The following is a 57,671-nucleotide window of genomic DNA, read 5'->3' as shown; positions in this document are numbered from 1 at the left end:
CGCACTACGGTGATCGGGTGACCACCTTCGCGCTTGCCGGGTTCGGCTTTCGAGCCGCCGCGTTCCACCGCGTGGCGCGGGCACTGCCGCAGGTGCGCTGCGTCGGCGCGGTGGTGCGGGCGCCGGGAAACCGTACGCTGCCGGTGCCCGCCTACGGCGACCTGACGGAGTGCGTGCGCGAGGCACGGCCGGACTTCCTGGTCACCGCCGTCCCGTGGACCGCCAATCCGGGGATCATCGCCGACGCGGTCGCGCTCGGGCTGCCGGTACTGGCCGAGACGCCGCCCGCCGCGGACCTGCCCGGCCTGCGGGCGCTGTGGGCGGCGGTCGGAGGGTCGGGGTTGGTACAGGTCGCCGAGCAGTACCTGCTGATGCCCGGGCACGCCGCCCGGCTCGCCGCGGTTCGCTCCGGCGTCATCGGTGCCCCGACACAGGTGCAGGTCTCCTCGACCCAGCAGTACCACGCGGTCTCGCTGATCCGTGGCCTGCTCGGCGCCGGTCACGCTCCTGCCCGCGTACGGGCGGTGCGGACCGTGGCGCCGCTGCTCGACCCCCTCGACCGGGCCGGCTGGACCGACGATCCGCGGCCGAAGCAGGCGACGACGACGATCGCCACGCTGCACTTCGACGGTGGTGGGTCCGGTGTCTACGATTTCACGACCGGGCAGACTCGCAACCTGCTGCGGTTTCGCCGGTTGCTGGTCCGTGGCACGCACGGTGAGCTGAGCGACGACGAGATCGTGCACATGCCCGCGCCGCAGACCATCACCCGCACCCCGATGGTGCGCCGGCAGAGCGGCCACGACCTGGACCTCAATGGCTTCGACACCGAGACGATCGCCCTCGGCGCGCAGGTGTTGTACCGCAACCCGTACCCGGGGTGCCGTTTCAACGACGACGAGATCGCCACCGCGACCCTGCTGGACGCGATGGCGGCCTGGGTACGCGGGGCGGGCCCGCCGCCGTATCCGCTGGCCGACGGCGCGCAGGATCACCTGCTGGCTCTGGCTATCGAGCAAGCGGCCGACACCGGCCAGGAAATCACCACAACCACCGAAGCCTGGTCGGCGGAGTAGGCGACTCCACCGTTCGGCCTGATTCCGCGCAGGGGCACCCGTCCGGGACGGCGGGAAGCTTTCGGCCACGCCCGCCGCCGCGGCCGACCCGTTCAAGGTCATCGTCCAGGACATGCTTGTCGCTCCGGACCACAAGGTCCGGACGACCTCGGCCGTCACCCTCGCCGAGAGTGTCGACCTCCAGACGGCCGCCGAGGCCGCCGTGAGTGGAGCGCCGGGCAGCACCGTCGACACGAAGCCGACCGTCCACAATGGCGGCAAGACCACCAGCCGCGGTGCCGTGCTGGTGGCGCGGGCCGACCACCTCGTCCAGTACGCGGGCAACTTCTCGAACTGCGAGACGATCGACTACGTGGGTGCGATCTGCACCTTCGACGAGGAGCTGGAGCCGGGCAAGAGCTACCGCCTCTCCGCCGCGCTGCCCTTCAAGCTCGACAAGGACGTCCGGACCGGTGCCGTCCTGCAGGCGTTTAGCGACTGGTGGACCAAGGACGACTGGGACCTGGTCAACCGATCCTTCCCGGACGACGGCACGCCGGGCACCGGGGCGAAGCTGCGCCTCGTAGTGGACCCCAGCGCCAAGCCAGCGGCACCGCAGACCGATCCGGACCGCACGAACACCTTCACCCAGATCGCGGTGAAGGTGACCGGCAACCAGCACGCCGACCTCAGCGTGAAGGGCGCGACGGCCAGCGGTAAGAAGGGCGACGTCGTCCAGGTCTCGCCGTCCTACACGAACCTTGGCCCGGCGGTGCTCGAGTACCAGCCCGGACCGGTGTTCCGCGTCACGATCCCGCAGCGCACCACGGCCGTCGACGTCTCCGGCGATTGCCAGCCCTACACCTCCGACGAGGAGTGGGACCAGTGGGGCGACAAGTGGGGTGAGCCGGGCGCCAGGGAGTACGGATGCGTCGCGGGCCAGACCCCGAAGGGCGTGGAGTACGGATACGAGTTCGGCCTGCGGATCGACAAGGTCGTCGCGGGCGCCTCGGGTGCCGTGGCGGTCCGGCTCGGCGGCGACCCGAACGGCGCGAACGACACCGCGAAGATCGTGATCAACCCGGCCGACGCGGGCGGCGGTGGCGGCGGCGACCTGCCGGTCACCGGTGCGTCCGCCGGCCTGATCGCCGGCCTCGGCGGCCTGCTGCTCGCCGCCGGTATCGGGGGCTACCTGCTGGCCAAGCGGCGCCGCACCCGCTTCGTCAGCTAACCCGGCCACACCAACCGGATTTGGGCTGCCGCGACGAGCGTCGCGGCAGCCCAAACGCGTTCCCGAGCTACGTGCCGGTGGGCGCGGGGTCCTCGCGTACGTGGGTGTAGAGCGCGCTGACGATCCGCCATCCGTCTGGCGTCTTCGCCAGGTGCAGGTACTCGCGGTAGATCCCGCTGCGCACGGTGGCGGTCGCGATCTCGTGGTAGATGTCGTTGATGGTGAGCTCGAATCCGGCGTCCGCTGGTTTCTCCGCCACCCCTTCCCCGGCGCGGGTCCACCTGATCATGTCTTCGGCCGTCATCGTCCCGGTGATCCGCGGGCCCGGCGCGTCGATCACGACGCCGGTCTTGGCGAGGCCCGGATGTACGGCTCGCGCCATCCGGTCGCCGTCACCGTCGAACCAGCCTTCCCAGTAGTCGCTCACCGTGGTGACGATGGCGTCGCGGTCGTCCATCTCGCCTCCTGGCGATGCCGGGCCGGGATCTAAGAAGAGGATGAGAAGCGCACGGTATCCCAAGTGCTGCGGCTGACCACCGCGAACTCCTGTGCCATCCCGTATCCCGCCGCGTCGGCGATGGGCCCGAAGGACACCCCCTGCAGTTCCTCGTCAGGGTCGAAGTTCCAGGACTTGTACGCGGTCGTGGTGTAGGTGAAGGTCGTCGAATCGCCTGTCACCGTGACCGAGCCCTCCAGTTGATAGGTCATTCCGCGCAGGCCGTAATACAACCCCTCGCTCTGATCCTCCTGGAACTCCATCGCGATCCAGCCGGAGTCGAACGAGTACGAGCACGGCGGGGCGGCACACATGTCCTGGGCGATCTGGTCGATCTCGTTGAGCGTGTCGTTGACGCTGCCGCTGAACTCGGGCGCTCCCATCAGCGAGTCCATGGTGAGCAGCCAGTCTTCGCCGGTCGCTTCGATGTAGTGGTTGTAGAGATCGCACGCCAGGCCGTTGGTCTTGCCCGCGAAGTGGGACAAGCACGACAGGCCGGTCCAGAGCCACACCGCGTCCTCGGCGTTGGCGTAGCGAGCGCATTCGTCTCCGCCGAACTGGCAGTCCGGAACCTCCAGCGAGTTGTACGGGATCTCGGTGTCGTCCCGCGCGCACGAGTACGAGCCGTTGATGGAGCCCGTGATGTCGGCCGTGCTGCTCTGGCAGGCCAGAGCCATGCTGTCCGAGCACGCGCTGCCGCTGCAGCCGTCCGGGCCGGGGTTGTAGGTGGAGTCGGGTCCGCTGGGGATGCTGGGGCCGGGACCGGCCACGTCCTTGCAGCCGAAGTCCGTGTTGCAGGGCATCTCGTACAGGCCGGTCGGGTCCGACTTGACGATCGGGCTGTTGGACGCGTAGGCGTACCCGTTGAGCTGTTGCGGGTTGAGGTAGTTGGCGATCGGGTCGGCGGAGACGAACCGGCCCACGGTCGGGTCGTACTCGCGGGCGCCGACCGTGGTGAGCCCGACGCCGGCGTTGTCGATGCCGCCGATGAAGCCGCGCTGGTCGGGCCAGCCCGACGGGCTGGTCGACCTCGGGTTGCCGAACGGGTCGTACCGGCGCACCGCCGCGTTGAGCGTGTCGCCGTTGACGATCCACTGGCCGGTGCCGTGGTGATCGCTGGCCAGCCACTGGATGTCGCCGCGGCCGGTGCGCATGCCGACGACGCTGCCGCCGTGCTCGTAGTAGCGGGTGGCCGCGGTGGTGCCGGTGGCCGCGGTGTAGGTCAGCTCGTAGCCGGCCACCCACGCCGTCATGTCGCCGTTCGGGTCGACGCGCAGCAGCCGGTTGCCGTCGGCGCCGTCGAAGAACCTCGTGGTGCCGTCGCCGCCCGCGATCGTCGCGACCCGCCCGGCGGCGGTCCAGCTCAGCGTGTCGACGTCGGCGCCTCGCTGGATCTTCGTGGTGTAGCCGGCGGCGTCGTAGGTGAACGCCGTCGACGCGCCGCCACCGGTCGAGGGTGAGACCGAGGCGAGCCCGTGCGGGTTGTCCTGGCCGGGCTGGGGGTAGGCGTACTGGTTCTTGACGGACCCGGCCGGGTTCCACTTCGTCTCGGCGAGCCGGTTGCCGGTCAGGTCGTACTCGTAGGTCGACCAGTACGCGCCCGGCCCGCCGACCGCCGGCGCGCTCGGGGTCGACGCGCACGCGCCCGTGCCGGCCTGCGCCCACGCGTTGGTCAGCCGGCTCAGGTGGTCGTACTGGAAGCACTGGGTCTCCGGATCCAGTTCCGGGGAGTTGTGCACCGGGTTGTCGGTGATCGAGAGCACCTTGCCGGCGTCGTCGTACCGGTAGGACAGGGCGGCGACGCCGTTGTTCGTGGCGCTTTCGGAGTCGGCGGCGTCCTTGTCGAAGTAGAACTCGCGCAGCCGGCCCGTGCCCTCCTCGTAGATCCAGGTCTGCCACGCCTGCCCGCTGATCCCGCCGATGTCGTCGGGGTCGCCGAGGCGCCGCTGCAACAGCTGCCCGTACGGGGAGTACACGGCCGCGTCCACGTAGACGTGGCCCTCGCCGAAGTCGTCGCCGTTGGAGGTCACCCGCGTCGGCTGGCCCATCGCGTCGTAGTAGTAGTTCATGCTCTCCTCGGCGAGGCCCCCGGCGGCGCTCGCCGTCGAGGTCAGCAGCGACCCGTCGGGGTGGTAGGTGTAGGACTGCCAGTACGCGCCGGCCAGGTCTCCGGCCGCGGCCGGCAGGTGGGTGTAGACCTGCTGGGGCTTGCCGTCGAGGGTGTACCTGCGGATCTCGCTCTTCCACGCCTGTCCGTTGATCCAGTGCGTCGACGAGTGCGGCAGGCCGATGCCCCGGGGCGTCCCGTCATAGGTCCGCTCGATCAGCGGCTTGCCGGTGTCTGGGGCGCCCTGCCGCACCGTGGTCTGCCGGCCGATCTTGTCGTACGCGTACGACAGCTGGGCACGGTTGCCGTCCATAGTGGAGACGAGCTGCCCGGCCACGTTGTACGCCCGGGTGGTGATCCCGGTGTCCGGGTCGTCCACGACGGTCTGCCGGCCGCGCAGGTCGTACTCGAACCGCCAGGTGTTCTTGGCCGGATCGGTGACCTGCTTCAGCTTCCCGTTCGTCGTGTACGCGTACGTGGTCGCGTCGAAACCGCCGGTGGCGGCGCGGTCGTGGTACTGGCGCAACTCGACCGCGCGGCCCTGCGCGTCGGTCAGCGTCGACGTCGAGATGCCGCCCTCCGGCGGGATCGTCGTGGTCATCCACCGCGAGGCGTGGCCGCCGTAGCGGTAGCTGGTGCGCCACTGCTCGGCGCCCTTGACCAGGAAGATCTCGGCGCTGACCCGGCCGGCCTGGTCGTACGCGTGCTCGGTGCGGGCCACGTCGTTGGTCGCCGAGATCCAGACCAGGCCGGTGGTCGGCCCCGACTGGTTGTTGAACACCGGCCCCGACGTGATCTTCTTGCGGCCGTACGAGTCGTAGACGGTCTGCGAGATCAGCCGCCCGCCGTAGGTCTGCGCCTGCGTCTGGCGTTCGCGCAGCAGCGAGTCGTAGAGCGTGACCGAGGTCAGGTACGCCTCGTTGGGCAGCAGCGTCTTCGTGGTGACCGCCGAGGGCTCGGTCTGCGACACCTTGTAGCTGAACAGCTTCGTCGCGCCGACCGTCGCCGGATCCCGGCCCGGGGTCCACACCGCCGTCGTCCGGCCCAGGGGGTCGTAGGTGAGCGTGGTCGTACCCGTGTTGGGCGCGACGGTCTTCGTGGTCGAGCCCCACGCGGGCTCCAGCGTGGTGGTCGTGACGTGCCCGGCGGCGTTGGTCACCACCGTCTGCGTCACCGGTCCGGCCCCGGCCGGGGTGTACGCCGTCGTGGTGGTCGCGCCCAGCGCGTCGGTCGCGGTCACGGCCCGGCCGAGCGCGTCGAACGTCGACGAGCCGATCGGCACGTACACGGCACCGTTGTTCCAGGAGTCCACCGCTTCGGCCCTGGTCATCAGGCCCCGCGCCGGAGCGGCGGTGTGCGAGGTGTTCCCGTCGTAGTACGCGCGCACCGAACCGAGCAGTTGCGCCGGGCGGTTCGGCGTCGCCGAGCAGGTCACCGACACCGCCTCGACCGTCGCGACCGAGCCGAGCAGCCAGGTGGACGTGTTGTCGGCGTAGGTGGTGCGCTCGCACTTCTCGTCGCCGGTCACCGCCAGGTCGCCGCTGTCCTCGGCGGTCAGCGCCCGCCCGTACCCGTCGAAGGTGCTCTGGGTGCGGGTGCGCCGCCACGACGTGCCGGCGAGGTGGGTACGCGAGTCGACGCGCTGCGCGGCGGTGAGGAACGCTTCCACCTTGCCGCCGTCGTAGGTGCGCACGGCGGTCCGGGAGTGCCAGTACCGGGTGGTCGTGGAGCCGATGATGGTGGTGCCGTCGTAGGAGGCGGTCTCCCACACCATGCCGACCAGCGACCGGTGGTCGGCGGCGGTGTTGCCCTCCGAGTCGGTGACGGTGACCGATCGGGTGCCGCTGGGCTGCTTGTCACCGTCGAGGCCGCGGAAGTAGCGGGTGCGCGAGCGCTGCTGCGCTCCGGCGTCGGTCGGGTCACCGACACGGGTGGTGACCTCGGCGTAGCCGCGCCACTGGTTCCAGTCCCGGTCCTCGTCGTCGACGAACTCGGCGTCGTTCCAGGCCCACAGCGCCGCCGTGCCGCCGCCCGCCGTGGAGTAGTCGTAGAAGCGCCACACCACGGCGCCGCCACCGGAGGCGTCGGCCTCCGCGACGGACCGCACGACGTACTTGTGGAAGTACGCGTCCACCGGCTCATTAAGTCCCTCCGGCGTGTACTTCACCGGATAGCAGCGGCGGGCGTTCGCGTGGTGGTCGGTGGGCACATCGCCGCGGCCACAGTCCGGCTCCGAGTAGTTGATCGTGGTGACGCCGCCGGTCTCGTTCTTGATCGAGGTCAGCCGGGGCCGCCAGATCGCCGGCCACGCCTCGCCTAGGTCGACGCGGTTCTCGTAGAAGCTGCCGCCGAACTCGACGGGCGGCTCGGTCGCGGTGCCGCCGATGTGCCCGGTGTGCCGCACGGCCGACAGCCACAGCACGATCTGTTCCTCGTCGCCGTAGTCCTTGAACTTGTGGGTCAGCGCCCAGGAGTCCACCTTGCGGAAGCCGGTCCCGCTGGCGACGTAGGTGGCCACGGCGGTCAGCCGCTTGGTGGCGAAGAACACCGGCGAGTACGTCTCGCAGTCGGTGCTGGACTCGCAGTGCAGATCCCACGGGGTGTCCGGCCAGTTGTCCTCCTTCGGCTTGTCGCTGGAGTCCCGGCAGTCCGACAGGCAACGGTCGGCGGTCGTGAACTCGACCTTGGCGGTGGGACCGGCGGTCGAACCGTTGCGCAGTCCGTACTCGATCCGCTGCAGCCATGCCTCCCGGACGTACGTGGCGGTCGAGTCGGTCGAGACCGCGGCGGCGTACCGGCCGGTGGTGGTGCCGTAGGTGTAGCGGACCAGGTTCCCGTGTACGTCCACACTGGAGTCCAGCAGCCACCGGTACGCCTGGTCGCACCGCGAACCCTTGAAGTCACCGGACTTGTAGCACGCCTCGCCGGAGTGGTTGCCGAACACCGGTACGGTCAGCCGGCTCGACGCCACCGAGGCGAAGTAGTGCTTGGTGCCATCCGTCGTGGTCACCAGCCACCGCTCGGTGGACGCCGAACCGGCGCTGGCCGCGGCGCCCAGCCGCTCGATGCGCATGTTGGCGTCGGCGGCGGCCCGCCACTTGCCGCTCTCGTCGTCGCGAACCAGCGAGCCGCTGGAGCCGTTGAGCGAGATGGTCAGCGACGGCGAGTCGCCCTCCCAGCAGAAGTCACCGGTCGGGTCGTCGCCCTGGTTACCGTCCTCTTCGGACTCGGCGCCGCACGACACGTACGTGCGCTCGATGAAGCTCGGCGAGTAGCTCCAGCCGTCGCCGATCCACGACGCCTGGTTGTTGGTGCCCGAGGTGCGCCCGTCGTGCGACGCCGACGAGTACGCCAGGCTCAGCCCGGGAGCCGGCCCGGCCGCCGGGGGAGTCCGCATGCCGTAGCTGTAGGTGAACCCGCCGGACGATCCGCCGTGTGTCCACGCACCCGCGTGCGACAGGTCGGTGGCGGTCCAGTCGCCGCTGCCCGAGGCGCCCACCGCGTCGGCCGCGCCGCCGTTCCAGTTCGCGGCGGCGTCCTGGAACGCCGAACCGGCGCCGGCCACCGGTTCGACGGGGGTGGAGTCGAACGGCTGCGGGCCGCGGGAGAACCCGTCTTCGGCGGCGGCCGGGGATCCGGTCACGATCAGGGCCGCGGCCAGTACGGCGGCGACCGGTCCGGCGACAAGCCTGCGAGACATCGTCATGCTCCTCATCACGCGACGCACATGGGGATCGGTGCGGCCGACATGTCGGCGATGGCCTCGGCGGGCAGCGCGCCCTGCCACACGAGCACGTCGTCGACGGCGCCCTGCAGCCGCCGCGCCCGCGATCCGTCGGCTGCTCCCGAGGCGCCGATCACGAGCGGGCCGGTGGCGTTCCAGGGGCTCGCCGGGCCGCCGTCCCGGGACGCGATCGCCTGGCCGCTGGTGTACAAGTGCAGCTTCCCGCCGGCGATGTCGTACACGCCGACCAGGTGGTACCAGGTGTCGGCGGCGGGCGCCGCGCCGCCGTACGCGGTCAGCCAGGAGGCGTCGGCGGTGTCCGTGTTCATCATGGCGAACCCGAACTGGCGCAGGCTCGCGCTGTAGCGCAACAGGAATCCGGTGGTCTGCTGGCCGATCGCCGACACGACGGTCATGTCGGTGTCGAGGCGGCTGAGGCGCACCCAGGCGGAGACGGTGAACGAGTCGTCGGTCGCCACCACCGGGCCGGCGGTCGCCAGGGATCCGGCGCCCGCCAGCTCTATCGCGCTGTCCGGCTCACACTTGGCGCCGTCGGTGGACTGGGTCCGTCCTTCCAGGACCACGTTGTGGGACTTGCCCGACGTGTCGGTGCCGGCGCCGCCGGCGAGCCGCCAGCGGCCGTTCAGCTCCGGTGGCGGATACCCCATCATCGCCGCGAGGTCTTCGGCGTCGAGCGGGCCCCGCCACAGCCGCACGTCCTGCAGGGAGCCCTTCAGGTAGTCCGTGCGCCGGAGCGTTTCGCCGAACATCCGCTGCGTGCATCCGATGAGAACGTTGCCGGCGTCGGGCGCCGTGGCGTAGGTACTCAACACATAGGACACCACCAGCTCACCGTCCACATAGAGCCGGCGTGCCCCGGCGGCGGTGTCGATCGAAGCCGCCACGTGGTGCCAGCCGCCGGGTGCGACGCTCCCGAAACCCCACCCGTTGCGGACACCGCTCGTGTTGACGGTCAGGACGGAGAACTGGAGGTTGCCGCCGGTCGCGGCCGGCTTCGCCTGCAGTTCGAAGCCCGCCGTGCCGGTGTCGTTCATCGTCGACACCAGGGTGTGGATACCGCTGGCCTCCGGGATCTTGACCCAGGTGGACACCGACCACGACCTGTCGACCGGTACGGTCGCGTCCGGCTGCTCCAGGCAGCTCTGGCCGCCGAGCTCGACCGCGCCGCGGGGGCGGTTGAACCGGTCGTATCCGGCGGTGACGTTGCCGGGTATGGCGATGGTGTGGTCGTAGCGCGAGGTGTCCTCGCCACCGTTGTGGAACTCCCAGCGGGCCAGCTCCGCCCCTTCCGGCAGATCGGTCATCGACCGCTGGATCTGCGCGGGCGACAGGGCGCCCTGCCAGATGCCGAGCCCGTCGATCGCGCCGTCCAGGAAGTGCCCGGTCCCTCCGCCGCTGCCGCGCAGGCACCCGACGCTGAACGTGTCCCTGCCGTTCCACGGCACGAAACGGACCTGCTGCGAGGCGGCCAGGCTGCCGTTGAGGTACAGCCGCTGCCAGTCGCCGTCCGGGTCGTAGACCGCCGCGATGTGCAGCCACTGACCCAGTGCGACCGGGCTGACCGCGCTCACGCTCATCCAGTCCGCGTCGGTGCCGGGCGTGTTCAACAGCGAGAAGGACCACGTATTGGCCGCCGCCGAGTACTGGATCTGGTACGCCGAATGCACCGTGTTGCCCTGAGTGAGGATCTTCGCGTACGCCTCCGGCTCGGCGTCCATCCGCACCCACAGCGACAGGCTGAGCGCCGCGTCGGTGCGCACCGGTGCCTTGCCGGTCAGGCAGGAGGCGCCGTCGAGTTCCAGCGCCGACGCCGCCCGGCCGGTGCTGTCCGGGCCGTACACCGGCCCGCTGCCCTTGGCCATCGTCAGGTGGTGGTCGAGCCCGGAGTCGTCGAGCGCCTCGGACTCGAAGCGCCACATGCCCATCGGCGTGGCCACGATGTCGTTGCCGACGAAGAAGGTGTGCACGCGCGTCTGTGACCGGTTGCCGGCACCGTCGACGGCCCGCACGTAGAGCACGTGCCGTCCGGCCGAGGCCACCCGCGTGATCGTGGGCGTGGAAGGCGTCGCCCACTGCCGGAAGGTCGGCGTGTTCCACGAGTACTCGTACCTGCGCAGCCCCGAGGAGACGCCGCCCACGACCGGGTCCGACGCCGCGAGCGTGAACGTCACGCTCTGGCCCTCGGTGTACGGGCCTTCCGGCGCGGACACGGTCGGCTGCAGCGGCATGGTCGCGTCCACTTTGAAGTAGCACGGGTCGGTCCAGCCCGAGTTCACCGCCGAGGACTGCCTCGCCTCCGACAGGGCCGAGTAGGTGTACGCCCCGTCGGGCAGTGCGGCGGTCGACGGCCAGTTGACCGGTGAGTACGCCCCGACGGGCGCCGGCGTCCGGTACGAGGCGAGGTCGGTGGTCGCGCCCTGTTTGCGGACCCGCATCCGCACGTACACCGACTCGGACTCCGACGACTTCGCCCGCAGGGAGTACGTCGGCTTCCGGGAGGTCACCCACCGGGTGGTGGACGGGTTCGTGACGCAGTCGTCGCCGTCGATCGCCAGCTGGTCGGGCTTCGGCGGGTAGATGTAGTACGTCACCTCCAGGCGCACCGACTTGGTCTGGAGCCGCCGCCACGCGTTGCGGTCGCCCTCACTGGACGAGCGGAAGCCAAACGAGATCGTGTCGTTGCGCTCGTCAGCCGCCGACTGCACCCGCTTCTTGACGTTCGCGCCGTCGAACGACGCCCACTCGTTGGTGGTACCCGAACAGCCGCCGGCGGCGTTGGACGACGCCACGTCCTTTGTCTGCAGCTGACCGCCGTACAGCCAGCTCACGCCGTTCCACGAGACACCGTTGGAGACCTGCTTGGTCCGCCACAGCTGCAACCCGTAGCTGCCGCAGCCGCCGGTGTGGGTCTGCAGCACCTTCACGGCCGCCGAGTCGATGTACTTGCCCTTCAGCTTGCCGACGTTCAGCGTGATGACCGACCGCCACAGCCCGCAGCCGTCACCGCAGTCGCTCCAGGTGTTGTAGCCGACCCGCATGCCGCCCGCCCGCGGCCAGTTCGTGTCTCCGGTCCAGCCCTTGCTGGGCGCGCCCGCGTACACGTTGGCCCACGCCTTGCGGGTCGAGGTGAACGGCGGGTCGATGTAGACCGGGAAGGTGAGCGAGTCGTCGGCGAGCATCCGCGCGTCGGGCGTGAGCGTGATGCCGGTCCTGGTCAGGTCGACGGCGACGTCTCTGACCCGGCTGGGGTCCGCGGCCGCGGTGGCCGCGCTGGTGGTGGCGCGGGCAGCCGGCGCGCCCGCCGCCCCCGAGTCCCACATGATGCCCTGACCGGCCTCGAACACCACCTCACCGGTGCCGTCGACGACATCGATGCGGCCGGTCTCGGGGTCCTTGACGACCGACAGCCCGTCGGCCTGTATCCCGACGACGATGTCCTTGAGTACCGGATCGTCGGCCGCCTCGGGTGTCTTGAGCACCAGCACCCACGAGAAGCCGACCGCCTCCGCCTGCACCGCGAGGTCGACCCCGGACCGCACCTCGGGATAGGTGGCCACGGCACCGCGAAGTACCGGAGCCGGCAAGGCGCCCAGCGGCCAGGTCAGCGACAGCGTTCCGCGACCGGGGTCGGTCGCGGTCACGAACGTGCTCTGACCTCCGGCGCCCGCGGTGATCCCGATCACCGTCGCCGCCGAGGCCGCGGACCCGTCCGCCCGCGCGACGAACGTCGGGTCGATGTCCACCCAGGCACCCGCGGCGTTCTTCACCCAGTACGGCTCCACCGCCACGTGCGCCTTCATCAGACCGGTGGGAGTGGCGAACACCTGCCGGTCCACGTCGCGCAGGCCCATCACCTCGACGTCCACCTGGCACGCCGAGGCGTACTGGTACGCCGTGAACTCGTCGTCCGCGGACGGCGGACCCTCGAACTGTGGGCACGGCACCGTCGGGGCCGGCTCGTCGGCGGGCTCCGCCGACGCCGGCACCGGATGGGTGGCGAGCACGGCGAGCAGCATCGCCGTCGCCGCGGTCGCGGCATGCCAGGAGCGGGAACGGGTACGCAAGAGGCCACCTCATCGACCAGCGGGCGGAGTCAGGTCCGCCTCAAGCTAGGTCGCCGCCGTTGCGCGGCAGTTGAAGGAAGCTTGAATGCGCACGTCACGGCCCCCCGATCCGGGAGCGCCTGGTAGCCATCGCCTACGGTGTAAACCCAACCGCACCCGACGGGGGCGAGAAGGGGGCGTCTTGCGGTTCTGCGTCTTGGGTCCGGTGGTGGCCTACGGAGTCGACGGAATCGTCGAGTTGGGACCGACCCGCCAGCGCACGGTGCTGGCGACTCTGCTGGTCGAACCCGCCACCGCGGTCAAACCGGAACAACTGATCGACCGGGTGTGGGGCGAGCGGCCGCCCCAACGAGCCAGGCAGACCCTGCACACGTACCTGTCCCGGCTGCGTACCGCGCTCGAAGCGGCCGGAGGCCCGACGCCTGTGCGCCGTGGTGGCGGCTACCTGCTCGACGTCGAGCCCACCGCCGTCGACCTCCACCGGTTCCGGGAACTGGTCGCCGCCGCCCGCGCCGCCGACGACGCCCACGCGGCCGGACTGTGGCGCGACGCGCTCGCCCTCTGGCGCGGCACGCCGTTCGACGATCTCGACAGCGACTGGCTGCACGGCGTCGCCGCCGGACTCGAACGCGAACGCTGGGCCGCCATCCTCGACCGCAACGACGTGCTGCTGCGCGGCGCGGACCACCGGAGCGTACTCGCCGACCTGGCGCCGGCACTGGACGAGCACCCGCTGAACGAGCGCCTCGCCGGGCAGTTCATGGTCGCCCTGTACGCGGCCGGCCGCCAGGCCGACGCCCTCGCCCACTACCGCACCCTGCGCCAGCGGCTGATCGACGACATCGGCAGCGAACCCGGACCCGCACTGCGCGAACTGCACCAACGCATCCTGCACCAGGACCCGCACCTGGTCCCCGGCGTGGCCGCGCCGGTGACCGCGCCGCAGCCGGCCGCGGCCGCCCCGCCGGCCCGACCGGCATCCGACGCACCGACCCAGCTGCCTGCCGACATCGCCGGGTTCACCGGCCGGGACGACGCCGTCGAGCAGCTCGACGCCGTCCTGGGCGGCGCCGGGGATCCACCGTCGGCGACGGTCATCGCGACGATCGGCGGCACCGGCGGCATCGGGAAGACGGCGCTGGCCGTGCACTGGGCGCACCGCGTCCGCGGCCGGTTCCCGGACGGGCAGCTCTACCTGAACCTGCGCGGGTTCGACCCGGGCGGCCAGGCGATGCCGTCCGGTACCGCCCTGCGTACGCTGCTCGAACTTCTCGGCGTACCACCCACGAAGCTTCCGACCACAATGGAGGCTCAGGCCGGGCTGTACCGCAGCCGGCTCGCCGACGCCCGGATGCTGCTGTTGCTGGACAACGCGCGCGACGCCGAGCAGGTCCGGCCGCTGCTTCCCGGGGCACCGGGCAGCCTGGTGCTGGTCACCAGTCGCAGTGACCTGGCGAGCCTGGTCGCCGCGGAGGGCGCCCGGCCGTTGTGGCTCGACGGGCTCGACGCCGGCCAGGCGCGGCTGCTGCTGGCCAGCCGGCTCGGCCCCGACCGGCTGGCGGCCGAACCGGACGCCGTCGACACCATCGTCGCCGCCTGCGCCGGGCTCCCGCTCGCGCTTGCCATCATCGCCGCCCGGGCCGCCACCAGGCCCACCCTGCCGCTGTCGGCGCTGGCGGCGGAACTGGCCGACGCGGGCAACCGGCTCGACGCGCTCACCGGACCGGACGCGGCGACCGACGTGCGGGCGGTCTTCTCCTGGTCGTACCACGCGCTGGGCGCGGAGGCGGCCCGGCTGCTGCGGGTGCTCGGGCTGCATCCGGGCCCCGACATCGGCCTGGCCGCCGCCGCCAGCCTCGCCCGCCGTCCCGTGCCGCAGACCCGCCGCCTGCTGGACGAGCTGTGCGCGGCGCACCTGCTGAGCGAGAACGCGCCCGGCCGGTACGCCTTCCACGACCTGATCCGGGCGTACGCCGTCGAGCTCGCGCACGCCGAGGACAGCGCGGACGACCGGTTCGCCGCCCAGCGGCGGATGCTCGACCACTACCTGCTTAGCGCCCACGCGACCGACGAGTGGCTGCCGGCCACCCGCGACCCGATCAGCCCGGATCCGGCGTCGCCCGGCGTCGTGGTCACGACGTTCACCGACAACCCCGGTGCCCGGCGGTGGCTGACCGACGAGCTCGCCGTTCTCCTCGCTGTCGTGCAGGGCACCACCGACCCGCGCTTCGACCGGCACATCCAGCAGCTGGGCTGGTCGCTGGCGACGTTTTTGCTGTGGCGGGGACACTGGCATCACCAGATCAGCGTCCAGGAAGCCGCCCTGCGCGCCGCGCACCGGCTGGGGGACCAGCCCGGCGCGGCCGACATCCACCGCCGGCTGCTGTACGCGCACATGATGCTCGGCCGCCGCGAACAGGCTCACGGGCACAGCGTCGCGGCCCTCGACCTGTACGCCGCCGTCGGCGACAACACCGGCAGCGCGCGTACCCACCTCGGGCTGATGTGGTTCTTCGAACAGCAGGGCGAGTACCACGACGCGCTGCGGCACGCGCGGCAGGCGCTGGAGTTCGCCGAGCGGTCGGGCAACCGCGGTGTGCTGGCGGTCGCGTACAACGGGGTCGGGTGGACGCACAGCCTCGTCGGCGAGCACGAGACCGCGATCGCGTACTGCGAGCGGGCCCTGCCGATCCTGGAGGAACTCGGGGAACGGGCCACGATGGCCGACGTCTGGGACAGCCTCGGGCACGCGTACCACCAGCTCGGGCGCCATCCGGAGGCGATCGGCTACTACCAGCGGGCGGCGGACCAGAGCCGGGAGATGGGCGACCGCCGTCACGAGGCGGCCCACCTCGCCCGGCTCGGCGACGTCCATTCGTCGGCGGGCGACCAGGTGGCGGCAAGGCAGAGCTGGGGGGCGGCGCTGGCCATCTTCGACGACATCGACCACCCGGAGGCCGGCAGCACCCGGTCGAAGCTGGCCGCCGCCGGTCAGGACGGGGCGGCGTAGCGGTCGGCGAACGCGGCGGCCCGGTCGCGTAGAGCGGTGCGCAACGATTGCGGGGCCAGGGCTTCGGCGTTCATGGCGAGCTGCCACAGCGCCCATTCGGCGTGGCGGGAATCCTGGTAGGTCACCTCCAGTCGCAGCCAGCCGTCCGCCTCGGGCTCCTCGGCCCGTACGGCCACCGCGGTGCTCAGCAGGTCTTCCCGTCGCGCCGGGTGCACCCGTACCAGCACGGTGATGTGGCCCTCGGACAGGAACTGCGCGCGCCGTTCCCGCCAGATCCGGTCCAGGTCGACGCGGTCGGGCCGCTGTGCCGGCTCGGGGAGTTCCTCGGCGGCCAGTACCCGCGACAGCCGATAGGTGCGGTCGGCGCCCGATCTCGTGGCCAGCAGGTAGCCCCGGTCGCGCACGGTGACCAGACCGATGGGGTCCACCGTGCGCCACCGCGGTGCCTGGCCCGCGGCCGCGTAATGGATGCGCAGCTTGTGTCCGGCGAGCACCGCGCGCCGGACCTCGATCATGGTCGTGACCGGCACCTCCTCGGTGACCAGCCGGCGGGAGAGCAGATCGGTCTCCGGCTCGACGAGAAATCGCTGGGCCGCGTCGCTCGCGGCGGCCCGATGGCTTTCCGGCAGCGCGTCGAGCACCTTGCGCATGGCCGAGGCGAGCGCCGAGCGGAGGCCGAGCACCTGATCGCCCCGGCCTGATCCGGCGGTCAGCAGCGCGAGGGCCTCGTCGTGATTCAGCCCCGTGAGCTCGGTGCGGAAACCGGGCAACAACGCGAAACCGCCGTGCCGACCGCGCTCGGCGTGAACCGGGACGCCCGCCGCGGACAGCGCCTCGATGTCGCGCAGCACGGTGCGGGTGGACACCTCCAGCTCGCGGGCCAGCGCGTCAGCGGTCAGCCGGCCGCGCTGGCGCAGCAGCAGGACCAGCGAGACCAACCGGTCGGCGCGCATCCGAAAACTTTACAGGAATACACGACACAGGATGTCGTGATTTGTTGGCAGGCTCGCCACGACGGCGTCGAAGACGTCCTTACTCTCAATGAATCGAATGGAGCGGTTGTGGCAGTGGAACGAACGGCGGTCAACCCGGTGACGTGGTCCGTCGAGATGGGTTTCAACCAGGGTGAGATCGTCTCCGGGCACACCCGGACCCTGTACTGCTCCGGGCAGACCGCGATGAGCGCCGACGGCAAGCCCCAGCACGATGGTGACATGGCGGCGCAGTTGGCGCTGAGCCTCGACAACCTGGAGGCCGTGCTCGCCGAGGCCGGCATGTCCCTCGCGAACCTCGTCCGGCTCAACGTCTACACCACCGACGTCGACCAGCTGTTCCCGCACTACGGTGTGCTGGCGTCGCGGCTGGGCGCCGCCCGGGTGGCCCCGACCACCACGATGCTCGGGGTGACACGGCTGGCGATCCCCGGCCAACTGGTCGAACTAGAAGGCACCGCCGTCGCGTGACGTGACCTCCGGTGCGCTACTCGTGCCGGCCGGTCCGGCACGAGTAGCGAGAGGATGGGTGATCGCAGTGCGCACAATCGTGACGATCGGCGTCTACGGCTTCGACGTCGAGTCCTTCCTGCGACGGCTGCGGGACGCGGACGTCCGCCTGCTGCTCGACGTGCGCCAGCGCCGCGGTGTGCGCGGACCCGAGTACGCCTGGGCGAACTCGCTCCGGTTGCAGGCGGCCCTCGCCGGTGCCGGGATCGCCTACGAACACCACGCCGAGCTCGCCCCGACCACCGAGCTGCGCCAGCTCCAGTACGCCGACGACGACCGCCGAGGGGTCGGCAAGCGCACGCGCCGCGAGCTGGCGGCCGAGTACATTCGCCGCTACACCACCGAGATCCTCGACCGCGCCGACCTCACGCCGATCGTGTCGGCGCTGCCGGGCGGCGGGACCGCGGCGTTGCTCTGTGTCGAGGCCGACCCCGCGGCCTGCCACCGCTCGTTGATCGCCCAGCGGCTGGCCGACCGGCACGGCGTCACGACCGAGCACCTGTGATGTGAGCTACCGCGACGTTCGTCGTGCGCCATGCCGTTGCTCCCGCGGCCTCACCCGCCGCGTGTGGTCACGCTCTGCGCTTGTCGGCGCCTCGCCGTCCGGCCGTGGCTGAGGCGTCAGAAACCCTGTTTTTGTCGCCTCGGCGGCATCCGGAAGCCGCGATATCAGGGATTTGTTGCTTCGCCCGCGTGGGTTGTGTAGGCGCGGAGGGGGAGGCCGCGGGAGCGACGGTCTTGCGCGCGGCGGGCGTCGCGGCAGCTCAGAACGCGGTTGTCTTCCTTGCCCGGTCGGACAGGTGGGCGGAGGACGCGATGATGATCCGATCGATCGTCGGGCTGCCGCCGATGTGGTGGACCGTCTCGCGGGTGCCGGTGCGCAGGTCGAGTGCCTCGATGGTGGCGTCCGACTTGTCCGGCGCGGGGGAGTGCCAGATGAGGATCTGGTCGGGCCCGCGCCAGCCGATGAAGGTCGGCGCCCAGTTGGGGCAGGGCGGGTCGGACGGGCAGGGCCAGGTGACGGTGACCTCGCGGGCGAGCCCGCCGGCGCGGTCGGTGAGGGCGAAGGTGCCGGCCTTCTTGCCGGGGTTGACGAGGACGCCCGCGCCGTCGGGAGCCAAGCCCAGCATCAGCGTGCCGGCCGGCACCGGCAGCACACCGGTCCTGCGGCCATCGAGATCGAGGATCACGTTGCCCAACGTGAAATGCCGGCTGTCCGGCTTCCAGGACACCATGGACAGTGGCAGCTGGGGCACGTCGAAGACGGTTCCGTCGGGGCCATCCAGCGTCGTCCACGCGGCGGACAGGGTGGCCGCGTCCAGCTCGAAGGGCTTCACCTGGCCGGTGGTCAGGTCGACGACCGCCATCTCCGGGCCGCTCGTCGGTTGGCCAATCCAGCCGTAGTGGAGGACCGCCGCGTGCCGCCCGTCCGGCGAGATGTACGCGCCGGAGACCTCGAACGGCAGGTCGTACCAGCGGATCTTCCCGGTCGTGGTCTCGTAGCGACCGATCCGGTTCAAGGACTCGCCCAGGGGTGCGACCATCGCGTACCGCAGGTCGGCGGTGGGGGTGGTGACCGCGCCGACATTCACGTCGCGGTACCGGCCGGTCTTCGGGTCGAGCACCTGCCACGGCACGTTTCGCGGCTCGGGCGACGCGGGCGAGGTGGTGGGCGGCGCCGGATCCCAGCCCGCCGCCCCGGGCGACGACGAACTGCCTGAACTCGTCACGTTCCGCATCACGCACGTCTGGAATCTCCTCATGGTTTCCGGTTCACCTATTCAGACGCCCGGACGGCCCGCGCGACTGCATGCGGAAGGTCATGAGGTGAGCGAGTAGATATCCGGCTATCGAGGCATAAACAGCTCATATGGCGTTGCGGTGAGTATTGTTCGGGTTACTCTTTGGGCCGGTCAGGGGGCATGGGCGGTTGAGGGGGTAGGCGTGGCGGTGGCGACCGTGGCGAGGAGCCGATGGACGAGGCAACGGCTCCTGCGGCTCTACACGGTGGCTACCGGCGGCGCGGCCGTGGTGGTGATGGCGTTGACCGCCGGGCACGTGGTCGAGACGGCCACCAGGTATCCCTCGATGTGGCTGATGACCGTCCTCGCCGTACTGGCCGGCGGCCTGGCCTTCATCGAGTCGCCCGCGCCCGGCCGACCACAGATGATCGTGTGCCCCACGATCTGCTTCACCTTCGCGATCCTGCTCTGCTGGGGTCTCGGCCCGGCGATCGCGGCGCAGGCGCTCGCGGTGGCGCTGGTGCGGTGGAAGCTGCACGCCCCGATGGTCGACGGCGTCAAGGCGTGGGGGCAGTACACGCTCGCGTTCGTGGCCGCCGCGGCGGTGCTGTGGCTGGGACAACCGGACCCTTTCGAGCGCGACGGGCCGACCAACATCGTCACCGACGCGCTCACCGTCGTGGGGGCGGTCGCGGCCTGGCTCGTCGCGTACGCGGTGCTGGAGTACGGCCACTCGGTGCTGCGCGGCCTGCCCGCCCGATCCCGGGGCCTGACCCACGCACTGGGCAACCAGTTGCTGTTCAAGGCTTCCCTGCTCCTGCTGAGCCCGGTGCTGGCCGTCGCCGCGCACATCAACGTGGGGTTCCTGCCGCTGATCTTCGTGCCGCTGCTGGCCGTCCAGCGGATGGCGCGACTGTCCGCCGAACGGGACCGGGCCGCCCGCCTGGACCCGCTCACCGGACTGGCTAACCGTACCGGCCTGCGTGCCGGCTTCCGCGACCTGCTGGCGGCCAGCCGGCAGGTGTCGCCGGACGGCGCGCGAGGCCCGGCGACGCCGTCGCTGCTGATGCTCGACCTCGACCGCTTCAAGCACGTCAACGACACGCTCGGCCACGACGTCGGCGACCGGCTGCTGATCGCGGTGGCCCAGCGGATCTCGGCGGTGCAGCCGCCGGAGGCGATCGTCGCGCGGCTCGGCGGCGACGAGTTCGCCATCCTGCTCGTCACCGACACGCCCGAGGAGGCGGAGCGGGTGGCGGACACGGTCGTGCACGCGCTGGCTGAACCGGTGCGGCTGGACCGGCTCCAGATCGACGTCACCGCCTCGCTGGGCATCGCGTCCTATTCGGACGGTGAGGACTTTCCCACCCTGCTGCGCCACGCCGACGTGGCGATGTACGAGGCGAAGCAGCGCGGCGACGCGGTCGCGACGTACCTGGCGCGGGCCGACCAGAACAGCCCCGAGCGGTTGAAGCTGCTCACCGACTTCCGGGACGCGCTGACCGCCCGGCGGCCGGAGCAGATCGCCATGCACTACCAGCCCCAGGTGTCGCTCGCGACGGGCGAGACGCACAGCGTGGAGGCGCTGCTGCGCTGGTGCCATCCGGTACACGGGCCGGTGCCCACGCGCGACCTGCTCAGCGTCGCCGAGCACAGCTCGGTCATGCAGCAGATCACCATGAGGGTCATCGACGACGTCACGGCGCAGCTGGCGGCGTGGCGAAGCGACGGGCTGGCGATCCGCGCCTCGCTCAACGTGAGCGTCCGTGACCTGTACAGCGACGCTCTCGCCACCCACCTGGCCCGGCGGCTGGACGAGCGGGACGTGCCGCCGGATCGGATACAGGTGGAGATCACCGAGAGCGCGCTGCTCGCGGATCCCAGCAGGGTACAGGCCACCGTCAACCGGATCGCCGCGCTGGGCGTCGCGGTCTCGCTCGACGACTTCGGCACCGGGTACTCGTCGCTGCAGCACCTGCGCCGCCTGCCGATCAGCGAAATCAAGATCGACCGTTCGTTCGTCAGCGGGATGGCCGACAACCGGGACGACGCCGCGATCGTACGCTCCATTGTGGAGATGGCCCGGACGCTCGGCATCCGCACCGTGGCCGAGGGCGTGGAGAACGAGTACACGCGGCAGCTCCTCGCCGAGGCCGGATGCACGCTGATCCAGGGCTGGATCGCCGCGCACCCGATGCCCGGCCCGGAGGTCGTCCAGTGGCTCTCCGCAGCCCCATCGTATAAGGGTTGAGATAAAGCGCGCCGCTGTGGCAGACTGCCTCCCTCTTCCTTGATCCACTAACGGTGGCGGGAATCCGGAGGTAGCGATGGACGGCCCAGCCATCGAGGCGCGGCGACTGCGCAAGGTCTTCACCACCTCGGTGCGCCGGCCCGGTTTCGTGGGTGCGCTGCGGTCGCTCGTGGCGCCCGAGCGCGCCGACACCGTCGCGGTCGAGGAGGTGTCGTTCAGCGTCGCGCGCGGCGAACTGCTCGCCCTGCTCGGGCCCAACGGCGCCGGCAAGTCGACCACCATCAAGATGCTCGCCGGGGTACTGGTGCCCAGCGACGGCGAGGCCCGGGTCGCCGGGCAGGTGCCGCACCTCGACCGCAAGGTGAACGCGCGGCGGATCGGCGCGGTGTTCGGCCAGCGTACGCAGCTGTGGTGGGACCTGCCGGCGGTCGAGTCGTTCACGATGCTCCGCGACATCTTCAAGATCGAGCAGGAGGCGTACCGCACGCGGCTGGAGGAACTGGACGGGCTGCTCGAACTGGCCAGCTTCTGGCAGCGGCGCCCGCGACAGATGTCACTCGGGCAGCGGGTGCGCTGCGACCTGGCCGCCGCGCTGCTGCACGACCCGCCGATCATCTTCCTCGACGAGCCGACCATCGGCATGGACGCCGTCGCCAAGGAACAGGTCCGCGAGTTCATCCGGTACCAGGTGGAGCAGCGGTCCCGCACCGTCATCCTGACCACGCACGACATGGCCGAGGTGGCCCGCCTCGCCCGGCGGGTGCTGCTCGTGAACGAGGGCCGGGTCGTCTACGACGGTGGCCTGGCCGAGCTGCAGAAGGAGTACGGGTCCGGATGGAAGGTCAGGGTCACGTTCGCGACGGGCGAGGTGCCGCCAGGCATCCCCGGGCCCGGCGAGAAGGTGGGTGACGCCCACGTGTTCGCCGGCGTCGACCCGACCGCCAAGCGCGAGCTGATGCGGTCCCTTCTGGACAGAGACGACGTGACCGACCTGGAGACGCACGGCGACGACCTGGAAGACATCATGGCCGCCGTCTATCGCAAGCGTGCGGCCGTGACCGCGTGAGCGAGCTGGCACAGGGCTGGCGGATCGCGCGGCGGTCGGTACTCTATGAAACCCACCATCCGGGCCGCCTCGCGGGCGTGGTCACGCAACTGTCCACACAGGTCTTCCTGACCTGGTGCCTGTGGACAGCGCTGTACGCGACGGTGTCGTTCAACGCGGGCATGGACCGCGGGCAGGCCGTCACCTACGCCGTGCTGGCCACCCTTTACGGGCGGCTGCGCGGGCCCGATCGCGGGTTGGCCAGAGACACCGTGCGCCAGCACGTCCGCACCGGCAGCATCGTGTACTGGTATCTGCGCCCCGTCGATCCCCAGCGGTACCACTGGGTGCGCGCGGTCGGCGACCAGCTCTACGGGCTGGCGTGGGCCGCGGCGGCGTACACGGTCTGCCGCCTGATCGGTCTGGTCGAAGGCCCGGCGTCGAAGACGGCGGCCGGGCTGTTTCTGCTCACCCTCGTCCTGGGCCAGATGGTGCTTTACTACCTGCTGGCTCTGGTCGACGTGGCCTGCTTCTGGACGCTGAACAACTTCGGCGTCGGCGCGATGATCAACCTGACCCAGAACCTGTTCGCCGGTGCCATCGCGCCACTGTGGTTCTTCCCCGGCTGGTTCCAGACGCTCTCGTCGTGGCTGCCGTTCCAAAGCTCGCTGCACGTGCCGCTGTCTCTCTACGTCGGCCGCATCCCGCCAGCCGACGCCGGCCACTACGTACTTGTCCAGGTCATCTGGATCGTCCTGCTCGCGCTGGTGTTGCGCCGGTTCTGGCGACGCGCCGACCGCCAGGTCGTCGTGCAGGGAGGCTGACCGGTGCTCACGCTGCGGTTCATCAAGCTGTCCATCAAGGCGGCGCTGGAGTACCGGACCGACTTCATCTTCATGATCGCTGTCGGGATCATCTGGCAGGTGACGGTGGTCGCCTTCGCCACGGTCGTCATCACCCGGTTTCCCGGACTCGGCGGCTGGTCGGCCGGTGACGTGCTGCTCGTGGCGAGCGTCCGGCTGGCTGGCCACACCTTCGCCTCCGGTTTCTTCATCGGGCTGCGGCAGGTCTCGGAGCTGACCGCCGACGGCAAGATCGATGCCTTTCTGCTGCGCCCGCTACCGGTGTACCGGCAGGTGATGCTCAACTATTTCCACATGCCGGAGTTCGGTGGCCTGGCGGTCGTCGCCGTCATGTTCGCGGCCGCGGTGCGGATGGTGGACATCGACTGGACGCCGTGGCGCATCGGCTATCTGGTGGCCTCGGTGGTCGGCGCCACCCTGCTGGAGGTGGCTCTGCAAACCGTCCTGGGAGCCTTCGCGCTGCGCCGTCCCACCGTCAAACTGTGGCAGGAGTGGACCGAGGAGCTGATGGCCGCCTTCGGCAACTACCCGCTGCACATCCTGCCCAACCTGGCCTGGGCCGTGTTCGTCTTCGTACTCCCGATCGCGTTCTGCGCGTACTTCCCGGTCGCCGTCCTCACTGGACAGACATCGTCGCTACCGGTGCCCGCCGGGGTCGCCGTCGCGTCTCCCCTCATCAGCGCGACGTTGTTTTTGGCCGCTCTTGGGTGGTGGCGCATTGAATTGCGTCGATACGAGAGTGTGGGCGGGTAGGGCGTCTCCCGTTGGGGCGGGCCGTGGGGGGCGGGTTTGGTGGATAGAATCGCGGGATGCACCTTGAGCAGCTCTGGCGGTACCCGGTGAAGTCCATCGGCGGCGAACGGCTCGAATCCGTCGCGGTCGGCATGATGGGCATCGAGGGAGACCGGGGCATGGCCGTCCGCGACGATCGCGACGAGTACACGTGGGCCGGCGACGTTCCGGGCCTCATGCGCGTGCGGGCCGTCACCGTCGAGCCCGGCGTCGTCGAGCTCCACCTGCCAGACGGCCGGCGGGTCCGCTCCGACGCAGCCGACGTCGACAGCCTGCTCAGCGATGCCGTCGACGCGAAGGTCACCCTCGACACGCACACGACGCACTGGGTCGAGGGCGCGCTGAACCTGATGACCACGACGACGCTGCGCAGCATCGCCGCCGCCCTGCCCGACAGCGCGGTCGACATCACGCGCTTCCGGCCAAACCTGCTGCTCGACGGCGCGGTAGACGAGGGCGCGACCGGATACCCCGAGGAGAGCTGGGCCGGCCGCCGGATGGCGATCGGCGGGATGCGGCTGCGGTTCACCATGCCGTGCGAGCGCTGCGTGATGATCACCAAGGAGACCACGACGGTCCCGCACGACCGCGCGGTACTGCGCCACGTCGCCCGCGAGCTGGGCAACAAACTCGGCGTGTACGCGGCCGTCGAGACGCCCGGCGAGGTCCGCGTGGGCGACGAGGCCCACTGGCTCGACTAACCCGCGTCTCTTAGCCTGGCGTCGCCCGCCCACGTCCCGCGCCTCTGCCCCGCCTCTTCTGACCGCGGACGCCGTGCCTCTGTTCGGTCATGCCGTGCCTCTGTTCGGTCATGCCGCGCCGCTTTGCGCGCGTGCCGTGCTGCTTTGCGCGCGTGCCGCGCCGCTTATGCGCGTGTGCCGTGCTGGTTTGCGCGCGTGCCGTGCTGGTTTGCGCGCGTGCCGTGCTGGTTTGCGCGCGTGCCGCGCCAGCGCTGTGCCTTGTTCGCGTGCGCTTTCCCCGCGCGGGTTGGGCCTTTCGCGCTCTCGCGATCAGTGTGGCGGAGTCGGCCGAGGGCGGGCGCGCAGGCGCTGGCTGGGGCGCCGCGCGCCGAGGCCACGCGCGGCCTGCCCGGTGCGGCCAGGCACCGACACGCGGCGGTTGTGGTTGCAGCGATATCCGGGTTTTTGCTGGGGTTGGACGCGAGTTGAGGGCGCATTTTCCCCGAAGATGCGCCCTCCGCGCCCTCCGCGCCCTCCGCGCCCTCCGCGCCCCGCGCCCCGCGCCCCGCGCCCCGCGCCCCGCGCGGCCCGTCCGCCGCGGCCCGTCCGGCCCGCCGGGACCGGCCCGCCCACCTGGCCGGGGCTGCCAAGCTGCGGCCTGCCCACCTGGCCGGGGCTGGCCGGCTGCGGCTGCGCGCGGCCTCGCGCCGGCGCTTGATCGCGAGCCGAGCCGATCAAGGGCAATCGCATGGATCATGGACGAATGCACGCGGAAAGAGATCCAACCGCGTGTATACGCCCTTGATCGGCGTAGCGGGCGTGGCGACACGCCGTGCCGGGCTGGCCTGGGGGCGGCCGCGGCGCGGAAGAGAGATCCAACCGCGTGTATACGCCCTTGATCGGCGTAGCGGGCGTGGCGACACGCCGTGCCGGGCTGGCGTGGGGGCGGCCGCGGCGCCGAAGAGAGATCCAACCGCGTGCGTTCGCCCTTGATCGGCGGGAGTCGGGAGGCGTACCGGGTGTGGCGACGCGCCGTCGCGGGCGAGCGGTGGCATCGGGGGAGAGGACGGGCGGGGCGTTGGTTGGGAGTGAGTCTGATCATCGCGCTGGCCAAAACGCTCCGTGGTGGTTAGCCTAACCTAACTGCTGCGAGCTACACCCCATCACGAGAACGGAAACTCCACCATGCGCGCATGGCGTCCGCTTCTGGCCGTGGCGGCACTGAGCGCCGTCCTTACCGGCTGTGGCAACGACTCCACCGCCAGCGATAAGCCCGCCGCCGATGCCGGGCCCTGGTCCTTTACCGACGGTTCGGGCCAGGTCGTCAAAGCTGACAAGACCCCTACGCGGATCATCGCCCACGCGGGCGAGGCCGCCGCGCTGATGTCGTTTGGCATCAAGCCGATCGGGATCTACTCCGACGAGTCCGTCAAGACCGACCCGAACCTGAAGAACCTCGACCTCACGGGCATCGAGATCCTCGGCGAGGAGTGGGGCAAGATCGACGTCGAGAAGGCCGCGGCGCTGCGGCCCGACCTCATTGTCGGTGACTGGTGGCCCGCCGAGAAGGCGCACAGCGGCATGGAGGAGGGCGTCGACGAGAAGAGCAAGAAGATCGCCGAGCTCGCTCCGGTCGTCGGTGTGTCGCAGGGCAAGTCGATCGTTCAGCTGGCCGACGGGTACGCCGACCTCGCCAAGAGCCTCGGCGCCAAGGTGGACGACCCGCAGATCGCCGCCAACAAGAAGCGCTTCGAGGACGCGGTCGCCGCGTTCAAGGCCGCCGTGGCCGAGAAGCCCGGCCTGACGGTCGGCGCGGTGTCACCCAGCGACGACAAGCTGTACTTCGCCAACCCCGAGTACGCGCCGGAGCTGCTCGACCTGCAGAGCTTCGGCCTCAAGGTCATCAACCCCGACAAGCCCGACCCCGGCTTCCCGTACTGGGAGAACCTCAGCTGGGAGAACGCCGACAAGTACCAGCCTGATCTGCTCCTGTTCGACGGGCGGTCGTTCACCGCGACGTCCAACGCGGACTGGGGCAAGAAGCAGCCGACGTGGTTCAAGATCAAGGCGGCGAAGGCCGGTGCGGTCGTGTCGTGGCCGGCGTACTGGCTGCACACGTACGGCGACTTCGCCACCGAACTCGACAAGCTGACAACGGCTGTCAAGGCCGCGGACCCGAATGTCGGCAACTAGCCGGTACGCGACACGCACCTCGGCCCGCGGGTCGCGGCGAGCCTCCGCCCTCGGGCCGGGGCTCGTCGCGCTCTGCGTAGTCCTGGCCGTCGTCGCGTTCCTCAGCGTCACGATGGGCTCGCGGTCGATCGGCCTGTCCGAGGTGCTGCACGCCCTGGGCAGCCTCAACAACGACGGCTCGACGAACAGCACCGTCACCCTGGAGCTGCGCGTCCCGCGCACCCTGCTCGGCATCGTCGTCGGCGCGGCACTCGGCGTCGCCGGGGCGATCCTGCAGGGCGTCACCCGCAACCCGCTCGCCGACGCCGGGATCATGGGCATCAACGCCGGCGCCGCCGCGTTCGTCGTCTTCGCCATCACCGTGCTCGGCTTCCGCGGCGTCGGGGTCTACGTGTGGTTCGCGTTCGCCGGTGCGATCGGCGCGCTCCTGCTCGTGTACTCGATCGCCTCACTGGGCCGCGAGGGCGCCACACCGATCAAGCTCGCCCTCGCCGGCGCTGCCGTCACCGCCGGGCTCACCTCGGTCACCACCGGCATCGTGATGACCAATGTGGACGCCCTCAACGAGTTGCGTTTCTGGCAGGTCGGCTCGCTCGCCGGCCGGTACGCGCCGATCCTGACCGGCGTCGCGCCGTTCCTGCTGGTCGGTCTCGTCGCGTCGCTGGGGTTCGGGCGGGCACTCAACGGCCTCGCCCTCGGCGAGGACGTCGCCCGCGGCCTCGGCCAGCATGTCACCCGCACCCGCGCGGCGGCGTTCGCCGTGGTCGCGATCCTCGCCGGCGCCGCCACCGCCGCCTGCGGGCCGATCGTGTTCATCGGGCTCGTCGTGCCACATCTGGCGCGGTTCATCTGCGGGCCCGACTATCGCTGGATCATCCCGTACTCGATGCTGCTCGCCCCCATCATCCTGCTGCTGGCCGACGTGCTCGGCCGGGTCGCCGGAGCCCCCGACGAGCTGCAGGTCGGTGTGGTCCTGGGCGTGCTCGGCGCGCCCGCGTTCGTGGCCGTCGTCCGCTACGCCAAGCTGTCGGAGGTGTGAGCGCATGACCGTCCTCGCCCCGCCGGCCGCGCGGACCTTGACCGTCACGCGACGGCGGCGGAGTGTGCGCGCCGCCGTCGTCACCGTCGCGCTGGCCGTGGCCGTCGCCGCCCTCTTCGTGGTCACCATGATGGTCGGCAGCTTCCGCCTCAGCGCCTGGGAGGTCATCGCCTCGGTGCTGCACCTGGAAGACAACCCGAGCGTCGACTTCGTGGTCCGCGGCCTGCGGCTGCCGACCGCTGCCTCCGGACTCACCGTCGGGCTCGCGCTGGGCGCCTCCGGCACCATTTTCCAGCAGCTGCTGCGTAACCCGCTCGCCTCACCCGACTTCGTCGGTATCAGCTCCGGCGCCGGGCTCGCCGCCGTCGGCGGTATCGTGCTGCTGAACCTCGGCGGGCTCGCGATCAGCGGTCTCGCGCTCGGCGGTGCCATCCTCGCCGCCACGCTGATGTACGTGCTCGCCTGGCGTGACGGCGTCACCGGGTACCGCTTCATCCTCATCGGCATCGGCGTGGCCGTCTTCTTCGACGGGCTCATCGGCTACGTGCTCACCCGGGCGCAGCTGTCACAGGCCCGGCAGGCCATGCACTGGCTCGCCGGCTCGGTAGGGCAGGCAAGCGACACCGAACTCAAGGTGCTGACCGCCGCCCTGATCGTCCTGCTGCCGCTAGCGGTACTGCTCCAACGCCCCCTGCGCGCCCTCGAACTCGGCGACGACACCGCCCGCGCCCTGGGTACCCGCACCGAGCTGAGCCGTGCCGGCCTGCTCGCCACCGGTGTCGTCCTCGTCGCGCTGGCTGTATCGGTGGCCGGCCCGATCGTCTTCGTCGCGCTCATCGCCGGGCCGATCGCCAACCGGCTCCTCGGCCCGGCGACCGGCGGCATCCTCCCCGCGGCCCTCGTCGGTGCCGTGCTACTGCTGACCGCCGACCTCGTCGCCGTACACCTGATGCCCACGCCGCTGCCCACCGGTGTCGTCACCGGCGCCGTCGGCGCCCCATATCTGTTGTGGCTGCTGGCCACCACCAACCGGCAAGGAGCGGGCGGATGACCCGGCTGCGCGCCGAGGGCCTGTCCCTCGGGTACGACGACAAGAACATCGTCTCGAACCTCGACGTCACCGTGCTCGACGGCAAGGTGACCGCGATCGTCGGCGCCAACGCCTGCGGCAAGTCCACATTGCTGCGTGGCCTCGCCCGGCTGCTCGCCCCGCGCAGCGGCGCCGTCTACCTCGACGGGAAGGCCCTGACCGACCTCAGCACCCTCGACGTCGCCAAGGTGCTCGGCCTGTTGCCCCAGACGCCGATCGCCCCGGACGGCATCACCGTCGCCGACCTCGTGGCGCGCGGCCGGTACCCGCACCAGGGCTGGTTCCGGCGGTGGACCGAACGCGACCACACCGCCGTCGCGGGCGCGCTCGAAGCGACCGGCACCGCCGATCTCGTCGACCGTCCCATCCGGGAGCTGTCCGGTGGCCAGCGCCAGCGGGTGTGGGTCGCCATGGCCCTCGCGCAGGACACCGACCTGCTGCTGCTCGACGAGCCCACCACCTACCTGGACATCAACCACCAGGTGGAGCTGCTGCGGCTGCTGTGCAAGCTGAACGCCGAGGCCGGCAAGACCATCGTCATCGTCATGCACGACCTGAACCTCGCGTGCCGCTTCTGCGACCACGTCATCGCCATGTGCGAGGGCAGCATCGTCGCCGAGGGAGCGCCCACCGACGTCATCACGGCCGAGCTGGTGGAGAAGGTCTTCGGCCTGAGCTGCATGATCGTGCCGGATCCGGTGGCCGGCACCCCAATGATCGTCCCCGCCTAGCCATCTCGTGCCCGCCCAGCCATCTCGTGATCAGGGCGTCCCTCAAGTCGCTAGAGCGACTTGAGGGACGCCCTGATCTTGGTGGCCGGGGCGTTGCTACGACTGCCGCACGATCACCATGGCGTTCTGCCAGCCCTGGCCGGGGTACGAGCAGCCCGACAGGCCGATCCCGCTGAGCGCGATCCCCCAGCCGGGCGGGATCCACGAGCTGGAGCAGACGGCGATCGACCCGCCGACCGGCGTGCCACTGACGTCGGTCTTGCCGGTGTAGAGCCGGTTTCCGCCGCAGTAGCCGGACACGAAGCCGATCAGCACCCAGGTGCCAGGCGGGTAGTCGCCGCACGTCCAGATGGTCTCGCCGGGCGCGGCCGAGGCCCGGGACGGCATCGCGACGGCGGTCAGCCCGATGACGATCGCGGCCAGGACGGACAGGATTCTGCGCATTGACTCTCCTTACGTTGGAGTGGGGGCAGGCCCGACGCTATGGGGAGTCGCTGGAGGACGGATCGAAGCCGCTTGGAACCGACTCCACTGTGGACTACTTCCTCGGTGACCGGCTGGCGGCCCGACCCCGGCCACGACGGCCTTCCCGAGGGCGACCAGTACCGCGCCGTCGGGCGGACGTTTCCGGATCGGGCCCAGGCCCGCGCGGCACGGCGTGTCGCCACGCCGTGCGCGCCGATCAAGGGCGTATGCACGTGGTTGGATCTCTTTTCCGCGTGCATTTGCCCTTGATCGATGCGAATGGCCTTGATCGGCGCGCCTCGCGCCTCGCGCACCGCGCACCGCGCACCGCGCACCGCGCACCGCGCACCGCGCACCGCGCAGGGCGCGCCGCCGCCACCCCCTCAAACCCCACGGCTGACCCCGGCCACGACGACGCGTCGCCTCGCACGCGCCGCCTCACACCTCGCGGCGGCGCGACGCGGGAATGGCGCCAATCCTGACCGCCAACGGTCTCTAAAAGGCGGCAGCGAAGCGCGCGGCGACCGTCGCGACGGCGGCGCGCAGCTCCGGCCCGCCCTCGACGCGAAACGCGAACGGCAGCCTCGCCAGCCACTCCTGCGCGTACATCGCCGGGTTGCTCGTGCTGCCGCTCAGCACGCACCCGTCGCCGGCCGCCTCCAGCCGACCCATCGGAGGGCGGACCCACGGCGCCACCTCGGCCAGGGGAGCGGCGAACACCACCCGCGTCGGGTACTCCCAACCGACGCCCAGATTCTCCTCCAGCGCCGCCACCGGGTCGAGGTCGCGGGGCGGCTCGAACTCGTGCGCCGTCACCTCGATCGCACGTATCCGGTCGATCCGATAGGTGCGGATCGCGTTGGCGCGGTGCGAGTGGCACAACAGGTACCAGCGCCCGTGACGCACCACGACCGCCCACGGATCCACCTCGGCCTCCCATTCGCGGCCTGCGTCGCTGCGGTACACGACAAGCACCCGACGGCGGGCCGCGACCGCCGCGACGAGCGCGCTGGTGGTCGCGGGGTCGGTTCGGGCCGCGTCCCGATCGTGCGCGGCCGACGCGTGGGCCCGCAGCGCGGCCGCCTGCCGGCCGACGCTGTCCGGCAGCGCCCGGATGACCTTGCTGAGGGCGGTGCCGATGAGATCGTCGGGGTCCGCGGCCGCGGGATGCCCGTCGAGCACGGCCATGACCAGGCCGAGGGCCTCGGGCTCCGTGAACACGACGGGCGGCAGTCGCGTTCCCCGCCCCAGCCGGTACCCGCCATAGGGGCCCCTGGTCGACTCGACGGGAATGCCCGCCTCGCGCAGGATCTCCACGTACCGCCGCGCCGCCCGTTCCGTGACACCCAGACCCGCCGCGAGCTCGCCGGCTGTCGCACCCGGCCGGGCCTGAAGGATCTCCATCGCACGCAGGGCGCGCGCCGTGGGGCTGATGTCGGTCGCCACCCCAGCACCCTAACCGGTAGTAGATCGTCCGGAACCGCTCCTAGGGTGCTCTCCATGACCGAGTTCCGCGACCGGGACCTCACCGGAGCCCGCTTCCAGCACGTGCGCCTCCGCGAGGCCAGCATGCGCCAGATCGACTTCAGCGGCGCCCAGATCCGCGGCTCCCTCTTCCAGGGCACCCGCATGCGCGGCGTCGAGATGGTCGACGTCGACATCTACGGCGAACTCCTCAACGTCGTTGTCAACGGCGTCGACATCGCCCCGCTCGTCGACGCCGAACTCAACCGCCGCATGCCCGACCGCGCGAAGATGCGCCCCGACCACGCCGACGGGTTCCGCGAGGCGTGGACGATCCTGGAACGGCTGTGGGAGGGCACCGTCGGCCGCGCCAAGACCTTCCCCGAGGCAGACCTGCACCGCGGCGTCGACGACGAATGGTCCTTCATCCAGACCCTGCGGCACCTCAGCTTCGCCAGCGACGCCTGGGTCGGCCGCATGATCCTCGGCAACCCCTCGCCCTGGCACCCCCTGGACCTGCCCTGGGACGATGCCGAAGGCTGGGAAGGCGTCCCCTGGGACCGCGAAGCCCGCCCCACCCTCGACGAGGTGCTCGCACTGCGCCGCGACCGCCAGGCCATGGTCCGCCACGTCATCGAGACGCTCACCGACGAGCAGCTCGCCTCCGAGCTGACCCGCACCGAACCCGGCTGGCCCCAAGCGGAAGGCTTCCCCCTCAAGGAATGCCTTCGCATCGTCCTCAACGAGGAATGGGAACACCGCCTCTACGCCGAACGCGACCTGACCATCATCGAAAAGGAATTCTGACCGTGGACATCCTGCTCATCGCCGGCCTCTGGCTCGACGGATCCGCCTGGAACGACGTCACACCCGCGCTGGAGGCGCACGGCCACCGCCCCGTGCCGCTCACCCTCCCGGGCCAGGGCGACGGCTCCGCGTCCGCCATCCTCGACGACCAGGTGAGAGCCGTCATCGCCGCCGTGGATCAGGCCGTAGGCGAGGTCACGGTCGTCGGACACTCCGCAGCCTGTACCTTGGCGTGGCTCGCGGCCGACGCGCGGCCGGACAAGGTCGCCAAGGTCGTGCTCATTGGCGGCTTCCCGTCCGGTGACGGCCAGCCCTACGCCGACTTCTTCGAGTACTTGGACGGCGTCATGCCGTTTCCCGGCTGGGACCGCTTCGAGGGCCCCGACTCAGCCGACCTCGACGAGCCGGCGAGGGACGCCTTCGCGGCCGCCGCGATCCCCGTGCCCGAGGCGGTGACCAGGGGAGTGGTACACCTTTCCGACGAGCGCCGCTTCGACGTGCCGGTCCTCGTCGTATGCCCAGAGTTCACGCCCGACCAAGCGCGGGAGTGGATCGGCGCCGGCGACGTTCCCGAACTCGCCAAGGCCAAGCACGTCGACTTCGTCGACATCGACTCGGGACACTGGCCCATGGTCACCAAACCCACCGAACTGGCTCGCATCCTCGCCGAGGCGGCTTCCATCATCGCTTCGTAAGGATTTGGATGGCCTCGGGGCGGTTTACTGGAAGCGTGATCGCACGCCTTCTGCGCAAGCCGCTGACCTGGGTGGCCGTGGTCGTCCTGGCGGCCGGTGGCACGCTCGGCCTGTACTGGTTCCAGCCGTGGAAACTGGTGACCGACAAGGAGGTGAACGAGACCCTGGCGGTCGTGCCGACACCCGACGCGCCCGCGACGACAGCGCCCACGACGGCAGCGCCGGCGACGGTGTCTGGGCCGGTGGTGGTGCGGCAGGGCGCGTTCATCAGCCACGAGCACGAGACCAGCGGCACCGCCCGGGTCGTACGCCAGCCCGACGGCTCGCACCGGCTGGAACTGGTTGACTTGGACACCTCCAACGGGCCCGACCTGCGAGTCTGGCTGTCGGATCAGCCGGTGCGCGAGGGTGTACGCGGGTGGCGCGTCTTCGACGACGGAGACTGGGTCGAACTCGGCAAACTCAAGGGCAACAAGGGCGACCAGGCGTACGCCATCCCGGCCAGCACCGACCTGGACCAGCTCGGCAGCGTCTCGATCTGGTGCAAGCGGTTCTCCGTCTCCTTCGGCGCGGCAACTCTGCGCTAGCCCCGTCCGCCGTCACGGGCCGGCGGCCGTCACGCTCGGGGCTGGCGTCTGTCCACGGGCGGGCCTACCACGGAGTGCCGCCGCGCGGGCGGGCACCGTCGCCCGTCGCCCGTCGCCCGTCGGGCGTCGCTCGCCGGGCGTCGATCAAGGGCACTCGCGTTGATCAAGGGCAAACGCACGCGGAGATGCGATCCAACCACGTGCATTCGCCCTTGATCGACGGCCAGGGCGGGCGCGGGCACGGCGAGGGCGGACGGGGCGGGGGACCGGAGGGGTGCGCCGAGGGGGGTCAGGTGCGGAGGGGGAGACCCGCTGCGGTGTAGATGTCGTCGATGAGGTGCATGGTGGCGACCGAGTCGGCGGGCGGGGTGAGGTTGGTGGGTTCGCCGCGGACGGCGGCGGCGAAGGCGCGCAGCTGGTGGGCGTACGTCGCCTCGCCACTGGTGCTTTCGCGCCGGCGCCGACCGTCCACAGTGACCGTGAATCGCGACCACAGGTGCGGTGCGGCGAAGTTGGTCACAGCGAGACGGCCACATTCGCCGACCGCCACAGCGCGGATGCGCAGCAACGTGGACGACCACATCGACGTACGCAGGTGGCCGGTGCCGCCGCCGGGCAGCTCGAACCGTGCGGTCATCGCCCGGTCGACGCGCCCGTCGCGTTTGAGTGTGAGAGCCCGCGCGCCCGTGACCACCGGCTCGCCGCCGGGGGTGAGCAGGCGCAGGCTGTGCACGGCGTAACAGCCGGCGTCCATCAGCGCACCGCCGGCGAGCCCGAAGTCGTACCGGATGTCGGAGAACCGGGGGAGCGGAAAGCACATCGCCGTCTCCACCCGCTCGATCCGGCCCAACTCACCACTGTGGACGATGTCCGTCATGCGTTGGGCGACCGGATGGTACCGGTAATGGAACGCCTCCATGACGACCACGCCGCTGCCCTCCGCGGCGGCCTGCACCTCGCGTGCCTGGGCGGTGTTGGAGGTGAACGGTTTCTCGCACAGCACATGCTTTCCGGCCCGGATCGCGGCGAGTGTCCACTGTGCGTGCAGACCGTTGGGCAGTGGGATGTAGACGGCGTCGAGCGAGGGGTCGGCGACCACGTCCGCGTACGAGTCGTGGACCACCGGCACGCCGTACCGGGAAGCGAAAGCCGACGCCCGGCGGCGGTCGCGGGCCGCGATGGCCGCGACCTCGACGCCGTCGACGGCGCGGGCGGGTTTCATCAGAGCGGCGGGAGCGATGCGGGCGGCGCCGAGCACACCGATTCTCACCGCCGCAGCCTACTGGCCGGCACCGCCGATGAGAACGTCGAAAGCGTGCCGCCGATGAGCGGCGAACAGCACCAGGGCGCGGTCGGCGTCGCGGGCACGCAGGGCGGCGACGAGGTCGCGGTGCTCGTCGGCGACGTGTGAGAGGTAGTCACGGCTGTCGCGGCCGATCCGGGTCAGCAGAAACAGGTGTACCTGCGAGCGGATCGCCTGCCAGGCTTCCTCCAGGCGGCGGTGGCGGGCGGCGGCGTACACCGAGTCATGGAATTCGATGTCGCGCCGGACCATGTCATGCTCGTCCTCGGCGCGCGCCATGCGGTCGGCGGCTCGTTCGATGGACGCGATGTCGTCGTCGGACGCGCCCGTGACCACCTGCTGGACGGCGAGGTGTTCGAGCGCGCCGCGCAGGCTGTCAAGCTCGGTCACGTCGCGGTCGGACAACGCCGTGACCGTGGCGCCGCGGTGCCAGGCGCTGCGGACCAGGCCCTCGACTTCGAGCCGCAGCAGCGCCTCGCGCACCGGCCCGCGGCTGACGTCGAGCGCGCCCGACAGCTCCACCTCGCGCAGCTGCGCACCGGGGGCGTAGACGCCAGCGAAGATCGCCTCCCGGATGCGGTCGGCGACCTCGTCGGCCAGTCCGCGGCGGCGGGCCGGAGCGATCCTGCGCTCGTCGGTCATGTCCGAATGTTAACATCAGGACATGAGCGTCCTCGACTCCCCGATACCGCGGTTCCACCTGGCGATGCCGGTCGACGACCTGGCCGCGGCGCGCCACTTCTACGGCGAGGTGCTCGGCCTGGAGCAGGGCCGCAGCGCCGACACCTGGATCGACTGGAGCCTGCACGGCCACCAGTTCGTCACGCACCTCGCCCCGGCGCGCGCCGAGCGGATCCACAACCCGGTCGACGGCCACGACGTGCCGGTGCCACACTTCGGCCTGATCCTGACGGTGCCCCGCTTCCACGAGCTCGCCGAGCGGCTGCGCGCGGCCGGCACCGCGTTCGTCATCGAGCCATACGTGCGCTTCGAGGGGCAGACCGGCGAGCAGTGGACGATGTTCCTGCTCGACCCGGCCGGCAACGCCCTCGAGTTCAAGGCGTTCGCCGACGACTCCCAGGTCTTCGCGGCGTGACGATGCGAGTGTTCCTGATAGGCGCCGCCGGCGGCGTCGGGCGCCGGCTCGCCGGGCAGCTCACCGCCCGCGGCGACGACGTGACCGGCATCCATCGCGATCCGGCGCAGGCCGATGCTGTACTGGCCACCGGCGCCACGCCGGTCACTGGCGACCTGATCGCCGACTCAGTCGACGAGCTGGCAGGCAGGATGGCCGGCCACGACGCGGTGGTATTTTCGGCCGGCGCCCACGGCACCGGCATCGACAAGACCACCGCTATCGACGGGCGCGGGCTGGAGAAGGCCGCCATGGCTGCGGCCCAGGCGGGCGTGACACGATTCTTGCTGGTGTCGGTGTTCCCGGAGGCGGGGCGCGATCGTGACACCAGCGAAGGCTTCGAGCACTACATGCGCGTCAAGAAGACCGCCGACGTCTACCTGACCCGCACCGACCTGGACTGGATCATCGTCCGGCCGGGCACCCTGCTCGACCAGCCCGGCACCGGCCGGGTGACCGCGGGCCTCGCCGTCGAGTACGGCACCGTGCCCCGCGACGACGTGGCCGCGTTCATCGCCGCCGCGCTGCACGAGCCCACCCTGCGCCGGCTCATCGTCGAGCTGACCGCAGGCGACACCCCAGTACCCGAAGCCATAGCCACCCTCCTCTAACCGCCCGCCGCCCGCCGATCAAGAACCCCTGGCCGTGCGTGCCAGGAGGGCAACCCAGCCCGCGCCCGTCCTCTCCCTCGGCGCCGCCGCCCGCCCGTGCCAGCGTGTCTGCACGCCCCGCGTGCCCCGCGTGCCTCCCGCCGATCAAGGCCGAATGCACGTGGTTCGATCTCTCTTCCGCGTACGTCCGCCCCCAGGCCAGCCCGTGACGGCGTGTCGCCACGCCCGACGCGCCGATCAAGGGCGAACGCACGCGCTTTGATCTCTTTCCGCGTGCTTTTGCCCTTGATCGACGCGAATGTCCTTGATCGACGTGTCGGTCCGGCGAGGTGGGAGGCGTATGGCCAGGGGTGGGGCGGCCTTGAGTGCCACAGCGTTGGCCGGACCGGTCGCGGGCTCGGCGTTGTGGGAAGCGCCCCGCTTGGTGGGGCGTACTGGGATCTTGCGCCCGGATGTATCCGACATAGCCGGGCGCAAGATTCCAGCCCACCCCACCAAGCGGCGGTCGGGCCACGCGCCCGAATCGTGCGCCAGCGTCGCGCGCGGCGACGTTGGGACGACATCGCTGAACTTGCTGCCTCCGGCGGCTCTGGATGCCGCAACTTCCGCGATAATGCGGCATCGCGCCGACCGCGCCTGCGCATGCCTGGCCGGGCCGACCGCCGTCCGGGCCGACCGCGCCGGACGCACCGGCCCGCCGGGCATCATGCCGATGCCTAAGCGCAACCCCCCGACGACGTCGGCCGCCGCGCCCGCGCCCACGTCCGCTGTCGCACACCGCACCGGCCGCCATGGGCCGATCAAGGATATTCGTGTCGATCAAGGGCAAACGCACGCGGAAAAGAGATCCAACCACGTGCATTCGCCCTTGATCGGCGGGCAGAGGGCGCGCGGACGCCCGCGGTCGCGCGGTGGGCGCGGACGGCGCTCGGTAGGCGCGGACGCGCGCGGACGGTGCGGGCGGCGCGTGGTGGGCGGGTGGAGGAAATGGGTCGGAGGGAGTTAGGGGCGGGGTTCGAGGATGAATTGGCCTACGTCGAGGTGGCCGGTGGTGAAGCCGGCCTCGCAGGATGCCAGGTAGTACTCCCAGGTGCGGCGGAACGTCTGGTCGAAGCCGAGCGCCGCCACCGCCGCCGCGTTCGCCGTGAAGCGTTCCCTCCACAGGCGCAGCGTCGCCGCGTAGTGCGTGCCGAACACGTGCGAGTCGCGGACGCGCAACCGGGTGTGCCCGGCCACGAGCTGCTCGATCGCTTCGGTCGACAGGATCACCCCGCCGGGGAAGATGTACTTCTGGATCCACGTGTACGTGCGGCGGGCGGCGCGGAGACGGTCGTGGGGGACCAGGATCGCCTGCAGACCGACGCGGCCGCCGGGTGCGAGTAGACGGTCGAGGGTGCTGAAGTAGGCCGGCCAGTACCGCTCGCCGACCGCCTCGATCATCTCGACGCTGACGATCGCGTCGTAGCCGTCGGGGTCCGCGGGCTCGATGTGGCGGTAGTCGCGTAGTTCGATGGTGACGCGGTCGTTGACGCCGGCTTCGGCGACCCGGCGGGCCGCGAGGTCGCGCTGCTCCACGGAGATGGTCACGGTGTGGACGGCGGCGCCTCGGCGGGCGGCGCGGATGGCGAGCTCGCCCCAGCCGGTGCCGATCTCCAGTACGCGGCTGCCGGGGCCGACGCCGGAATGGTCCAGCAGGCGGTCGATCTTGTTGCGCTGGGCGACGGCAAGATCGCCGGACGCCGCAGTGACCGCGAGTTCGCCGGGCGCCGCGGTGAGTGCGAGATCGCCGGGCGCCGCAGCCACGGCCAGATCGCCCGGCGCCGGAGCGACCGCGAGTTCGCCGGGCGTCAGAGCGACCGCCACGCCGCCATCTGCGGTCGGCCTCACCGGCCGGTCGGCGGGGAACAGCGCCGACGAGTACGTCATCGACTCGTCCAGGAACAGCGCGAACATGTCGTTCGACAGGTCGTAGTGGTGATGGATGTTGCGCCGCGCCCCGTCGACGGTGTTTTCCTCGGCGCGCGGCAGCCGGGCCCGGAACAGTGCCCGCGTCAGCGGCAGGTGCCGCAGGCGGCGCAGGTGCCGCAGCGCACCGAGCCGGGCGTCGCGCAGGGCGGCCGCGATGGCGGTGAGCAGCCCGGCGAGGTCGTCGGTGTCCCAGTCGCCGGCCTGGTACCCCTCGCCGAAGCCGATCAGCCCCCGGGCGCCGAGCCGGTGGTAGACCGCGGCGGGCCGGTGTAGGCGCAGCTCAGGGGCGCCGGGCGGCCCCGCGGCGTCGCCGCCGCCGACAAGACGGATCGGTACGCGTTCGGCCAGGCGGCGCAGGAGGCGGGCGGCGACGGCCGCGCGGAACGGCGAGTGTGGCACGGCGGCCACGTCGGGCCAGCGAAGCGGGTCAGGGACAGCAATGTTTCCGGTACTCGTCATCAGGGCCCCATCCCTCACGAGCGGACGGGCGACCCTGACACCCGTGTCGGGTCGCACCCGCTAACCGTACGACGCCGGAGGATCGTGCACATAGAGACGCCGCGCACTCGTGATCAGGGCTGTGAACAGTCCGAGTCGCATACATCGCCGTGGGCAAGCGTCGCGCCGCGACTCGGACCGTTCATCCCTCAAGTTGCCCTAACGACTTGAGGGACGCCCTGATCACCAAGGGTGAGGGAGGGGGCTAGGGCCACAGCCAGGTGTCGTTGCGGAGATCCTCGCCCCAGCCGCCGCCGAAGACCAGGAAGTCCCGGCCGGCGGCGACGTACGTGGCGCCGGAGCGGCGGCCGCCCGGCAATGTGGGGAGGGGCTCCCAGGTACCCGTCGTGGTGTCGAGGACCGATCCCCGCAGTCCGGTGAAGATGGCCGACGTGGCGGAGCGGGCGCCCGAGGTCTCGCCGCCACCGGGTCGCTCGGGCAGCGCCGCCCACTGGCCGGTGGCCGGGTCCAGGATGCCGCCGTTGGGGTAGGCGCGGCCCCAGTTGCCGACCTCGCCACCGTCGGCGTCGCCGAGCGTCGGGTTGACCAGCTTCCCGTCCGAGAGCAGCCACGGCGCGGTGTACAGGATCTGCGAGTTGGGCAAAAGTCGCCAGGTACCCGTGGCGAGGTCCAGGGCGGCGGCCCGGGTCAGCGACGGCTCGTTCTGGCCCGGGTTGGGCACCAGCTTCTTGTCGAACAGCACCAGCTCCCGGCCGGTCCACGCCATGGTGCGGTCGTAGGAGCGGCCCTGCGGGTCGGCGGGCAGCTCGCGCCACGCCCCGGTCGCGGCGTCGAGGACGTAGTCGGGCGACTCCACGGTCTCGTCGCTGCCCGAGTACGCGACGAGGCGGCCGCCGGCGGCCAGCAGCTGGTACCAGCTGTCCGGCTTGAACGGCACCTGTACGAGCGTCCAGCGGTCCTCGCCGATCCGGTACTCCAGCACCTGCCGTCCCTGGCTCGGCAGGATGTACGCCGACGTGCCGACGACCACGCCCTGCCCCCACGAGAACGGCACGGGCGCGTCGGCGATCCGCCGCCACTTGCCGGTGGCCGGGTCGAGGGCGGCACCGTCGGCCAGCGGGGTCGGGTCGGCGGCGCAGTCGGCGTTGGGTGGGCAGATCGCGTCGTCGGCGCCGCCGACGATCAGCGCCTCCGTGCCGGTCCACAGGCCGAGGGCGGCGTGCCGGGGGCTGAGCGGGGAGCCGGCCAGCTCCCGCCAGCCCTCGCCGGGCGCGCCGCCACCACCGGGGCTGGGGTCGGTGGCGCCACACGCGGTGGCGGCGAGGACGGCGAGCAGAGCGAGCCCCTTCTTCATGTCCGGCTTGGACGGTGGCCCGGCCGGTCCGGTTCCAGATCAAGTGCGGCAGCCCGAATCTCGCCGGCGACCAGCCGCGCCGCGGGCGAGGGCTCGTGCCGGCCCGCGCGGTGGACGAGGTCCAGGCGGCGGGCACCGAGGACGGCGGCTGGCAGCAGGCGTACCCGGGAATCTGGTGGGTCGGGCAGCGCGAGCGCCGGCACGACCGCCACCGCGAGCCCGGCCGCCACCAGCGACAGCGCGGCCGGATACTCCAGGCATTCGTGGGCGCGCTCCAGCGCGGCACCGTGCTGGCCGGCGATGCGGTCGAGCGAGCGGCGCGCGACCGATCCCGGCGGGCCGTCGACCCAGGGCCGGCCGAGCAGGGCCTCGACGCTGTCGACCGCGCCCCAGGCGGCGGGCACGGCGAGCTGGTACGGGTCGAGCAGCAGCGGCGACGCCGCGAGGCCCGGCCGCTGCGGTGCGGGGTCGGCGGCGTCCCGGTCGACGATGAGCAGGTCGAGGGCGCCGGCGCGGAGAGCGGCGAGGCCCGGTTCGGACTCGATCTGCTGGACGCGCACCCGCACGTGCGGGCCGGCGGCGATCGCGGCCGGCGCGACGAGGTGCCGGATGGTCGTGGGGAAGGCGCCGACCCGGACCGTGCCGGCCACCTGCCCGGTGAGGGCCGCCAGGTCGCGTTCGGCCTCGGCGAGCACGCCCGCGAGCCGGCCGGCGTGCCGGGCCAGCAACTTCCCGGCGGGGGTGAGGCCGGCGGCCCGCCGGCCGCCGAGGCGGGAGCGGTCCAGCAGCGTCACGCCGGCCTCCGCTTCCAGGCGGGCGACGTGTTGCGATACCGCCGACGGCGTGAGGTGCAGGGCGGCGGCCGCGCCGAGGACGCTGCCGGCGTCGGCGACCGCGCGCAGCACGGCCAGCCGGCGGGGATCGAGTCGCATGCAGCAACGCTATACACAGCCTGAAGAAATTCTCGCTTTCACTGTACGCGGGCGGCGGCGGAGGATGGGGGCATGACGCAGTACCGAGCGGTGTTCGACGCGACCGTGACCTTCAGCAACGGCGGTGACCTGCGGGTCCGCGACTTCCGACTGGACGTGCCGGGTCCAGAGGTGACCGAGGACGTCCTCGGCGGGCTTCTCGTGCGGCACCTGGCGCTGCTGATGGTCGGCGAGGTGCGGTTCGACAGCGTGCGGGTGGTGGCCGAGCCGCACAAGGGATCGCGGGGCGGCCCGTCTGCCAAGGGGCGCCTTGTCGACCTCAGTCACGTGATCACGGCCGGCATGACGACGTACCCGGGACTGCCCGGCCCCGAGATCACGCCGCACCTGACCCGGGAGGACTCGCGGGGGCACTACGCGCCCGGCACGGAGTTCGCGATCGACCGGATCAGCATGATCGGCAACACCGGCACGTACGTCGACAGCCCCTTCCACCGGTACGAGGGCGGCACCGACCTGGCCGGCCTGCCGCTGTCGGCGGTGGCCGACCTGCCGGCGGTCGTGGTGCGCGCGGCGGGCGCGCGGGGGATCGGCCCGGAGGCGTTCGACGGCCTGGAGGTGGCCGGCGCCGCGGTCCTGCTGCACACCGGTTGGGATGCCCACTGGGGTACGCCGAACTATGGGGCGCCAGCGCCATACCTGACGGCGGCTGGTGTTGAGCGACTGGTCAGGGCGGGCGCCGCGCTCGTCGGCATCGACAGCGTCAACATCGACGACACGGCGAGCGGCGGCGAGCGGCCCGCCCACAGTGGACTGCTGGCCGCCGGCATCCCGGTACTGGAGCACCTCACCGGCCTGGACCGGTTGCCGGACACCGGCGCCCGGCTGCACGCCGCCCCGGCACCGGTGCGCGACTTCGGCACCTTCCCGGTCCGCGCCTACGCGATCGTGCCGGAATGATCCTCGCCGAGGTCGCCGGGTGGGGCGGGGCGGCGGTGCTGCTGCTGGCGTACCTGTTGCTGTCGATGGGCAGGATCGCCGCCGGCCGGGCGTTCCAGGCGATGAACCTGCTCGGCTCGGTCGGCCTCGCGGTCAACGCGCTGGTCCACGGCGCCTGGCCGTCGGCGACCCTCAACGGGATCTGGCTGGTGATCGCCCTCAATGGAGTGTTGGTGGGCGCGCGTCGCGAGCCGGGCCCTCAGCTCCGGTGAAGCAGGCGCCCCGCGTTCCGGATCGCGTGTGCGGCCACCGCCTTGCCCAGGCGGATGCCGACCTCGTCGGCGGCGCGAGTGTGGATGCCCGACCAGACCCGGGCGTCGACGTTCTCGTCGCTGAGCGGCTTCCACGACGTGTAGGTGCGCGTGGCGCCCGGCTGACTCGGACTGTCGATTGTGAACGGTGCCCGCGAGCGCGGCCCGATCAGCGCGGTCAGCACCTGCTCGGCGGCGCCGGAGTAGGTGTTGTGGCCGCTCGGGTAGTCGGGGTGCGCGGGCGTCGTGTGAAACGGGGTCCACGCCGGATCCTCGGTCGCCCGGATTGCGGTGACGGGCCGCCACCGCAGGTACGCGTACTTGGCGTCGGAGGTGGCGATCTGGGTGTCGACCAGGGCCACGTGGAACAGCGCCACGAGCCTGGCCCGCCAGGCCGTGCCCCGCGGTGACTGGGCGACCGCCGCGCGCAGCACACCCGTGTACAGCACCAGCGACGAGCCCAGCCAGAACGTGGCCGTGTCCGCCTGGGCCTGGGTCCGCAGCGTGCTCGCCGCCCCACCGTAGTCGCGCACCTCGGCCAGGTCCGCCAGGTATCGCGCCGAGCCCAGCGCGGGTGGCGGCCCCGGCCGGTACTGGTCGGCGCGGCTGAGCAGGAACGGCCTGGCGAGGCGGTTGCCGGCCTGCTGCGCCGGGGTGAACGCCGGTGGCGTCGGCTGCCAGATCCCCGGATCGGGTGCGGGCGTCGGGAACGGAGCGTTCACCGCCGCGGCCGTCTCCAGGCCGTCGCCGGCGCGGCTCGCCAGCAGGGCCCGCGCCTCGGCCAGCCCGGCGGCGACGCCGTGGTCGCGGGCCGGCCCGGCCGGAAGGCGCGCCAGCGTGGTCGCGAGCGCGGCGTCCAGCGCGGACGCGCTGTCCGGGAGCAGGGCACTGAGCGATTCGTGTACCGCCGACGCGAGCGCCGCGTCCCGGTAGGCGCCGCCAGGGCCGGTACCGGCGGCGCGAGCCGCGGCCAGCCAGGCGATCGCCCAGGCCCGGCTGCTGGCCACCTGCGGCCGGGTACCGGTGGCGATCGCGCCGGCGGTCACGTCGTACCACTCCAGGACGGTGTCCACTGTGGCCGGTGCGGCGATCGCTTTCGTGGAGCCGAGCGTGGCCGCGAGCGTGGTCCCGGCGGCGGCCACTACCAGCCGGCGCCGGGACAGGGTGGTGAGAGAGCGATCCATGCGTCGTAACGTATGGCGCTCACGCGTCGATGTCCATAGCTAACCTATAGACTTAATAGGTTTTACGGGAGTGTCCGGCTATCGCCGTTCGACCACGATCGGGGCCCGGTCGTGCAGGCGGTAGCCGATGCCGTACACCGTCGTGATCAGCGGCAGCTCCTCGCCGATCTTCGCCCGCAACCGTCTGATGTGGACGTCGACCGTGCGCCCGCTCGCGTGGGTATGACCCCAGACGGCGGCGAGCAGCTGCGGGCGGGTGAACGCCCGGCGCGGGTTCTCGGCGAGGAACAGCAGCAGGTCGAACTCCACGCGCGTCAGCGACAGTGGAGCCGCGCCGCGGTAGGCGTCGCGCGAGTCGGGCAGGATCCGCACCGGCTCGTGCTCCGACTGCTCGGTGGCCTCCGGCGCCGTCGCGAGCTCGGACAATGCCTGGATCGTGACCTCGTTGGAGCGCTCGGCCAGCTCGCGCAGGGTCTGCAGGAGCTGCCGGGTCTCCGGCTGGAGGCTGGCCTCGCCGGGAAGGGAGAGCCTGACGGCGAGGGTGACGGGCGCGTGGGTGGGCAGGGTGGCGATCGACATGAGGACTCCAGGTGGAGAGAGAGGGACTGGCCGGTGGCGTGCGGGCGCGTCAGCGGGGACAGCGCGCGCTGGCATACCGAACCAGGTCGATCACCAGGCAGGCGGTGAGGAGCTCGGCCTGCTGTGTCATGCCTCGATCGTTCACGGCGGCGCAACGACCTGTCAACGCGGGGGCGCTGTTTGGGATGTCGGCCACATCTATCCAGTCGATGGGAAAGGCGGGATTTACGTCAAGGGAGGGTGAGTTCGGCCAGAACGGCACGGTGGTCGCTGCCGGGCACCGGGTACACCCGCACCTCGCGCACGCCGATCCGGCGATCGACCAGGACGTGGTCGATCGTGACCGGCGGTATCCGGTCGCCGTCGTACGGGCCCCACGTGCCGGTCAGGCCCGCCCCGGCGGCGTCTGCGGCGTCGCGGTAGCCGGAGGCGAGCAGGTCGCGCAAGGGCGCGTGGTCCAATGTGGCGTTGAAGTCGCCGGCCAGTATCCGAAGTGGACCGTCCGGTGTGGCCTTCGACTGGCCCGCCAGGTCGGTGCGCCACAGGCCGAGCATCGCCAGCGAGTACGGCGCCGCCGGGTGCACCGACTCCACGACCGGGTGTGCCCCGCCGGGCACCCGCACCGTGCCGTACGCCTGGGTGAAGCCGCCCTCGTTGTGCCGTACACCGGTGTCGGTGAGCGGATGGCGCGAGTACAGGCCGGATCCCTCGGTGCCGACGATCGGGTTGAGGCACCGGTGGGGCATCAGTTCGGCCAGCCCGTGCCGGTCGAGCTCGGCCGCCGCGTCCGGCGTGAACTCCTGTACCGCCAGCACGTCCACTGCCCGCTCGCGGACGATCGCCACCAGCGCGGGAATGTCGGCGGCGCCGGCGAGCAGGTTGGCGGTGAGCACCCGCAGCGCCGGCCCGTTCGTGCCGTCCGAACCGCCGACCGCGCGGGGCACCACAACGCCGATGAGCGCTATCGCGGCGACCGCCGCCACGCTCGCCGGACCCCAGCGCCGCAAAGCGAGGGCAAGCGCCAGCGGGACCAGGCTCCAGCCGGCGACGTACGGGGTGAAGGCGAGCAGCTGCACCAAGGGCCCGCGCTCCAGCCCGAACAGCCGTACGGCCGCCCACAGCAGCCCCGGCGCGGCCAGTGCCCAACAAACGACGGTCAAGACTCGAGCCACCGTGACCTCAGCTCTGGAGCGCTCAGCTTTGGAGGGTTCAGCTTTGGATGGAGAAGTAGACCAGGGCGTCGCCGGGGGACAGGTAGACGTCGGCGGGGCGGCCCTGGCCGTCGAGCGCCTCCTCGTAGCGCTCACTACGCTGCCACTCGACACCGGCCGGCACCAACGGTTGTAGCGCGGGCCACAACGGCCCCGGCGCCGCCACCGTCCACTCGTACGCCGCGAGGAGCGACTGGGCCTGCTCCGCCCGCATCCGCACGAGACCCTGGTACTCCCAGTCCGTCGGGCCCGGCACGCGGGAGCACGCGTCGCCGAGAGCCCGCCCCTGCCAGTGCACCTCGACGTACTGCCCGATGCCGGGAAGGTCCTGCTCGGTCCAGCGCCGATCGGTGTGCACCTTGGCTTCCGCATCGGCCACCTCGCCGGCACAGGAGTCGCAGGCGCTCACGCCGGCACCCAGCAGCAGCACCTGGACGGCTGCCGCCACCCCTAACCGGCCGATCACCGGCACACTCTAACGGCGGGCGGCAAATGCGGTGACGGCGTCGAGCCGGCGGCTCTACGGTGGCTCGGTGTACCCGCCATTCCTGCCCGGGCTGACGCTGTGCCGGGCGTTCTACGCCGAAGCGGTTCGCCCGTTGCTGGACGAGGCGTTTCCGGGCCTGCGGTACGCGGCCGCGCGGGTCGGGCCGGGCTCGGACGCGGCGGGCTTCGACAGCGAACGGTCGGTGGACCACGACTGGGGGCCACGGCTGGAGCTGTTCGTGGCACCGAGCGACGCGGCGCGGCACCGCGACGAGATCTCGGCGTTGCTGGCGGCGCGGCTGCCGAAGCGGTTCCGGGGCTGGCCGACGCACTTCGCTCCCGCCGAAGGGCCGGTGCGGGTGATGGCGGCCACCGACGGGCCGGTCGCCCACCGGGTGGTGGTCACCGACGTGGGCGCCTGGTGCGGCGAGCTGCTGGGCTTCGACCCGCGTGCGGGCGTCACGATCCTGGACTGGCTGGCCACGCCGGCGCAACGGTTCGCGGAGGTCACCGGCGGAGACGTATTTTACGACGGTATCGGCGAGCTGAGCGCGGTGCGGGCGGCGCTCAGCTGGTACCCGGACGACGTCTGGCGCTACCTGCTGGCCTGCCAGTGGGCGCGGATCGGCGAGGAGGAGCCGTTCGTCGGCCGCACCGCCGAAGCCGGCGACGAGGTGGGCAGCCGCGTGGTGGCGGCGCGGATGGCCCGTGAGGTCATGCGGCTGTGCCTGCTGTTGGCGCGACGCTTCCCGCCGTACAGCAAGTGGCTGGGCACCGCGTTCGCCGGGCTGCCGGGCGTGGCGCCCATCGCGGCGGCCCTGGACGAGGCGCTGAGCGCCGGCGCCGCGCCGCGGCAAGCGGCACTGTGCGCCGCCTACGAGGCGGCCGGCGAGTGGCAGAACCGCCTCGGCCTCGCGCCACCCGTCGACGCCACCCGGCGGCCGTTCTTCGACCGCCCCTACCCGGTCATCGACGGCGGCCGGTTCGCCGCCGCCCTGGTCTCGCGCATCGAGGACGCCGACCTGGCGGCGCTGCCGCTGATCGGTGCCATCGACCAGTACGTCGACAGCACCCCGGCACTGTGCCAGCCGCGGCTGGCCCGCGCCCTGATGTCCGCCGCCTGGCCCAGCCCTCAGTGACCGTCACCCCACCCGCCTCGCCGCCCCGACCCGGCCCGCGCGCAACCCGCCCCGACCCGGCCCGCGCGCGACCCGGCCTGTGCGCGCCCCGCCTCGCCGCCCCGACCCGGCCCGCGCGTGACCCGGCCTGTGCGTGACCCGGCCTGTGCGTGACCCGGCCTGTGCGCGAGCCGCGCTGTGCGCGAGCCGCGCTGTGCGCGAGCCGCGCTGTGCGCGAGCCGCGCTGTGCGCCAGCCGCGCTGTGCGCGAGCCCGGCTGGGGCAGCGTGTCGCCGCGCCCTGCGCGGTGCGCGCCGATCAAGGGCATTCGCATGGATCAAGGGCGAATGCACGCGGAAAGAGATCAAACCACGTGCATTCGCCCTTGATCGGCGTGTGGGGCGTGGCGACACGCCGTGTTGGGTTGGCCTGGGGGCGGACGTGCGCGGAGAAGAGATCAAACCGCGTGCGTTCGTCCTTGATCGGCGTGTCGGGCGTGGGAACGCGGAGGGTGAGGCCGCGGGAGCGACGGTCTTGACCGCGGCGGGCGTCGCGGTAGCTCAAATTCTCTTTCTAATGGTGGCTTGTGGCCGCGTCGAACCAGGTCAGGACGCGGTGCCAGGCCTCGGTCGCGGCGTGGGGGTTGAAGCGGGCGCCGGTGTCGTTGAAGAACGCGTGGTCGGCCTCGCTGAATGTCAGCAGCTCGTACCGCAGCCTGACCGCTTCGAGCGCCGCTTTGGCCGCGGGCAGGGTCGCGTTGACGCGCGTGTCGAGGCCGCCGTAGACGCCGAGGACCGCCGCGCGGGAGCCGGACAGGTCGCCGTCGGTCGGGAACGGGCCGTAGAACGGCGCGGCCGCCGCCAGGCGCGGCTCGCTGGAGGCGAGCAGGCGCCACACCATGGCTCCGCCGAAGCAGAACCCGATCGCGGCCAGCTTCTTGCCGCGCACCCGGCGCTTGAGCTCGGTGACGCTGGCCTTCATGTCGGCGACGAAACGTTCCGGCGGGATGGTCGACAGGGCGGCCGCGACCTCGGCCTCGCCGGGGAACGCGCCGGTGCCGCCCTCTTCGGAGAGCAGGTCGAGGGCCAGCGCCGAGTATCCGCTGGCGGCCAGCCGGCCGGCGACCGTGCGGATGTGCTCGGTCAGGCCGCGGTTTTCGTGGATGACCAGGACGCCGCCGCGCGGCTTCGCGGCGGGTGCCCAGGCGGCCAGCAGCGGCCCGCGCGGACCGGCGAACGTGATCGACTCGCGGGGGACGGGCGCCCAGGTGGTCTCGGACGAGCCGTGCCCGCCGCCTCGGGTCTGCGTGCTCGCGGCCGCCGGGGTGGCCGCGAACGTGGCCAGCAACCCCGTCGCCGCCGCGCCGGTCACGCCGAGCAGGCCCAGCCGGCGCACCGCCTCGCGTCGCGTGATGATCCCGTCGGCGAGGTCCTCCGCGACCTCCTCGGCGAGGTACCGCTGAAGCTCCGTCATGGCCCCTCCCTCAGATTGTGACCGGTCTCCGAAACGACAATAATGCCCTTCGATGTCATATGAGCCTCTACGGTCAAACCGATATAGGTCAACATTGACATTCGCCGTTACGATGGTTGCTTGTTCGTCGCACAACCGGAGTGTCGTGAGGCGCATGGCCGATAGTTATGACTACGCGACAAAACTCACCCGGGAAGAGGCGGCTGTCGACTTGGTCGTCCACGATCGGCTCGGGGTGCGTGACCGCCTTGTGCATCTCGCGGGCGAGGCGGCGCGCAGATACGGTTTCAGTCTCAACCGGCTCTCGGCGCCGCCCGCGTCGCGGGAGTTGGCACGCGGCCTGCACCACCTGATGACGGTGTGGGACGGCCCGTTGGACGACGCGTTGCTCGACGCCACGAGCGGCCGCCTCGGCGAGGCGTATGACACGGCGAGCATCGCTTTCGCGTACCCGGACGTGCGGGCGTCGCGTGACGCGATACCGGCGATCGACGCGGTCAAGCGGGCCACCGGTGACCGGTTGAATATCATCCGGCCCGACCTGACGCTCGGCGAGACGTTTCTTGTCTCCAACTTCAAAATCGTCGACGCGATGATCGCGGAGTCCGTGCGCGTGCGGTACCAGCCGCATCGCGCCGGCACGGAATTGCCGCCCGGCCTGCGCGACCGGGTCCTGCCGTTCTTCCGCGCCGCTTCCGAGCGGATCAAGGCTCACCAGCTGTGGCACCGCGGCCCCGGCGACGGCTGCATCGCGGTTCGTACCGACGAGGGCCTCGTCGTCACCGCGACCCGCACGTGCAAGGCGCCGCTCGACGAGAGCCGCCTGGTGCTCGTGGAGCGCTATGACGAGGCGTCCAACGTGCTGACGTACCGGGGGCCGGCGCTGCCGTCCGCCGACTCGGTCGAGCTGTTCGTCCTCACCGAGCGGCTGCCGCATTTGTGGGCCTTCATCCATACCCACGCCAGCCGCCAGATCACCCGCAACCCGGCCTTCGAGCGTGGCCTCCGCCTCGGCCGCCGGCCCTGTGGCGAACCGGCTCTCGGCCACGAGATGGCGCGACTGCTCCGCAGTCGTGGACACGGCCTGGTCGTGATCGAGGAGCATGGCGAGATTTTCATCGGCTCGCAGCCGCCGGAGGAGTACTTCGCGTGGCTCGACGAAACCCTCGCGACCACCCGGCCGTAGCCCCTACCCCATGTACGTCTGGCTTGTTTGGAGTGTCCGAACGGGCAATCCGCGTCTTTCGTGAAACGGAAGACCCCCCTGCGGCGTCTCTGGATAGCCGTGATCAACATGGGGGAGACGTATGGGTTCGTGGGTCGCACGTTGGGTACCGAAATGGCTTCGTTGGGTGCCCGCGCACTGGCCGGTACTGGTGATTTTCGCGGCTGGGGCGTTGTTGCGGTTGCTGACGATGGTGGCGTATTCGCCCGGCCTGTGGTTCACCGGTGACTCGAGTGTCTACATGGGTGTGGCGAACACGTTGGTGCCGAACGTGGCGCGGCCGATGGGGTACTCCTGGTTCTTGTGGCTGTTGTTGCCGTTTGACTCGGTGCGGCTCATCGTGGCGGTGCAGCATCTGATCGGGTTGGCGGTCGCGGCGTTGTTGTACGTGTTCATGGTGCGTCGTGGTGTGCGGCGTTGGGTCGCCACGGTGGCGGTGGCGGTGTTGCTTCTCGACGCGCGGACCGTGTTGTTGGAGCAGTTCCTGCTGGCCGAGGCGTTGTTCACCGGGCTGCTGGTCGGTGGGATGGTGGCGTTGTGCTGGTCGCGGCGCCCCGGGGTGGTGGCGTGCGGTGGTGCGGGCCTGCTGTTCGCGGCGGCGACGACCACCCGCACCGTCGGGCTGCCGCTGATCGGCCTCGTCATGCTGTATCTGCTGGTGAAACGGGTAGGTGTGGTGCGGGTGGCGGCGTTCGCGGTAGCGGCCGCGGTGCCGCTGGCGGGATACGCCTCGATGAATCAACGTCACCATGGAGACTTCTCGCTCAGTAGTTACAGTGGGCGGTTTCTGTGGGCGCGGGTGTCGACTTTTGTCGACTGTGATCGGCTGACTTTGACCGAGGAGGAGCGGCCGTTGTGTCCGCCGGAGCCGTTGGGCCAGCGGAAGGCGGCTGATCTGTACCTGTGGTCGCCGGGTCCGAACACCGAGTTTCCGGGGCGGGCGAACGACGCGCGTTTCGAGTCGTTCGCTGGCAAGGCGGTTCGTGCGCAGCCGGTCGACTACGCGCGGACGATCCTCGTGGAGACCGGGTTGATGATGTGGCCGCGTGGTTCGTCGGATGAGCGGTACCGGTGTTTCGACCGGCTGTGGCGCATGCCCCATACGGGGGACACCCACCACTGCCAGGCGTGGATGGCGCCGCCGGATCCGCAGGACCGCAATGCGACGATGCGTTCCGGCCGGCATGAGCATTCGCTGATGACGCCGCTGTACCGGTACTCGCAAGTCGCCACCGTCCCGCCGACGCTGGTCGGTGTCGCGGTGCTGTTCTGTGCCGGGGCGTTTGTGTGGCAGCGACGCCGCCGCCGCGAGACCGGTATCGTCTCCGGCACCCTGGTGCTGTACGCCCGGCCGAGCGACGTCGCTCCGCAACCGGCCCGCCGACACGACTGGCGGCGGAGCATCGACTCCACAATGTGGACTGTCACCGGGTTCGTCATGATCCCGATCACGGTGGCGACGTCGGTGATGGAGCCCCGGTACGCGGTGCCGGCCCTGCCGTTGGTCCTGGTCGGCATGGCGCTGGCGACCGCGAAACGCGACCAGGACGGTGGTCTGGTGCCGCGTCAAGCCACGGTCGACGCCGCGTCGCCCGCGTTGGTGGCGGACAAGGTAGCCGCCACGGCGGGCCGGTAGGTCAGGCCGGGGGAGCTGGGATCTCGGAGACGTGGGCGTGGGCGATGCGCCAGCCCTCGGCGAGGCGGATCCAGGTCTGGGACTGGCGGCCGAGAAACGGGCGATCCGGATACCCGAACAGGGTGGTGACGACGGCGTGGCCGGTGCCGAACGTGGTGACACGCGTGTCGTGGAGGACACGGCCGGGCGGTAGTGGTGGCTGCGCGCGCCGCCACGCGAGCTGCTCGTCGTAGCCGACCTGGTGGTCGGCGATGCCGTACCGGACCGTCTCGCCCGACTCCCAGAAGTAGCCGGCCACCAGGTCGGCGTCGCCGTCGACGAGGGCCTTCTCGTAGCCGGCGAAGGCCGCCGCCACCTCGGCGACGACCTCCGGCCGGTTCACATCGTCCGCGTTCATCTACGACGCCACCGGTGCGCTCGCGCGCGGCCTCTGGTCCGAGCCGCCGTCCGTCTCGGGAGCGGCGCCGCCGCCGTGCAGCCGGTCCAGCGCCAGTTCCTCCGCGTCCGGCACCCGCGGGGGAATCTTCGCGAGCGCGAACGCCCCGCAGATCACCGCCACGAAGCCGTACCCGAGGGCAACCTCGCCGTTGGCGTTCCACGCGATCTTCTCGCCGTGGATCAGCCCGATGAACGACAACAACGCGCCGCACGCCGCGAACGCCGCCGCGTGCGCGAAGCGCTTGTCGATGATGAACGCGACGATCGCGCCCAGTACCAGCCCGGCGAGGATGGCGCCCTGGCCGAGCACGAGCAGTCCGTCGTACACCACACCGGCCCCGGCCAGCGCTTCCGTGCCCACCTCAGCGGCGGTGGTGCCGGCGGCGGCGAGCACGTTGTCCATCTGTCCGGTGGCCCAGGCGGCGATGTTCGGTATCAGGGCGGCCACCACCGCGGCGGCGTGCGCCCGTGGCGTCGCCTGGAACGCCTGCGCGCCGATGAGCAGTCCGATGTAGAGCAGGATCGGCACGATCGCCGCGGTCGGGAAGATCGCGCCGAGCAGCCCGAACATGCCCAGGAAGCAGAGCGCCGCGACCACCACGCCGGCGGCCATCGAGTACCCGGTGCGGCCGCCGGCCGCCTTCCATCCGGGGTGTCCGACGTAGACGGCGGGCGGGAACGGTGAGCCGAGCGCGGCGCCGATGACAGCGCCGGCCCCGTCGGCGAGCAACACGTTGCGCAGGCTGTAGTTGTCGCCGGCGGTGGCGGCGCTCTCGACGTTGGTCATGCCCTCGGTGAAGTTGTACACCCCGAGGGGGATGGCGGTGGCGAGCAGTGGCGCCATGTCGCCGAGGCCGTCGAAGAGCAGTCCGAGGTGGAACGTCGGGAAGGCGAGCGCGATGTCCTTCGCCGCACCGGTGACGTCCGGCACGGACATCGCGCCGCCGATCCACCCGATGGCGGTGCCGAGCAGCAGCGCGGCGAGCCCGATGGGGATGTTGCCGGGCAGCTTGACGTCGGTGAGCAGCCCGACGAGCAGCAACGCGAACACCGGCAGCGCCACCCACGCGAGACTCCACATGCGACCGGCCGGGTTCATGGAGATGAAGGTGATGGAGATGCCGGCGAGCGTGCCGAGAAGCGCGGCCCGCGGGGCGTACTTGCGGATGTACGGGCCGACGAAGGCGCCGATCAGCACGATGACGCCGATGATGAACGCCCACGCGACGCCGGCTTGCCAGGCGAGCACCGGGTTCTGGGTGCGCAGGTAGATCGGCAGCATGATCACGAAGATCACGATGAACATGTGCGGGACGCTCGGGCCGTACGGCAGGGCGGTGACGTCGGCGCGGTTCTCGCGGCGAGCCAAGCGGCGGCCGAGCACCGTGTAGTAGATGTTGCCGAAGACGAGGGCGATGCCCAGTGCGGGCAGGATGTCGCCGAATACGCTGCCCCCCGGCAGGTGGATGACGCCGACGCAGAGCGCGGTCAGGGTGAGCACGTTGACCAGGACGTTGACACCGAAGCCGAAGAAGGCGTTGGTGTCACCGCGCACCCAGTACGGCAGCTTCATGTGGGCACCCCCGTGGGGAGGACGGCGAGGACGTCGGAGGAGGACGCGACCCAGCCGAAGATGCCGCCCTGCGCGGCGATCATCTCCAGGCCGATCTCGTGGAAGCGGGGAAAGTACGAGCCGACACAGTCCGCGAGCACGAGGCACTCGTACCCGCGGTCGTTGGCCTCGCGGACCGTGGTGTGCACGCACACCTCGGTCGTCACGCCGGTCACCACCAGGCCACGGATGCCGTCGCGGGTCAGCAGGGCGTGCAGTTCGGTGGCGTGAAACGCGCCCTTGCCGGGCTTGTCGATGACCGGTTCGCCGGGCAGCGGCGCGAGTTCGTCGATGATGTCGTGCCCGTACTCGCCGCGGATCAGGACGCGCCCCTTCGGCCCGGGGTCGCCGATGCGCATGCTGGGTGCGCCGCGCGCCAGCTTCGCGGGTGGACAGTCGCTCAGGTCGGGCAGGTGGCCCTCGCGGGTGTGGATGACCGGCAGGCCGGCGTCGCGCCAGCCCGCGAGCAGGGCCGCGGTGGGCGCGATGGTACGCCGCAACTGCGACACGTCGTTGCCGAGACTCTCGCCGAAGCCGCCCGGCTCCAGGAAGTCGCGCTGCATGTCGATGACGAGCAGCGCCGTCGCGGCGGGGTCGAAGACGTACGGGAAGGGCCGTGCCCCGACGGCGATCACGAGGTGCTCGCGATCACGTCACCGGACGTCGACACGCAGCCGAACACGCCGCCCTGCATGGTGACCATGTGCAGCGCGGCGGCGTGGTTGTCGGGGTCGGTGGCGCCGGTGCAGTCGGAGAGGATCAGGCACTCGTACCCCCGGTCGTTCGCCTCGCGCATCGTGGTGTGCACGCACACGTCCGTCGTGATGCCGGTGAGGATCAGGTGGGTGATGCCGTGGGTACGCAGGACGAGGTCGAGGTTGGTGGCGTAGAACGCGCCCTTGCCGGGCTTGTCGACGACGACCTCACCGGCCACCGGCGCGACCTCGGGAACGATCTCCCACCCGGGCTCCCCCTTGATGAGGATGCGCCCGCACGGCCCGGGCGAGCCGATCTCGGCACCGATCCGGGCGGAGCGCCAGCGCTTGTTCGGTGGTAGGTCGGACAGGTCCGGGTCGTGGCCCTCGCGGGTGTGAATCACCAGCATTCCCAGCGAGCGGACATGGTCGAGCAGCTTCGCGGTCGCGGGCAGCCCGGCGCGGGTCAGCCCGACGTCGTACCCCATGCTGTCGACGTAGCCGCCCGGGCCGCAGAAGTCGGTCTGCCAGTCGATGCAGAGCAGAGCGGTGCGCTCGACCGGTACGGTGCCGTCGTACGGCCAGGCGTACGGCTCGGCGCGCACCGGCCCGATAGTTGTCATGGCGTCGTTCCCCCTTCCAGGCGGACCTCGGTCGCCAGCCGGATGAGCGTGGCGTCGCTGAACGCGGGACCGATCAGCGTGAGGCTCGCCGGCCGGCCGTCCACAGTGAATCCATTGGGGACGGTGACGGCGGCGAGGTCGAGCAGGTTGGCGAACTGGGTGTAGCGGCCCAGGTCGAGGTTGCGGGTCAGCGGTTCCTCGGCGATCTGCGCGTGGGTGTACGTGGTGCCGATCGTGGGGAGTACGAGCACGTCGACGCGCTCGAACAGGCGCGCGGTCCACGCCTGAAGCTCGCGGAGCCGGTGCTGCGCGCGGAAGGTGGCCACCGCGTCGAACAGGTAGCCGCGCTCCAGCACGCTCCGGGTCACCGGGAGCACCGAGTCGGGATGGCTGTCGAGGAAGTCGCCTAGGGCGGCCAGGCGTTCGGCCACCCACGGTCCCTTGTAGAGCAGGTCGCCAGCCTCGAAAAGCGGACCGAGCTCGACCGGTACAGCATCGGCCACCACGTCCGCGACCCGGCGGCTGCCGGCGGCGAAGCGCTGCGACTGACCCTCGTCTCCGAAGAATTCCAGGTCCTCCCGCAGGGGGACGCCCAAGCGCAGGGTCGCCGGCATCCGCGGGTGCACGCTCGTCGCGGGCGCGCCGCGACCCCAGGGGTCGTCGGGCGACAGTCCGCGCGCGACGCCGAGCACGGTGCGGCCGTCGGCGACGTCCCGAGTGAAGATCGAGACGCAGTCCAGCGACCGGCAGGCCGGCACCACACCGGCCGTGCTGAGCAGCCCGCGGGTCGGCTTGACGCCGACGATCCCGTTCAGCGCCGCGGGTACTCGTCCGGAGCCGGCGGTGTCGGTACCCAATGCGAAGGACACCACCCCCGCCGCGACCGCGACCGCCGATCCGGAGCTGGACCCGCCGGAGATGAGGTCGTTGCCGAAGACGCTGCCGCAGCTGCCGTACGGCGAGCGCGCACCGGTCAGGCCGGTGGCGAACTGGTCCAGATTTGTCTTACCGACCAGCAGGGCGCCCGCGTCGAGCAGCCGGGCGACGACCGGAGCGGTCCGCTCGGGCCGGTAGGAGAAGTCGGGACAGCCCGCGGTGGTGGGCAGGCCGGCCACGTCGATGTTGTCCTTGACCGCGAACGGGACGCCGTAAAGCGGCAGCTCAGCGAGGCGGTCGCGGCGGCGGGCCAGCGCGGCGGCCGCGGCACGCAGCTCGTCGGGCGGCACCGTGGCGATCCAGACGTGGTCGTCGCCGCGCGCCTCGATGCGGGCCAGCACCGTCTCGGCGACGTCCGCAGGGGAGAAGGCGTCGCTGGCGTATCCACGGCGCAGGTCCGCGATGTTCGCCACGGCGGCGGTCCCGATTGGCATACTGTCGATTGTCGACCGTCGTGTTTCGACCGCCTCGCTCGTTTATTACAACGCTGTGACGCGCTCCTCACGTCATGTAGGCGTGGGCGCCGTGCGACGCCAGCTCCTCCAGCACCCGTCGCCGATCACCGGCCGCCACCGCGTCGAACAGGTGTTCGTGGCGGTGCAGCCCGTCGTCCTCGTGCGCCGACGCCTCGCGGCTCAGGTTCAGCGCCATGTACAGCTGCAGCTTGACCAGTACCGACTCCTGCACCTCGACGAGCTGCCGGTTGCCACCGAGGGCGACCAGCGCGAGGTGGAAACGCCGGTGCGCCTCCGCGATACGCAGCCGGTCGCCGCCGCGCGTCGCCTCGGCCATCTCGTCGAGCGCGGCTCGCATACCCGCCAGGTCGGCCTCCCGCGAAACCGGCAGCGCCGTCTCCACCACATGCCGTTCCAACACATCGCGTACCGCGTACAGCTCGCGGACGTCCCGGTCGGAGAGCGTGGCCACGCGTACCCCGCGGCGCGGCACGTGCTCGACCAGTCCCTGCTGGGCGAGCAGGCGCAGGGCCTCGCGCACCGGCGCCCGACTGATGCCGAGGCGGCGGGTGAGCTGCTCCTCGACCAGCCGCTCGCCGGGCTCGGTCTTGCCGCTGAGGATCTCCCGGCGCAGCCGCGACACGGCCAGCTCCACCAAACTCGGGCTCTCCAACTCACCCTCGACCGCACCCACGGACAGAGTGTGACAGCCGGACGCCCGGATAGAGTGATCGGCATGGCGGTGCGGATCGACCACTGCGTGATCGCGGTGAGCGACTGGGAACGGTCGACGGCGTTCTACCGGGAGGTGCTCGGCGCCGAGGTGGTCGAGCACCCCGACGGGCGGGTGGCGTTCCGGTTCGGTGACCAGCAGCTCAACGTCCACGGGCCGGGCCTCGACGTCGGCAGCCTCGTGGCCCGTCCGCCCGTGGTGCCCGGCGGAAGCGACCTGTGCTTCACCTGGCCCGGCACGGCGGGCGAGGCGGTCGCGCACCTGCGCGCGCATGGGGTGGCGGTGGAGGAGGGGCCGGTGCCGCGCCACGGCGGGCGCGGGCGAGGCACCAGCGTCTACTTCCGCGACCCAGACGGATCCCTGCTGGAGTTCATCACCTACGTGTGACCCCGCCCGCGCGCGGCGCCCGTTGCGCCGCCCGCAGGGCGCTCTGCCCCGTCGATCAAGGGCGAATGCACGGCTCTCCTGTCTGATGTGTGGGTCAGGTGGGAGAGTTGCGGCCGGGTAGTGGGGTTTGGTAGCCGCCGAGGTGTAGGCGGGTGAGGGCGATGAGGGCGTCGACGTTTTTGAACCCGAACGCGATGCGGGTCAGTAGTCGGATT

General features: G+C 71.3%; 49 protein-coding genes (1 of these 49 running past the window's edge). 26 read left to right on the top strand and 23 right to left on the bottom strand.

The features are described 5' to 3' along the window. From QMG73_RS37670 to QMG73_RS37660, 3 genes are all read left to right on the top strand, one after another. Positions 1–21, top strand: the end of a protein-coding gene (locus QMG73_RS37670; protein WP_281903764.1) for a hypothetical protein. 189 nt of this gene lie to the left of the window's left edge; only the last 21 of its 210 coding nucleotides appear in the window; its start codon lies off the left edge, out of view; its stop codon occupies positions 19–21. Next, a complete protein-coding gene (locus QMG73_RS37665; RefSeq protein WP_281903763.1) occupies positions 18–1,076 on the top strand; it encodes a Gfo/Idh/MocA family protein in 1,059 nt (352 codons plus the stop codon). Before QMG73_RS37670 ends, QMG73_RS37665 begins: the two co-directional genes overlap by 4 nt. A 112-nt stretch (positions 1,077–1,188) precedes the next feature. Further along, positions 1,189–2,286, top strand: coding sequence for an LPXTG cell wall anchor domain-containing protein (locus tag QMG73_RS37660; protein WP_281903762.1), 1,098 nt, complete (start codon positions 1,189–1,191; stop codon positions 2,284–2,286). Positions 2,287–2,353: 67 nt separating this feature from the next. Here the strand turns inward: QMG73_RS37660 and QMG73_RS37655 are convergent, their stop codons facing one another. From QMG73_RS37655 to QMG73_RS37645, 3 genes are read right to left on the bottom strand one after another with little or no spacing between them, the layout of a single operon-like run. Beyond that, positions 2,354–2,743: a nuclear transport factor 2 family protein gene (locus QMG73_RS37655; protein WP_281903761.1), complete on the bottom strand. Its 390-nt coding sequence runs from the start codon at positions 2,741–2,743 to the stop codon at positions 2,354–2,356. A gap of 29 nt (positions 2,744–2,772) precedes the next feature. Continuing rightward, entirely contained in the window at positions 2,773–8,589 is a 5,817-nt protein-coding gene (locus QMG73_RS37650; RefSeq protein ID WP_281903760.1) for an RHS repeat-associated core domain-containing protein, read from the bottom strand. A gap of 14 nt (positions 8,590–8,603) precedes the next feature. Beyond that, entirely contained in the window at positions 8,604–12,698 is a 4,095-nt protein-coding gene (locus tag QMG73_RS37645; RefSeq protein ID WP_281903759.1) for a LamG domain-containing protein, read from the bottom strand. Positions 12,699–12,906: 208 nt separating this feature from the next. On the opposite strand from QMG73_RS37645, the gene QMG73_RS37640 reads away from it, so the two are divergent. Further along, complete coding sequence (locus tag QMG73_RS37640) at positions 12,907–15,708, top strand: AfsR/SARP family transcriptional regulator (RefSeq protein WP_281903758.1); 2,802 nt, start codon at positions 12,907–12,909, stop codon at positions 15,706–15,708. On the opposite strand, the gene QMG73_RS37635 is transcribed toward QMG73_RS37640, so the two are convergent. Next, entirely contained in the window at positions 15,690–16,661 is a 972-nt protein-coding gene (locus QMG73_RS37635) for a helix-turn-helix transcriptional regulator (RefSeq protein WP_281903757.1), read from the bottom strand. The genes QMG73_RS37640 and QMG73_RS37635 overlap by 19 nt on opposite strands. A gap of 108 nt (positions 16,662–16,769) precedes the next feature. Between QMG73_RS37635 and QMG73_RS37630 the strand changes: the two genes are divergently transcribed. After that, positions 16,770–17,171: a RidA family protein gene (locus QMG73_RS37630; RefSeq protein WP_281903756.1), complete on the top strand. Its 402-nt coding sequence runs from the start codon at positions 16,770–16,772 to the stop codon at positions 17,169–17,171. 67 nt (positions 17,172–17,238) lie between these two features. Then, positions 17,239–17,715, top strand: coding sequence for a DUF488 domain-containing protein (locus QMG73_RS37625; protein WP_281903755.1), 477 nt, complete (start codon positions 17,239–17,241; stop codon positions 17,713–17,715). A gap of 259 nt (positions 17,716–17,974) precedes the next feature. Here the strand turns inward: QMG73_RS37625 and QMG73_RS37620 are convergent, their stop codons facing one another. Further along, the gene (locus tag QMG73_RS37620; RefSeq protein ID WP_281903754.1) at positions 17,975–18,973 is read right to left on the bottom strand and encodes a hypothetical protein; all 999 of its coding nucleotides are present in this window, start codon (positions 18,971–18,973) and stop codon (positions 17,975–17,977) included. A 196-nt stretch (positions 18,974–19,169) separates the two neighbouring features. Between QMG73_RS37620 and QMG73_RS37615 the strand changes: the two genes are divergently transcribed. From QMG73_RS37615 to QMG73_RS37575, 9 genes are all read left to right on the top strand, one after another. After that, a complete protein-coding gene (locus QMG73_RS37615; protein WP_281903753.1) occupies positions 19,170–21,203 on the top strand; it encodes a putative bifunctional diguanylate cyclase/phosphodiesterase in 2,034 nt (677 codons plus the stop codon). A 76-nt stretch (positions 21,204–21,279) separates the two neighbouring features. Next, the gene (locus tag QMG73_RS37610) at positions 21,280–22,269 is read left to right on the top strand and encodes an ABC transporter ATP-binding protein (RefSeq protein ID WP_281903752.1); all 990 of its coding nucleotides are present in this window, start codon (positions 21,280–21,282) and stop codon (positions 22,267–22,269) included. Further along, positions 22,266–23,072 (top strand): ABC transporter permease, encoded by an 807-nt coding sequence (locus QMG73_RS37605; RefSeq protein WP_281903751.1) that lies wholly within the window; start codon positions 22,266–22,268, stop codon positions 23,070–23,072. Before QMG73_RS37610 ends, QMG73_RS37605 begins: the two co-directional genes overlap by 4 nt. 3 nt (positions 23,073–23,075) lie before the next feature. Next, entirely contained in the window at positions 23,076–23,864 is a 789-nt protein-coding gene (locus QMG73_RS37600; RefSeq protein WP_281903750.1) for an ABC transporter permease, read from the top strand. Positions 23,865–23,920: 56 nt separating this feature from the next. Further along, on the top strand, positions 23,921–24,604 hold the full coding sequence (locus QMG73_RS37595) for an MOSC domain-containing protein (RefSeq protein WP_281903749.1): 684 nt from the start codon (positions 23,921–23,923) through the stop codon (positions 24,602–24,604). A 1,164-nt stretch (positions 24,605–25,768) separates the two neighbouring features. Further along, positions 25,769–26,776: an ABC transporter substrate-binding protein gene (locus tag QMG73_RS37590; RefSeq protein WP_281903748.1), complete on the top strand. Its 1,008-nt coding sequence runs from the start codon at positions 25,769–25,771 to the stop codon at positions 26,774–26,776. After that, positions 26,763–27,815, top strand: a complete 1,053-nt coding sequence (locus tag QMG73_RS37585) for a FecCD family ABC transporter permease (RefSeq protein WP_281903747.1) — start codon at positions 26,763–26,765, stop codon at positions 27,813–27,815. Before QMG73_RS37590 ends, QMG73_RS37585 begins: the two co-directional genes overlap by 14 nt. Before the next feature lie 4 nt (positions 27,816–27,819). Beyond that, entirely contained in the window at positions 27,820–28,866 is a 1,047-nt protein-coding gene (locus QMG73_RS37580) for a FecCD family ABC transporter permease (RefSeq protein WP_281903746.1), read from the top strand. After that, on the top strand, positions 28,863–29,636 hold the full coding sequence (locus QMG73_RS37575) for an ABC transporter ATP-binding protein (protein ID WP_281903745.1): 774 nt from the start codon (positions 28,863–28,865) through the stop codon (positions 29,634–29,636). The genes QMG73_RS37580 and QMG73_RS37575 overlap by 4 nt, the downstream gene beginning before the upstream one ends. 96 nt (positions 29,637–29,732) lie before the next feature. On the opposite strand, the gene QMG73_RS37570 is transcribed toward QMG73_RS37575, so the two are convergent. Then, a complete protein-coding gene (locus QMG73_RS37570) occupies positions 29,733–30,080 on the bottom strand; it encodes a hypothetical protein (protein ID WP_281903744.1) in 348 nt (115 codons plus the stop codon). A gap of 516 nt (positions 30,081–30,596) precedes the next feature. Beyond that, entirely contained in the window at positions 30,597–31,547 is a 951-nt protein-coding gene (locus tag QMG73_RS37565; RefSeq protein ID WP_281903743.1) for a helix-turn-helix transcriptional regulator, read from the bottom strand. 54 nt (positions 31,548–31,601) lie between these two features. On the opposite strand from QMG73_RS37565, the gene QMG73_RS37560 reads away from it, so the two are divergent. From QMG73_RS37560 to QMG73_RS37550, 3 genes are read left to right on the top strand one after another with little or no spacing between them, the layout of a single operon-like run. Next, entirely contained in the window at positions 31,602–32,372 is a 771-nt protein-coding gene (locus QMG73_RS37560) for a DinB family protein (protein WP_281903742.1), read from the top strand. 2 nt (positions 32,373–32,374) lie between these two features. Further along, positions 32,375–33,067, top strand: a complete 693-nt coding sequence (locus QMG73_RS37555; protein ID WP_407676909.1) for an alpha/beta fold hydrolase — start codon at positions 32,375–32,377, stop codon at positions 33,065–33,067. A gap of 35 nt (positions 33,068–33,102) precedes the next feature. Beyond that, positions 33,103–33,654, top strand: coding sequence for a DM13 domain-containing protein (locus tag QMG73_RS37550; RefSeq protein ID WP_281903741.1), 552 nt, complete (start codon positions 33,103–33,105; stop codon positions 33,652–33,654). A gap of 289 nt (positions 33,655–33,943) precedes the next feature. On the opposite strand, the gene QMG73_RS37545 is transcribed toward QMG73_RS37550, so the two are convergent. Then, a complete protein-coding gene (locus tag QMG73_RS37545) occupies positions 33,944–34,924 on the bottom strand; it encodes a Gfo/Idh/MocA family protein (protein WP_281903740.1) in 981 nt (326 codons plus the stop codon). 9 nt (positions 34,925–34,933) lie between these two features. Further along, positions 34,934–35,599: a GntR family transcriptional regulator gene (locus tag QMG73_RS37540; protein ID WP_281903739.1), complete on the bottom strand. Its 666-nt coding sequence runs from the start codon at positions 35,597–35,599 to the stop codon at positions 34,934–34,936. A gap of 22 nt (positions 35,600–35,621) precedes the next feature. Between QMG73_RS37540 and QMG73_RS37535 the strand changes: the two genes are divergently transcribed. Continuing rightward, positions 35,622–36,053 (top strand): VOC family protein, encoded by a 432-nt coding sequence (locus tag QMG73_RS37535; protein ID WP_281903738.1) that lies wholly within the window; start codon positions 35,622–35,624, stop codon positions 36,051–36,053. 2 nt (positions 36,054–36,055) lie between these two features. Next, positions 36,056–36,703: an NAD(P)H-binding protein gene (locus QMG73_RS37530; protein ID WP_281903777.1), complete on the top strand. Its 648-nt coding sequence runs from the start codon at positions 36,056–36,058 to the stop codon at positions 36,701–36,703. A gap of 1,002 nt (positions 36,704–37,705) precedes the next feature. Here the strand turns inward: QMG73_RS37530 and QMG73_RS37525 are convergent. The 3 genes from QMG73_RS37525 to QMG73_RS37515 form a co-directional block, all read right to left on the bottom strand. After that, positions 37,706–39,130, bottom strand: a complete 1,425-nt coding sequence (locus QMG73_RS37525; RefSeq protein ID WP_281903737.1) for an SAM-dependent methyltransferase — start codon at positions 39,128–39,130, stop codon at positions 37,706–37,708. A gap of 244 nt (positions 39,131–39,374) precedes the next feature. After that, a complete protein-coding gene (locus tag QMG73_RS37520) occupies positions 39,375–40,484 on the bottom strand; it encodes a Kelch repeat-containing protein (protein ID WP_281903736.1) in 1,110 nt (369 codons plus the stop codon). Further along, entirely contained in the window at positions 40,481–41,416 is a 936-nt protein-coding gene (locus tag QMG73_RS37515; RefSeq protein WP_281903735.1) for a LysR family transcriptional regulator, read from the bottom strand. The genes QMG73_RS37520 and QMG73_RS37515 overlap by 4 nt, the downstream gene beginning before the upstream one ends. Before the next feature lie 72 nt (positions 41,417–41,488). Between QMG73_RS37515 and QMG73_RS37510 the strand changes: the two genes are divergently transcribed. Continuing rightward, positions 41,489–42,376 carry a cyclase family protein gene (locus tag QMG73_RS37510; RefSeq protein ID WP_281903734.1) on the top strand — a complete coding sequence of 296 codons (888 nt, stop codon included), beginning with the start codon at positions 41,489–41,491 and terminating at the stop codon, positions 42,374–42,376. Beyond that, positions 42,373–42,627, top strand: a complete 255-nt coding sequence (locus QMG73_RS37505; protein ID WP_281903733.1) for a CBU_0592 family membrane protein — start codon at positions 42,373–42,375, stop codon at positions 42,625–42,627. Before QMG73_RS37510 ends, QMG73_RS37505 begins: the two co-directional genes overlap by 4 nt. On the opposite strand, the gene QMG73_RS37500 is transcribed toward QMG73_RS37505, so the two are convergent. From QMG73_RS37500 to QMG73_RS37485, 4 genes are all read right to left on the bottom strand, one after another. Beyond that, positions 42,615–43,850: a vanadium-dependent haloperoxidase gene (locus QMG73_RS37500; RefSeq protein ID WP_281903732.1), complete on the bottom strand. Its 1,236-nt coding sequence runs from the start codon at positions 43,848–43,850 to the stop codon at positions 42,615–42,617. The two genes, QMG73_RS37505 and QMG73_RS37500, sit on opposite strands and share 13 nt — an antisense overlap. 78 nt (positions 43,851–43,928) lie before the next feature. Beyond that, positions 43,929–44,429, bottom strand: coding sequence for a winged helix-turn-helix domain-containing protein (locus QMG73_RS37495; RefSeq protein ID WP_281903731.1), 501 nt, complete (start codon positions 44,427–44,429; stop codon positions 43,929–43,931). A 230-nt stretch (positions 44,430–44,659) separates the two neighbouring features. After that, entirely contained in the window at positions 44,660–45,589 is a 930-nt protein-coding gene (locus QMG73_RS37490) for an endonuclease/exonuclease/phosphatase family protein (RefSeq protein ID WP_281903730.1), read from the bottom strand. 49 nt (positions 45,590–45,638) lie between these two features. After that, positions 45,639–46,106: a hypothetical protein gene (locus tag QMG73_RS37485; RefSeq protein WP_281903729.1), complete on the bottom strand. Its 468-nt coding sequence runs from the start codon at positions 46,104–46,106 to the stop codon at positions 45,639–45,641. Positions 46,107–46,173: 67 nt separating this feature from the next. On the opposite strand from QMG73_RS37485, the gene QMG73_RS37480 reads away from it, so the two are divergent. After that, positions 46,174–47,265, top strand: a complete 1,092-nt coding sequence (locus tag QMG73_RS37480; protein WP_281903728.1) for a DUF4037 domain-containing protein — start codon at positions 46,174–46,176, stop codon at positions 47,263–47,265. 551 nt (positions 47,266–47,816) lie between these two features. Here QMG73_RS37480 and QMG73_RS37475 read toward each other — a convergent pair. After that, the gene (locus QMG73_RS37475; protein ID WP_281903727.1) at positions 47,817–48,716 is read right to left on the bottom strand and encodes a dienelactone hydrolase family protein; all 900 of its coding nucleotides are present in this window, start codon (positions 48,714–48,716) and stop codon (positions 47,817–47,819) included. Positions 48,717–48,870: 154 nt separating this feature from the next. Between QMG73_RS37475 and QMG73_RS37470 the strand changes: the two genes are divergently transcribed. After that, positions 48,871–49,902, top strand: coding sequence for a hypothetical protein (locus QMG73_RS37470; protein WP_281903726.1), 1,032 nt, complete (start codon positions 48,871–48,873; stop codon positions 49,900–49,902). 166 nt (positions 49,903–50,068) lie between these two features. Continuing rightward, the gene (locus QMG73_RS37465) at positions 50,069–51,577 is read left to right on the top strand and encodes a hypothetical protein (protein WP_281903725.1); all 1,509 of its coding nucleotides are present in this window, start codon (positions 50,069–50,071) and stop codon (positions 51,575–51,577) included. 1 nt (position 51,578) lies between these two features. On the opposite strand, the gene QMG73_RS37460 is transcribed toward QMG73_RS37465, so the two are convergent. From QMG73_RS37460 to QMG73_RS37435, 6 genes are all read right to left on the bottom strand, one after another. Next, positions 51,579–51,974, bottom strand: a complete 396-nt coding sequence (locus tag QMG73_RS37460) for an AtzH-like domain-containing protein (protein ID WP_281903724.1) — start codon at positions 51,972–51,974, stop codon at positions 51,579–51,581. Further along, on the bottom strand, positions 51,975–53,588 hold the full coding sequence (locus QMG73_RS37455; RefSeq protein WP_281903723.1) for a regulator: 1,614 nt from the start codon (positions 53,586–53,588) through the stop codon (positions 51,975–51,977). Further along, positions 53,585–54,262: a cysteine hydrolase family protein gene (locus QMG73_RS37450; RefSeq protein ID WP_281903722.1), complete on the bottom strand. Its 678-nt coding sequence runs from the start codon at positions 54,260–54,262 to the stop codon at positions 53,585–53,587. Before QMG73_RS37450 ends, QMG73_RS37455 begins: the two co-directional genes overlap by 4 nt. Then, on the bottom strand, positions 54,259–54,945 hold the full coding sequence (gene biuH / locus QMG73_RS37445) for a biuret amidohydrolase (protein WP_281903721.1): 687 nt from the start codon (positions 54,943–54,945) through the stop codon (positions 54,259–54,261). The genes QMG73_RS37450 and biuH overlap by 4 nt, the downstream gene beginning before the upstream one ends. Next, positions 54,942–56,315 carry an allophanate hydrolase gene (atzF, locus tag QMG73_RS37440; protein WP_281903720.1) on the bottom strand — a complete coding sequence of 458 codons (1,374 nt, stop codon included), beginning with the start codon at positions 56,313–56,315 and terminating at the stop codon, positions 54,942–54,944. The genes biuH and atzF overlap by 4 nt, the downstream gene beginning before the upstream one ends. A 67-nt stretch (positions 56,316–56,382) precedes the next feature. Next, positions 56,383–57,030, bottom strand: a complete 648-nt coding sequence (locus QMG73_RS37435; protein WP_281903719.1) for a GntR family transcriptional regulator — start codon at positions 57,028–57,030, stop codon at positions 56,383–56,385. A gap of 42 nt (positions 57,031–57,072) precedes the next feature. Between QMG73_RS37435 and QMG73_RS37430 the strand changes: the two genes are divergently transcribed. Next, complete coding sequence (locus tag QMG73_RS37430) at positions 57,073–57,456, top strand: VOC family protein (protein ID WP_281903718.1); 384 nt, start codon at positions 57,073–57,075, stop codon at positions 57,454–57,456. The last annotated feature ends 215 nt before the right edge of the window (positions 57,457–57,671 follow it).

It is taken from the genome of Phytohabitans aurantiacus, assembly GCF_027923225.1.
Taxonomy (GTDB): Bacteria; Actinomycetota; Actinomycetes; order Mycobacteriales; family Micromonosporaceae; genus Phytohabitans; species Phytohabitans aurantiacus.
This window is presented reverse-complemented; position numbering and strand designations above follow the sequence as displayed.

Excerpts from the sequence above, each read along its gene's own strand:
- QMG73_RS37595 (WP_281903749.1), top strand. The coding sequence starts at position 23,921 with ATGCACCTTGAGCAGCTCTGGCGGTACCCGGTGAAGTCCATCGGCGGC.
- QMG73_RS37635 (WP_281903757.1), bottom strand. The coding sequence starts at position 16,661 with ATGCGCGCCGACCGGTTGGTCTCGCTGGTCCTGCTGCTGCGCCAGCGC.
- QMG73_RS37655 (WP_281903761.1), bottom strand. The coding sequence starts at position 2,743 with ATGGACGACCGCGACGCCATCGTCACCACGGTGAGCGACTACTGGGAA.
- QMG73_RS37570 (WP_281903744.1), bottom strand. The coding sequence starts at position 30,080 with ATGCGCAGAATCCTGTCCGTCCTGGCCGCGATCGTCATCGGGCTGACC.
- QMG73_RS37530 (WP_281903777.1), top strand. The coding sequence starts at position 36,056 with ATGCGAGTGTTCCTGATAGGCGCCGCCGGCGGCGTCGGGCGCCGGCTC.
- QMG73_RS37520 (WP_281903736.1), bottom strand. The coding sequence starts at position 40,484 with ATGAAGAAGGGGCTCGCTCTGCTCGCCGTCCTCGCCGCCACCGCGTGT.
- QMG73_RS37585 (WP_281903747.1), top strand. The coding sequence starts at position 26,763 with ATGTCGGCAACTAGCCGGTACGCGACACGCACCTCGGCCCGCGGGTCG.
- QMG73_RS37540 (WP_281903739.1), bottom strand. The coding sequence starts at position 35,599 with ATGACCGACGAGCGCAGGATCGCTCCGGCCCGCCGCCGCGGACTGGCC.
- QMG73_RS37500 (WP_281903732.1), bottom strand. The coding sequence starts at position 43,850 with ATGGATCGCTCTCTCACCACCCTGTCCCGGCGCCGGCTGGTAGTGGCC.
- QMG73_RS37460 (WP_281903724.1), bottom strand. The coding sequence starts at position 51,974 with ATGAACGCGGACGATGTGAACCGGCCGGAGGTCGTCGCCGAGGTGGCG.
- QMG73_RS37510 (WP_281903734.1), top strand. The coding sequence starts at position 41,489 with ATGACGCAGTACCGAGCGGTGTTCGACGCGACCGTGACCTTCAGCAAC.
- QMG73_RS37475 (WP_281903727.1), bottom strand. The coding sequence starts at position 48,716 with ATGACGGAGCTTCAGCGGTACCTCGCCGAGGAGGTCGCGGAGGACCTC.
- QMG73_RS37590 (WP_281903748.1), top strand. The coding sequence starts at position 25,769 with ATGCGCGCATGGCGTCCGCTTCTGGCCGTGGCGGCACTGAGCGCCGTC.
- QMG73_RS37610 (WP_281903752.1), top strand. The coding sequence starts at position 21,280 with ATGGACGGCCCAGCCATCGAGGCGCGGCGACTGCGCAAGGTCTTCACC.
- atzF (WP_281903720.1), bottom strand. The coding sequence starts at position 56,315 with ATGCCAATCGGGACCGCCGCCGTGGCGAACATCGCGGACCTGCGCCGT.
- QMG73_RS37660 (WP_281903762.1), top strand. The coding sequence starts at position 1,189 with ATGCTTGTCGCTCCGGACCACAAGGTCCGGACGACCTCGGCCGTCACC.
- QMG73_RS37575 (WP_281903745.1), top strand. The coding sequence starts at position 28,863 with ATGACCCGGCTGCGCGCCGAGGGCCTGTCCCTCGGGTACGACGACAAG.
- biuH (WP_281903721.1), bottom strand. The coding sequence starts at position 54,945 with ATGACAACTATCGGGCCGGTGCGCGCCGAGCCGTACGCCTGGCCGTAC.
- QMG73_RS37455 (WP_281903723.1), bottom strand. The coding sequence starts at position 53,588 with ATGAAGCTGCCGTACTGGGTGCGCGGTGACACCAACGCCTTCTTCGGC.
- QMG73_RS37580 (WP_281903746.1), top strand. The coding sequence starts at position 27,820 with ATGACCGTCCTCGCCCCGCCGGCCGCGCGGACCTTGACCGTCACGCGA.
- QMG73_RS37535 (WP_281903738.1), top strand. The coding sequence starts at position 35,622 with ATGAGCGTCCTCGACTCCCCGATACCGCGGTTCCACCTGGCGATGCCG.
- QMG73_RS37525 (WP_281903737.1), bottom strand. The coding sequence starts at position 39,130 with ATGACGAGTACCGGAAACATTGCTGTCCCTGACCCGCTTCGCTGGCCC.
- QMG73_RS37560 (WP_281903742.1), top strand. The coding sequence starts at position 31,602 with ATGACCGAGTTCCGCGACCGGGACCTCACCGGAGCCCGCTTCCAGCAC.
- QMG73_RS37620 (WP_281903754.1), bottom strand. The coding sequence starts at position 18,973 with ATGAGGAGATTCCAGACGTGCGTGATGCGGAACGTGACGAGTTCAGGC.
- QMG73_RS37505 (WP_281903733.1), top strand. The coding sequence starts at position 42,373 with ATGATCCTCGCCGAGGTCGCCGGGTGGGGCGGGGCGGCGGTGCTGCTG.
- QMG73_RS37470 (WP_281903726.1), top strand. The coding sequence starts at position 48,871 with ATGGCCGATAGTTATGACTACGCGACAAAACTCACCCGGGAAGAGGCG.
- QMG73_RS37495 (WP_281903731.1), bottom strand. The coding sequence starts at position 44,429 with ATGTCGATCGCCACCCTGCCCACCCACGCGCCCGTCACCCTCGCCGTC.
- QMG73_RS37515 (WP_281903735.1), bottom strand. The coding sequence starts at position 41,416 with ATGCGACTCGATCCCCGCCGGCTGGCCGTGCTGCGCGCGGTCGCCGAC.
- QMG73_RS37650 (WP_281903760.1), bottom strand. The coding sequence starts at position 8,589 with ATGTCTCGCAGGCTTGTCGCCGGACCGGTCGCCGCCGTACTGGCCGCG.
- QMG73_RS37430 (WP_281903718.1), top strand. The coding sequence starts at position 57,073 with ATGGCGGTGCGGATCGACCACTGCGTGATCGCGGTGAGCGACTGGGAA.